Consider the following 48493-nt stretch of genomic DNA (forward strand, 5'->3'; position numbering starts at 1 on the left):
GGCTGATTTTAGCGGTGCTCACGAGTCGGTAACGGCTGTTGAGTCTTCTGGTCAGAACCTCTCGGCAGCATCGCAATCCAGCTCCGAAGCAGCGTCTTCCGTCAATGGTGGTGTGCAGTAAGCAAAGGCGTTTGCCCCGGGTCGCAATTGGGGCGAGCCGGGGCGTTTTCTGGCGCAGTTCAGCGCACTTGTTAAAAGAGAGTGCTCACGAGTAAAAAATTGTATTTCGAGGAGGATTTATGGCGATTGAGATGCCACCTGAACTGCCCCCTGCGCTGATGCCTCAGGCCATCGCGGCACAAGTATTCAAAGCAGGCTCGCCTTCCTTTTTTAATGGAGAGATCGGTGGGCAAAAGGTTGAGGTGACCCGCCTGCCGTATTTAAGCCCTCAGCAGGTCGGCAAATTGGCGGCAGCCGCAAGCTCACCGAGTCAGTTTATTGTCAACCTGAGTAAGGTCTATCGGCTCAATGGCAATTTACTGGTGCAGGTTCTTTATTACCAGAAGCGGGACGTGGTGTTTGTGCACGCTATTCAGACGAGTGTAGGGGGTATTAGTGGACACAAACTTGTTCGGACCTACTTTGAAAAGCTGATTGGAGACAAAGACTTAACGATCTCAGAGTTCGACCAGGCCTGGATTATGGCTGATCTCAGTGCGAAACGTCGTGGCGTGAACTACAGTATTACTTACACTTCAACGCCGGACTTCTCGGCAACGACTATAAACTTTGAGCGGGGTGAGATGGCTCGAGATGCTCATCAGTGGACTTTGGATCTCGGCAACCAGGGGAATCGCTTCGCGGGTCGGGAGTTTGCGGGCTTAGGTTGGCGCTATTGGTCAAAATGGGGCGCCGAATTTAACCTGAATTATATGCAAGCTCTGTCAGATAAGGCTTTTGAAGAGGTTGATACGAGTTATCAAGGGCTGGTGGTCGGACTAAATCGCCCCTTTAGTTCTGGGCTCTATGGCCTTGAAATTATCGGAACGCAGTATGAAAGCAGTCTTGTACAGGAGGTATTTAGTTCTCAGTTGCCGCCGGAACTTTGTGGTCTGCTGACGGATTCACCGTTGTGCCAGGCAGGCACAACGGAAGCTGAAGTTGCCGGGCTGGACGCGGACACAACCATCGGTAGTTTGACGGGTGAGCATGTATTGTCGAGTGGGCCGGGACGCCGTTGGGTGTTGAGCGAAAAGCTTACGATGGTCTCTGACAAGGTTGAAGATGTTGTTAGAAATGTGTTGATCGTGGATGAGCAATACAGCAAGGCGGCAATAGAACTGAAGTACCTTTATGGCGGTCGCGGACGTCATGGGCTTGGCGAGGGACATATTGCGCTTGGGTTTATCGGTGGATTTGGTGATGAGTCAGGAAGTTTTGCCGACGTTGAGCAGCAGGCTGCAGTTAGTCCCGGCAAGAGATCGCCCGATTTTCTTCAGGTTGCTCCTTCTATTCGGTTTAGCGTTGGGCTCGCGTCATGGTTTGTTATAGACCTGAAGGCCGACGGGTTGTTCGCCAATGGTCGCCAGGTGCCACAACAGGATCAGTTTGTGCTTGGAGGGATGGATCGTATGAGCGCCTACTTGCCGGGTGTTCTGATTGGTGACTCAGGTTATCACGCCAGTTTGTCCTTTGGTGGGCGCGCCGATGGAGACGCTGGGTTCGACGTTACCCCAGCGCTTTTCATTGAACATGGTAGTGCTCGCTTTGAAAATGCCGCAGGCGAGGCCGGAGATACCCGTTCGCTCACGGATGCGGGTCTGCGCGTTGCGATATCGTTTGGTCGTGCCGGTAGTCTAGAGCTGGTTGCTACCGGTGGCATAGGTGACAGTAATATTCCGCAGCAAACGGTAAAAGAGGCGGAAGTCGATTTTTATGCTCGGCTCAGGGTCCGTTTCTAGGAAAGAGAACTCTTGATGCGAAGTGCTTTTTTATAAGCGAATTAGAGGGTTTTTCATGCCGGCCAGTATAGGTCGCTTGTAGAGGGGTTAATCGTGTTTAGCGGCTGGGAGGGAGGCCGCGTTGCTCAATAAGAATATTTTAGTTCTGGAGGGGGCATTGTTAGGGATTACTCTGCAAATAGGTAGGTTCTAGTCAATGACGTTGTTGGACGACGGCCTTGGCGCAGTATTTTGAAGGGGGCGGACGTGATTTCGCCGATGAAGAGTGAGGCGCCACCGAAGATCATTGCGCGCCCAGCGGATGTTGCAATTGGCCGCGATATCGGTGGCTGTTCGAACTGCGCACATCTGCAAAGCTGCCTTTCAAAATCGCTTGCAGGCAGCAAAGCTTTATCTACGTTTGAAGGTGCAATAGAGGCTGACCGCGTGATCGATGCAGGCGAGCGTCTGATTGTGGAGGGGGATATATTTACTGCGCTATACGTCGTTAAATCGGGTTCCTTTAAGGCGATCGCTGGTGCAAATTCAGCAAATATCATGGGATTTTATTTCGCGACCAATCTTGTCGGCCTGGAGTCAATTGGCAAGGGAGCGCATTTGACTAGCTACATAGCGTTGGAGCGGTCGGTTGTTTGCCAGCTTAACTACCAGAAACTGCTGGAGCGTTTTCGCCGATTCCCTTCGGTAAGAATTGATTTTACTGAGACAATGAGCGCTCAATTCAACGAAAGTTTGCTATTGTTTTCGCTGATCAGGGCCGGTACGGTTTTGCAGCGGGTCGGTGCATTTTTGTTATATGTTGCTGCCCAGAATGACCGTCGAAAGTTGGTAGATCTGGAAATTGTTTTACCGATGGGCCGCACTGATATCAGCAACTTTCTTGGAATATCGCCAGAGTCATTAAGTCGTTCGCTAACCACTTTAAGTAAAAAAGGTTTACTTAAAGTGCTGAACCGTCGAGTTACTCTATTGGACCGCGCTGCTTTGGCTGAAATTGTCGCTTTGTGATTTCACCTGTCTTGTTTCCTAAAGGGTAATTTTCATTGTTACAAAAAAGTCAGCTTCTGCTTCTTCCAGTTGCTGCTTACTGATATTGCTATCATCCAGCGGTCTTGCGGCTACTGCATTGAGGGTTAGCCATTCGCGGTAGCTCAGCGTAAAGCGAAGACCTGCGTCCGCGAGGCTGCTGTCTATGCTGTAGTCTGTGCCACCGTTAGGGCTGGTGCCTGCGGCATTTTCAAATTGCGCTGAACCGTACTCTACAAAAAACTCGCTATCGAGTGTGAGCCCCCCCCATGTACTCCGATGGCTGAGCGCAGCATCTAAATGGTAGCCGCTATCACCCACCAACACGCCGGGTAGATACGCGCTGAGGCGCTCCATTCCCCCCAGCACCCATTGCTGCTGCTGTGGTAGTTGCTCATTGCTAATCTGGCCTTTTATTGAAAGCAGCGCCCGACTGTTTTTCGTCAGTGAATAACTGACATCTGCGGTAGGCTTTAACGCTACGAACCTGGCGCTTCGCTTGCCTGCTGTGACGCCTTGACTGTCATTGTCACTGCCGAGCGTACCTTGGTCGCTGCCCAGTCCGCCTTCCACAGCCAGGCCAACCTTCCACGTAAATAGCCGGTTATTCTGGAGGCTCGCGCTATAGTAGTTCGCGCCCAGGGTTGCTGTGGCGTAGCGCTCGTCCTGTAGTGTCTCGCTATGCTGGGTATTCACCACGGAGTCCGTGAATTCGATGCGCTGATTTAGCATAAAGCGATGGTCGATATCACTGCTCAAGACCTGGTTGCCGGTTAGCGCGATTTGCTGGATTTTAGCGTCTAGTGAGAGCGGTGATTCACTAGTGTTTGATGTTGGTATGCAAAGTAGGGGCAATACACAAAACGTGGTCTGAATTGTCTTGGCGGTAATGTTCCTTTCATACTCGGCATGGCTAGCCTCAATACCATACAAGCCGAAACTGTATGGGTGGTTAAGCTGGAGTTGTATGCGGTGATAGTCTTTGCCGTCGCGCGCCTCGCCCCAGTCTGTCAGGGCGGTTTCGTAGCCTGCGCCAAATTCAGTGCCGGAGGAGAAGTTATAACTCAGCCCTGCGTCAAAAAAATAGCGGCCAGCAAAGCGGCTGCCCTGATTGCCTAGCTGAGCCTTGAAAGTGGCCGGCTTGAAGTCTTCTATAGGTTTCTCGCTGAATACCAGGTCAAGAGCGTTTATTTGCGAATTCTGCTCGTAGCTGACGGTATAGTTTACCCCGGCTCTATCGGCACGGAGGCCGGCCAGAATAGCGGGCGTTTGAAATTCCTTTCTGATAAGTTCGCGGTCGCCAGTCAGCGATGAGAAATGCCGTTGCAGAAAATCGGGTCCTTGAATGTGGCCGACCCGATGTTGGATGGCGTGCACATTGATAACGCCGTTAACGGGTGACGTATAAAAGAAGCGCACCAGCAGAAGGCCTTTTTTATGGCTGCTGGAGTTAATCAGCAGAATGGCCTGAGACGGCGATTGTGATTTATCGAGTATTGCGTTGAGTTCTTCCTGAGTTAGGCCGTGCTCACCGCTTATTCGAAGCTCGTACTTTCCGATTTTGCGCTGAACGGTCGCATAGTTTTCGCTATAGCGAGCAACCTCTTGCTGAGCCGTTAGTTGAGGTGGCAATGCTGGTGGTAGATCTATGGCCATACGCGGTTTCCAGAATCCATGGGTAGCCCGAGTGAGTGTGCGCCGCCTGAGGTCGCTTCGCTGCTATTCAGGCGGAAGGCAATGATCCGACAGTTTCGTAAGAACAATGCAGGTCGTTTGCAAGTGTATCGCCGCAGCGATCGCGAAAGCCTCTTACTGGGTGCCGTGATTTCACTGTGTAGAATCCTCTTCGTCAACGGAGAGTGTTTCTATTGCGTCGCTATTGGGCTGGCGTTCAGCCGCACCGGTTTCTTCAAGAAAGTCGAGCACTTCTTCGTAGTCTTCCCGTGCCGCCTCTGCCTTGCGGCGTCGTTCTTCGGCTTTGACCTTTTCTGCGCGCTGCCTCTCCAGTCGGCGTTTTTCAGCGGCGGCAGCAGCGAGCGCAGCGTCGTGCTCAGCCTGCTCTCTGGCCGCATTGTCGGCATAGATGCGTTCGAAAACTACTCGGTCGACCACGGTCAATTCAACACGGCGGTTTTGGGCGCGACCGTCAAGGTCGTCTTCGCCGGATGGTAGGGTGTTGGGTGCGACCGGTTTGCTTTCGCCAAACCCACGGGCGACGAGGCGTTCTGGTGCAATGCCATGTTCAATGAAATAGTCGACTATGACACTGGCGCGGTCGAACGACAGCTTGCGATTATAAGATTCACTGCCCTTGCTGTCGGTGTGACCGTCGACGGCAATCAATGTCTGGGGATATTCGGCGATTATCTCACGCGCTCGCTGTAAATACGGGAGAGACTCTTCGATGAGTTCGGTTGAATTGAAAGCGAAATTCACGCCCCGCAGTATTAAGGGGTTGTCGATATCCAGATGGCAACCCGTTGGAAATACGGCGGCGCCTTCTGGCGTATTGAGGCACTGATCCGAGTCATTGCAAACGCCATCGCTATCGTTGTCGCCTTCAGGGCAGCTCGAGTCATCGTCGGTCGATCGCGTCACTTCGACGTCTGGCTCACCGGAGGCTTCGTCGCAGGTTAGGCCTTCGCAAGCTGCTTCGTCTGCCGGTTCGTCGGCAACGTTGGGGTCGTCGGCGGTGTCGTTGGCCGAGGCATCGACCGTTCTTTCTTCTAACCCCGGCAGAGTGATGGCGCCGCTAAGGTCGACCGAGGGCGATGTGAGATCAATGCTGCCTCCCACTTCTATGCCGGGCAGGATTATCGGTGCGTCTGGGCCAGAGCCTTCACGCAATGCTTCAAATAGCGGACTGTCGGGGGTGAGCCCCAGTGTTTCTGTGAGCTGCAAAATGGTTGAAAAATCGAGAGGCCCGTCATTGGTGCTGTTTTCCAGTGGCGAGAGGACATCGACGTCAATACTGGCACCATTGCTGTCAATGACAGCACCGATGCCAGTTTGACCCAGTGTGTCAGAGACCGGGTCACTTGCTGCTATGTGCGTTTGTAAGCATAGCAGCAAGAATATTCCACTCAGCCGAAACCGAATTTTCATCTCGTCAATCCAGAGTCGGTGCCAGCCAGAACACTGTTTGGTCGTGCATTCAGCATCGAGACATCCGTCTAATTACGTATAGATAAGTCATTCCTTTGATCATAGTGCATAACGTCGCCCCAAAACAGTCCGGCCACGTTGACTGCGTGATTCTAGCCCGCAATGGTGCGGTATCTGAGCAATGCGGGTATCGCAGTTTGGGGCGCTCCCGCCTACAATACTGAATCTGAAAGGGGTAACGAGTTGATTTTACGTTGAATGTTTTCTTGATTGCCGCACCGTCTGCGCTGCAGCAGGCCTTGTGTCACTGGTTTGAAATGCGTGGTCGCGCCTTTCAACAGGTGTTGCCTGCAGCTGTTCCGGAGCTGGGGCAGGGCGATCTGGCGGGCAGCATTGTCGTAGAGATAGCGACTTTAGACGCGTTTCAGCGCGGGCAGGAGCTGGCGTTATCAGGCGATGATCGTCATGGTTTGCTTGATCAAGCCCGTCTGGCCGGCGCTCCGGTGCTGTTTCTCAGTGATGGCCGCGTATTTGACGGCGATTACGCACCTATTAATCACCGCGAAGCCGACAAGGTTCAGCCCGGCAGCATTCCGGGCGCGAGGTTGGCGGCGGTTGAACACCTGCTGGAGCGTCAACTCGAGCAATATCTGGTGCTGCGAACGGGGCCATTGTTCAGTGAGGTGGGTGATAATTTCTTTACCGGGCTGTTTGCCGATCTGGTGCGCGGTGGCGAAATTGCACTGAACTCGGGGCTGAAGACCTGCCCTACCCATGTGGCGGATTTGGCGCGAGTGGTGTCTGCGGTGGTTGATCAGATCAGTTGTGGCGCGCAGAACTGGGGGAGTTATCACTACAACAGCTCCGGGCAAACGAGCGCTTACGAGTTCACTGAGGTAATGCTGGCTTTTGCATCTCAGCAGTTGGATCTGGAAAAACGTAAAACCAGTCTGCGCAGTGCAGAAGCCGGGCAGCGCATTGAACCGGCGGTGCCGGTGCTGCGCTGTGAAAAAATTCTCCATGATTTTGGCATCAAGCAGTTGCCCTGGCGCAGCTATCTGCCGCAACCCATTAAAGTACTATGTGAGGCCAAGCAAAAATGAGTGCGATGAGCGATGCAGTCGCCCTGCAAATTGCGGTATTGACGGTGTCTGATACACGCGATCGCAGCAACGATACTTCCGGTGACTATTTGCAGGAAGCTGCCGAAGCTGCTGGTCACCAGATTGGCGACCGACAAATTGTAAAAGACGATATCTATCAGATGCGCGCTGTAGTCTCGCGCTGGATCGCGGATGCTTCGATCGACGCGGTGCTTGTTACTGGCGGAACCGGCTTTTCCGGCCGGGATTCCACACCGGAAGCGCTGTCGGTATTGTTCGACAAACATATAGAAGGGTTTGGCGAGCTGTTCAGGCAGCTTTCCTTTGCCGAGATCGGGTCGTCCACCATCCAGTCCAGAGCGCTGGCGGGATTTGCCAACAATACGGTTATTTTCTGCATGCCCGGATCGACGGGAGCCTGTCGCACGGCCTGGGACGGTATTATCCGGGAGCAACTCACCAGCACCCACAAGCCCTGCAATTATGTCGGCGTACTAAAAACCCGCAAGGCGGATAACCGCTGATGGCCTTGATGCCCGTCGACGAGGCGTTGGCGCAGTTGCTGGCCGACGTGACCGCGCTGCCGGCTGAAACCTGCCCGCTTGAGCAACTGGCTGGGCGGGTGCTCCGGCAGGTGGTAACGGCACAGGTTAATGTGCCGCCGTTAGACAATTCGGCGATGGATGGCTATGCCCTGCGCGTTGCGGATGCTGCGTTGCCGCAAATTCCGGTAAGCCAGCGTATTGCGGCGGGTGAGGTGGGTGGACCGCTGCAGACCGCCACCGCTGCGCGTATTTTTACTGGCGCGCCGATCCCGCCAGGTGCCGATTGTGTGGTGATGCAAGAAGATTGTGAGGTGCTGGACGGCGCCATACGAGTGTTACAGGTGCCTCGCGCCGGTCAGCATATTCGGCCTGCGGGGCAAGACATCTGTGCTGGTGAAGAAAAGTATGTCGGTGGCGAGCGGCTGCGTGCGGCCGACGTCGGACTATTGGCGGCGCTAGGTCTGGCCGAGGCGTTGGTGTCGACGCGTCCGCGCGTGGCGTTATTGTCAACGGGCGATGAGTTGGTTGAGCCGGGAGAGCCGCTAGCGACAGGTCAGATTTATAATTCTAACCGGGCGCTGCTTACGGCCATGCTGCGAGGCCTGGGTTGTGAAGTGCGTGACTGTGGCATCGTGGAAGATACCGCAGAAGCCACTGCTCGGGCTTTGCGGCAGGCGGCAGAGCACAGCGATCTGATCATCTCCACGGGAGGGGTCTCTGCCGGTGAAGAGGATCACGTAAAGGCGCAGGTGGAAAAGCTGGGCCAACTCAAGCTCTGGAAGCTGGCGATCAAACCCGGCAAGCCTCTGGCTTATGGCCGCATCGGCAAGGCGGCGTTTTTCGGATTGCCTGGCAACCCGTCTTCGGGGTTTGTCACTTTTCTGGTGCTGGTCAAACCCTACCTGCTGGCGATGCAGGGTGCGACGAAAGTGCTTCCCGAACACTGGCCCGTGATAGCGGATTTTGATTGGCCGAAAGCGGGTGGCCGGCAGGAGTATCTTCGCGCCCGCGTTGAGGTCTCGGAAGGCAGGCTGAAAGCAGTGCTATACAACAACCAAAGCTCAGGTGTGCTGGCCTCAGCGGCGTGGGCGAACGCCTTGGTAGTAATACCTGCGGGCAGAGTTATTCAGAAAGGCGAGAGTGTTGACGTGCTGCTGCTCAATGAGTTGCTTGCCTAACGCTGTATTTGGCCGCGCTATCCACTCAAAGTAAAAACGCAAAAAAAAGGGCCTACGTTAAAGCGCCAGGCCCCGTTCGATGCTGCCGAATTAGTCAGCGTAACGTTTGAACACCAGGGTGGCGTTGGTGCCGCCAAAGCCGAAGCTGTTAGACATGATGGTGTTCAATGTAATGCCATCTTTGCGTTCGCGCACAATGGGCATGCCTTCGGCTTCCGGGTCGAGCGTTTCGATGTTAGCCGAGGCTGCCACGAAATTGTGCTCCATCATCAGCAGTGAGTAGATCGCTTCGTGCACGCCGGTGGCGCCGAGGGTGTGGCCGGCGAGAGATTTGGTAGAGCCAACTAGTGGCATATTCACGCCGGTGAATGCCTCGCGCATGGCCTTGAGTTCCTGAATGTCACCGGCCGGTGTCGACGTGCCGTGACTGTTCACGTAATCGATCGGCGTGTCCACGGTTTGCAGGGCCTGCTTCATGCAGCGCACCGCGCCTTCGCCTGACGGTGCAACCATGTCGTAGCCGTCTGACGTGGCGCCGTAGCCCACCAGTTCGCCGTAAATTTTTGCGCCGCGTGCCTTGGCGTGCTCCAGTTCCTCGAGCACCACCATGCCTGCGCCACCGGCAATAACAAAACCATCGCGGTTGGCATCGTAGGGGCGTGAGGCCTGCTCCGGTGTGTCATTGTATTTGGTAGAGAGCGCGCCCATCGCGTCAAACAGGCAGCTGAGACTCCAGTGCTCTTCTTCGCCGCCGCCGGCAAAGATCACATCCTGTTTGCCGAGCTGAATCAACTCCATGCCGTTGCCGATGCAGTGGGCGCTGGTGGCGCAGGCCGATGAAATCGAGTAGTTAACACCGCGGATCTTGAAGGGTGTGGCCAGGCAGGCAGAAACGGTGCTGCCCATGGTCTGGGTAACGCGGTAGGGGCCGAGTCGCTTCACGCCTTTTTCGCGCAGAATATCTGCAGACTCGATCAGGTTGGCAGAGGAAGCGCCGCCCGAGCCCGCGATAATGCCGGTGCGATCGTTCGATACATCACTGTCTTCCAGGCCGGCGTCGCGAATGGCTTCCTGCATGGCGATGTAGGTGAATGCTGCTGCATCGCCCATAAAGCGTTTCTGTTTGCGGTCGATAAACTCGCCGGTGTCAATGGAAATGCTGCCGGATACATGGCTGCGAAAACCCATTTCCTTGTAGGTTTCGTTGGTGCTGATACCTGATTTGCCTTGCTGCAGGGAGGTCAGTGCCTCACCCAGATTGTTGCCCAGGGGAGAAACCACGCCCATCCCTGTAATCACTACACGTCTCATGTTGTCCTCTGTATTCGCTAGCCGAAATCTTTGCCGTCGGTCTGGAACAGGCCCACGCGCAGATCCTTGGCGGTGTAGATGACTTCGCCGTCGACCGACACCTGTCCGTCGGCAATGCCCATAACCAGTTTGCGTTCAATAACGCGTTTTAAATCCAGCTGGTAACGCACCAGCTTCGCATCGGGCAAAATTTGCCCGGTGAATTTGATCTCGCCAGAGCCCAGTGCGCGCCCTTTGCCCTTGTTGCCCTTCCAGCCAAGAAAGAATCCGACCAATTGCCACATGGCATCGAGGCCTAGGCAACCCGGCATGACAGGGTCACCCACAAAATGACAGTCGAAAAACCATAGGTCGGGATGGATATCGAGTTCGGCAACGATCTGGCCTTTGCCGTATTCGCCACCTTCATGACTGATGTGGGAAATGCGATCAACCATCAACATATTGTCGGTGGGAAGTTTGGGATTACCGGGGCCGAACAGATCGCCGCGACCGCAGGCAATAAGTTCTTCTTTGCTGAAAGAATTCTGGTGAATTAATGACATTGGTGGGAGTAACGTCCTGAAAGTTTGGCGCATGGTAGCACAGGGTAACGGGGTGGTCAGCGTGTTCGCTGTCAACACTGGGGCGGTCAAATTACTGTCAAATCAGTGTCATATGGTGGTCATTGCCAGGGTGTAAACAGTTCGCAATCAGACTGTCTGGAGACAACGCATGAAGATTGCGGTGATTGGTAGTGGCTATGTGGGATTGGTGACGGGTGCCTGTCTGACAGAGATGGGTAACAAGGTGGTCTGTGTAGACCTGGATGCCGACAAAGTGGCGCAATTGCAGGCAGGTCAGGTGCCCATTTACGAGCCGGGACTGGATGCAGTGATGGCGTCAGCGCGGCAGGCCGGTCTGTTGCATTTCAGCACCTGTCTTGCCGAGAGTATCTATGGGGCGGACTACATCATTCTCGCGGTAGGCACGCCGATGGCCGCAAACGGACAGTGTGACCTCTCCGCGGTGTTCGCTGTGGCGGAATCGCTGGGTCGCAGTCTGAGCGACTACGCGGTAATAATCACCAAATCTACCGTGCCGGTGGGTACCGGCGACCAGATCGAAGCGATTGTGGCCACTCAACTGCAATCGCGAGGTGAGCGGTTCACCGTTGATGTGGTGAGTAACCCGGAGTTCCTCAAGGAAGGCACGGCGGTGCGCGATTTCATGACGCCGGACCGGATCATCATTGGCGCGGAAAGTGTGCGGGCCCAGGAAATGATGGACATGCTCTACGCGCCCTACCTGCGTCGCAGTGATCGGATTATGCACATGGGGCGGCGTGAGGCCGAAATGACGAAGTATGCGGCCAATGCCATGCTGGCAACGCGTATTTCCTTTATGAATGAAATTGCCGGTTTGTGTGAGCGCTGTGAGGTTGACGTTGAGCAGGTGCGCTTGGGCATGGGGGCGGATCAGCGCATTGGCAGCGCCTTTTTGTATCCGGGGGCGGGTTATGGTGGCTCCTGTTTTCCCAAAGATGTGCGGGCATTGATCGCCACCGGCAGCACTCGGCAGTTGGATATGCAGATTCTCAAGGCAGTGGATGAGCGCAATTCTCAGCAGCAGCGCCGTTTGTATGAGCGGCTATGTGAAGCTTTTAATGGGGATTTGGCAGGGCGCCGGATCGCATTGTGGGGATTGGCCTTCAAGCCTGGTACCGATGACATCCGTGAAGCGCCGTCACTGGTGTTGATTGATGCGCTGCTAGAGGCTGGCGCTCAGGTAAGCGCCTTTGACCCGGTAGCTGGTAACAATATTGCTAGGTATTTTCAGGGGCATCCGCAGGCAAGTGCTTTGTGCCTTGTGGCGGATCAATATGAAGCGCCAGTGGGTGCCGATGCCCTGGTATTGGTCACAGAATGGAAGCGATTCCGTCAGCCGGACTTTCGGGCGCTAAAGTTGGCCATGAAGGGCAGCCTGATAGTGGATGGTCGCAACCAGTATGATCCGGCCTATCTGGCGCGGGCAGGCTTTGACTATTGGGGGATAGGTCGGGACAATAGACGGCTGCGCGCACCTTTGTCATCGGATCAACGAGAGCGCCGCATCATCTAATAATCAGGACATGTAAATGCTCATACCCGTATTGTTGTCGGGCGGCGTTGGTAGCCGTCTGTGGCCTCTCTCCCGGGAAAGTTACCCCAAACAGTTTCAGGATCTTACCAGTCAGCTCACCATGCTCCAGGAAACCGCCGCCCGGCTCGACGGTATGGCCGATTCGGGGGCGCCGTTGGTGGTCTGTAATGAAGAACACCGGTTTCTGGTGGCTGAACAGTTTCGCGCGCAGCAGCGTGAGGCTGGGGCGATTTTGCTGGAGCCTGAAGGCAAAAATACTGCACCTGCCGTAGCGCTGGCCGCTCTTCAGGCGGCCCGCACCGATGAAAATGCGGTGTTGTTGGTGCTGCCAGCGGATCATGTGATTCAGAACGTCGATGCTTTTCAAAAGGCGGTGGCTAACGGCCTGTCTTATGCCCGTGATGGTCAGTTGGTGACTTTTGGTATTGTGCCGGTGGCACCGGAAACCGGTTATGGCTATCTCAAGCGCGGCGATGAGTTGGGGCCGGAGGCGTTCGCGCTGGCGCAATTTGTCGAAAAGCCAGATCTGGCCACTGCTGAAGCCTATCTGGAGTGCGGTGAGTTCCTCTGGAACAGTGGTATGTTCATGTTCACGGCGGGCGCCTATCTGGCCGAACTCAAGCGTCATCAACCGGCGATGTACGCCGCTTGTGAAAAGGCCATGGCGGCGACCGCAGCCGATATTGATTTCCTGCGCGTTGATGCCGAGGCCTTTGCGACTTGCCCGGCTGACTCCATAGACTATGCTGTTATGGAGCACACTGATCGCGCCGTGATGATTTCGCTCGACTGTGGGTGGAGCGATGTTGGTTCCTGGTCGGCACTGTGGGAAGTGTCGCCGCGTGATGCGCAGAATAATTACCTGCACGGCGATGTGCTCGTTGAAGACGTTAATAACAGTTACCTGCGCAGCCAGAATAGGCTGGTTGCTGCGGTGGGGGTAGACAACTTGGTGGTGGTGGAAACCCCGGATGCGGTCATGGTGGCCGACAAAAGCCGGGTGCAGGACGTTAAGGCTATCGTGTCCAAATTGAAGAAGGCCGGCCGCGACGAAGCTGTGCACCAGCATCGGGTATACCGCCCTTGGGGCAGTTACGAATCCCTTGTGGTTGGCGATCTGTTTCAGGTAAAACGGATCATCGTAAAGCCTGGCGAGCGCTTATCTTTGCAGATGCATCACCACCGTGCAGAACACTGGATTGTGGTGAAGGGCACCGCCGAAGTTGTTCGCGGCGAAGAGACTATGATTCTTTCAGAAGACCAGTCGACCTATATTCCGCTGGGCACCAAGCACCGGCTCAGCAACCCGGGTGTTATCCCGCTGGAATTGATAGAGGTGCAGACTGGCAGTTATCTGGGTGAAGACGATATTGTGCGCTTTGAAGATATCTACGGGCGCAATAAAGCATAAGGAGAAGTGTGATGAAGAAATGTTTATTTCCAGTGGCGGGTTACGGCACACGATTTTTGCCGGCAACCAAGTCTATGCCGAAGGAAATGCTGCCGGTGGTTAATAAGCCCCTAGTTCAATACGGCGTGGAAGAAGCTATTCAGGCAGGCCTAACTGATATTGCGCTGGTTACCGGTCGCGGCAAGCGCGCCATTGCCGATCATTTCGACATCAGCTATGAGCTGGAACATCAGATTGCCGGTACGTCGAAAGATGTCTATTTGGAGTCAATCCGCAAAGTTATTAACGCGGGCACGTTTTCCATGACGCGGCAGCGTGAAATGAAGGGCCTGGGGCACGCTATTCTCACCGGCGAGGTGCTGGTTGGGCATGAGGATGCCTTTGGTGTCATTCTGTCCGATGACCTTTGCCTGAACAACGGCGGCGACGGCGTCATGGCGCAGATGGTGAAGCTCTACAAACAATTCCGCTGCAGCATTGTGGCCGTGATGGAAGTGCCGGCTGACGAAGTTGATAAATACGGTGTGATAGTCGGTACCGAACTGAACAAGGGGCTGTACCGGGTTGAAAGCATGGTGGAAAAACCGCCGATCGACGAAGCGCCCTCCAATCTGGCGGTAATCGGGCGCTATATTCTGACGCCGGATATCTTCGATATTATCCGTGAAACACCGCCGGGTAAGAACGGTGAAATTCAGATTACCGATGCACTGAACAAGCAGGCCTCTGACGGCTGCGTGATGGCGTACAAGTTTAAAGGTCGTCGTTTTGACTGCGGCAGCGTGCCTGGCTTTGTTGAGGCGACCAATTTTGTATTTGAAAACTACTACGATAAGAACTAATCGCATGCAGAAAATAGAGATTACGTGTTTCAAGGCCTACGACGTTCGTGGCCGTGTACCAGATCAGCTTAACGAAGATATCGCATACCGCATTGGTCGCGCCTATGCCCAGGTAATCAAGCCCGAAACGGTGGTTGTCGGGCATGATATTCGGCTTAGCAGTGAGGCCATGAAAATGGCTCTGGCCAATGGCCTGATGGACGGCGGCGTCGATGTTTTTGATATCGGGCAGTGCGGGACAGAAGAGATATACTTCGCGACCAGCCACGGAAATTTCGGCGGTGGTATTGCGGTAACGGCCAGCCACAACCCCAAAGACTACAATGGCATGAAGTTTGTGCGTGAGTCGTCCAAACCCATTAGTGGCGATTCCGGCCTTTTTGATATTCAGGCCTGCGCGGAAAATGGTGAGTTTGACGAAGTGGCTGAACGCGGTGAGCTTAAGTCCTATGAGTCCCAGTCGGCCTATATCCAGCACCTGTTGAGCTATGTCGATGTCAACGAGCTCAAGCCGCTGAAGATCGTCACTAACGCGGGCAATGGTGGCGCTGGTGCGGTAATCGATGCAATCGAATCACGCCTGCCCTTCAATTTTTTCAAAGTGCACCACGAAGCCAATGGCCACTTCCCCAATGGGGTGCCCAACCCGCTGCTGGAGGAAAACCGCCAGCCCACAATCGATGCTGTGTTGGCTGAAAAAGCCGATATGGGTATTGCCTGGGACGGTGACTTTGATCGCTGTTTCTTCTTCGACGAAAACGGCCGGTTTATCGAAGGCTACTATGTGGTTGGTCTGCTGGCGGAAAGCTTCCTGCTCGATCACCCGGGTGAAAAGGTTGTTCACGACCCGCGTTTGATCTGGAATACCCGTGAGCTTGCGGAATCTAACGATTCAGTTGCAGTGCAAAGCAAGACTGGGCATGCCTTTATTAAGGAAATCATGCGCAGTGAGAATGCGATCTACGGTGGCGAGATGAGCGCCCATCACTATTTCCGCGATTTTGCCTATTGCGATAGCGGCATGATTCCCTGGCTGTTGGTGGCCCAGTTGATGTCGCGTCGCGGAAAAACGCTGTCTCAGTTGGTCGATGAGCGCATGGCGAAGTTTCCCTGCAGCGGTGAAATCAACAGCACGATTGCGGATCCCAAAGCCGTAATCTCGGCGGTCGAGGCTGAGTATGCCGGTGGTGCTGACAGCGTTGAGCATGTGGATGGGCTGAGTGTTTCCTACGCTGATTGGCGCTTCAATCTGCGCATGTCTAACACCGAGCCTGTGGTGCGGCTCAATGTGGAATCTCGAGCTGATGAAACCTTAATGCGCGCAAAAACCGATGAGCTGCTGGCATTCATGAAAAAGGCGGCTGGCTGACTTGGTTGGGTAGGGCGAACACTGCGTGTTCGTTCGCCCGATGCCGCGGTAGAAAAGGGAAAGGCGGCTTACTGCTGGCGCGACAATGCCAGTTTGCATAGATCCAGCAGAGCCTGGTGGTGTGAACTGGCGCGCAGGGGTACCAGTGCGGTCAGTGCATCACCTGAGTACTCACGCGCAACCTGCCGGGTGTAATCCAGCGCGCCCGTGTCGCGAACAATCCGCACCACATCGGTCAGATTGGCCATCGATTTTTCAGTGATGGCGTGTCTGATCAGATCCGCCTCGGCTGGGCTCGCCTGTTCCATGGCGTAGATCAACGGTAGGGTGACTTTGCCCTCGTTAAGGTCGTCGCCGATGTTCTTGCCCGTGGATTCCGGGTCGCCTTCGTAGTCCAGTACGTCATCGATCAACTGGAAGGCCATACCAAGATTCAAACCGTAATCGTAGAGAGCATCTGCATAGTCGGCGCGCTCGCTCAGCATGGCCGCGCCGCAGCAGGCGGCCGCAAACAGCACGGCGGTTTTGTTTTGAATCACCGTAAAATACTGTTCCCGGTTTGCGCTGGCATCGCCGGCGCGCACTAGCTGCAGTACCTCGCCTTCGGCGATGGTGTTGGTGGTGTCTGAGAGCAGCCCCATCAAATTGAGATTGCCGATGCTGACCAGGATCTGAAAAGCCCGGGAATAGAGAAAATCACCGACCAGTACACTGGGTGCGGAGCCCCACTTCTCATTGGCGGTGGGCCGCCCCCGGCGCAGGGTGGAAACATCCACTACATCGTCGTGCAGCAGGGTGGCAGTGTGAATAAACTCGATAACGGCTGCCAGCTGAATATGCTTGTCGCTAATGTTGCCGCAGGCGCCAGCGCTTAACAGTGCCAGCATTGGGCGCAGGCGTTTGCCACCAGCGTCCACGATATAATGGCCGATGTTTTCCACCAGCCCGACGTCGGAGTGGAGCTGCTCTATGATCAGGTCGTTGACCGCGTCGAATTCGCTGGCGACGACCGCCCGGATTTGCTGCATGAGTAGTTGTTCACCTGACTTTGCCGCGGGAATGCTAGGTGCGGCAGGCGGGGGTGTCAAGGCTGGGGCGACGTATCTGGACCCTGTGTGGCAAAGCGCCCGCAGTGCTTGAGATTTGCTGCGCGATTGCGTAGAATTCGCGGCCCTGTAGCAAAACCGCCCTGGCAGTGCGTCAGAGGAGGTTGCCTGGACTTGCCTTCGACAGGATGTCGACCCTTACCATTAACCCGCAAGCAGGCCTTTTGGAGAGAGATTATGTACGCAGTGATTGAAAGCGGTGGCAAGCAGCACCGTGTTGTCGAGGGCGAAACCCTCAAGCTGGAAAAACTGGAAGTTGCCACTGGCGAGACCCTGGAGTTCGACAAGGTTCTGCTGGTTAATGATGGCAGCGCTGCCAAAGTAGGCACCCCGCTGGTTGCCGGCGCCAAGGTCACTGCTGAGGTGGTTGCCCACGGTCGTCGCGATAAAGTTAAAATCGTGAAGTTCCGTCGTCGCAAGCACTCAATGAAACAGGCCGGTCACCGTCAGTGGTACACCGAAGTAAAAATCACTGGTATCAGCGGCTAAGCCGTCAGTACGAGTAGCAAGGAGATTAAGTCATGGCTCACAAGAAAGCTGGTGGTAGTACCCGTAACGGTCGCGATTCGGAAAGTAAACGCCTTGGCGTTAAGCGTTTCGGCGGCCAAACCGTACCGGCGGGCAGCATCATTGTTCGTCAGCGTGGCACCCGGTTCCATGCCGGCGAGAACGTAGGTGTCGGTAAAGACCACACCCTGTTCGCCAAAGCAGACGGTGTTGTGAAGTTTTCCGTTAAAGGCCCGCAAAAGCGCAAGTTTGTTAGCATCGAAGCGGCCTGATACGCGAGCGAGCTCCAGAAAAAGCCCCGTCAGGTTGACGGGGCTTTTTTGTATCTGCTAAAGAATTTCACGCACGTAAAGGCTAAAGGCGCTTGCGCCGGGTAGGAACTATGAAATTTGTCGACGAAGCAGTCATCAAGGTCGCGGCCGGAAACGGTGGCAGTGGCTGCCTGAGTTTTCGGCGCGAAAAGTACATTCCCAAGGGTGGCCCTGACGGCGGCGACGGCGGGGATGGCGGCAGTGTATTCCTGAAGGCCGATCAGTCCGTAAATACGTTGGTGGATTTTCGCTATGTGCGCAACTACCGGGCGGATAATGGCGAGCCCGGGCGCGGCGGCAACTGCCGCGGTAAAAGCGCTGACGATCTGTATCTGGTGGTGCCGGTAGGCACCACGGTGCTGGACGAGGAAACCGGCGAGGTGCTGGGCGATCTTTCCAATCACGGTGAGCTGCTCAAGGTTGCCCAAGGTGGCTTCCACGGACTGGGGAATACCCGCTTCAAGTCCAGTACCAACCGCGCGCCACGCCAGACCACGCCCGGCTCCGAAGGCGAATCCCGACAGATCCGGCTGGAGCTTAAAGTGCTGGCAGATGTGGGGCTGCTGGGCCTGCCCAACGCGGGTAAGTCGACCCTGATCCGAGCGGTGTCTGCCGCCAAGCCCAAGGTGGCGGATTATCCCTTTACTACGCTGGTGCCCAATCTTGGCGTGGTGTCGATGCAAAAGCACCGCAGCTTTGTTATTGCCGACATTCCTGGCTTGGTGGAAGGTGCTGCCGAGGGGGCAGGCCTTGGTATCCGCTTCCTCAAACATCTGACGCGCAACCGTCTGTTGCTGCATTTGGTCGATGTGGCACCGCTGGACGGCTCAGACCCGGTGGACGCGGCGCGAGTGATTATCAACGAGCTGGTAGAATTCAGTGAGACCCTGTTTCAGCGTCCCCGTTGGCTGGTGCTCAACAAGACCGATCTCATTCCGGAGGAAGAGCGCGAGGCTCACTGCCAGGACATTATCGATCGCTTGGGCTGGGATGGCCCGGTGTTCAAGCTTTCAGCGCTGACCAAGGACAACACCGACGCCCTGTGCTGGGCGATACTGGAATATATTGAGCAATGTCGCGCTGCGGAGGCTGAGAACGAAGAGCTTCGCCAGCAGGAGATCGAGACCCAGAAGGCCATGCAGGCTGAGGCTCGGGATCGTATCCAGTCGCTCGCGGACTCTCGCCGCGCTGCCCGCAAGGCAGCCCACAGCTCCGACGAAGACGATGATGACGATGATGACGGCGACGTAGAAGTTGTCTACCAGCCCTGAATAAGAAGGCACCATGACTGAACTGGCCGACACCCAGCGTTGGGTAATCAAGATAGGCAGCGCCCTGCTCACCGCCAATGGTCGCGGGCTATGGTCGGACGGACTCGACAACTGGGTGCGCCAGATGGTCGAGCTTCGCCGCGCAGGACATGAGGTGCTGCTGGTATCGTCTGGTGCCGTGGCTGAGGGCATGACCCGGCTTGGCTGGTCGCGTCGACCGGAGGAAATTCACCGACTACAAGCCGCAGCGGCGGTGGGGCAGATGGGTTTGGTGCAGGCCTATGAGTCGCGTTTTTCTCTGCATGGCTTGCACACCGCCCAGATTTTGTTGGGGCACGATGATATTTCCGCGCGGGATCGCTACCTCAATGCACGTGGCGCCCTGCAGACCCTGCTGGAGCTGGGTGTCATACCGGTGGTCAATGAAAATGACACCGTGGTGACGGACGAAATTCGCTTTGGCGACAACGATACACTCGCGGCCTTGGTAGCCAACCTGGTGGACGCCGACGTGCTGGTGATTCTTACGGACCAGAAAGGCCTGTTTACCAAAGATCCGCGCAACAACCCCGATGCCGAACTGATTGCTGAAGCCGATGCCAGTGATACCACGCTCGACAGTATGGTCTCTGGTGCGGGTGTGCTGGGCCGTGGTGGCATGATCACCAAGCTGCGAGCGGCTCGCCTTGCAGCCCGTGCGGGCGCCGATACGGTGATTGCCAGCGGCGTTGAAGAAAATGTGTTGCCGCGCCTGCTGGCGGGCGATTCTGTGGGTACGCGCCTGCGCGCCAAACAGCAGAAGCTGGCGGCCCGTAAGCAATGGCTGGCGGGACAGCTGCAACTCAAAGGGCAATTGCAACTCGACGATGGTGCGGTAAAGGTGCTGACCGGACGCGGCTCCAGTTTGTTGCCGGTCGGTGTGAAACATGTCAGTGGCAGCTTTCACCGCGGTGACCTAGTGAGCTGTGTTGATCTGAGCGGGCGCGAAATTGCACGCGGCTTGGTGAACTACAATGCCGACGAGGCACGCCGTCTGGCGGGCCAACCCAGCTCGGAGATTACCACCCTGCTCGGCTACCACGGCGACGAAGAGCTGATCCACCGGGATAACCTGGTGCTCAGCTAGCGCGATCAGGGCCAACACAGCCCTGTTGACTCCCACGAGTGCGACGCTGTGTCGCATTCCGAAATCTCCTCCGCCCTATACAATGCGCGCCCAGAGTCTCGGGAGGGCAGCGCAATGAAAAAATCTGTTGGAAGCCTGGCGCTCGCGCTGGCGGTTGCTGTGCCGGTGTGGGCGGGGCACGGTGAATACCTTGAAACTGTCGTGGTTACTGCCACCCGAGACCACAGCAGCCTGTCTGATACTGCCGCCAGTGTCGGTGTGCTCGACGAAGACACGGTACGCGCCCTCAAATCCAGCCATTCTAGTGAGCTACTGAACCGCATCAGCGGCGTGAATATTGTGCAGCTTGGCTCGTCCGGAGAGGGTGTGGCCGCCGCCATTCGCCAGCCGGTTTCCTATTCGCCGGTGTACCTCTATCTGGAAAATGGAGTGCCTACGCGATCTGCCGGGTTTTTCAATCACAACGCGCTGTACGAGGTGAACACCTCGGTGGCCAACGGTGTGGAAATTATCAAGGGTCCGGGTTCGGCCCTTTACGGCAGTGACGCTATAGGCGCTGTCATCAATATTCTCAGCGGCCAACCACCGCGTGAAAATGCGCGCAGCATGATCCTTGAAGCCGGTGCCGACGGCTGGCGCCGGGCTCAGCTCAACGCGGCTCAGCTGCAGCGCAACTACGGATTTACCGCCCGCATTAATGTCAGCAACAGCGATGGCTGGCGCGACCAGACGGCAGCTCAGCGACGCGACGCTACCCTATCCTGGGCATGGGATGCCAGTGACAGCATGAACCTCAATACGGTGCTAACCGCCAGTACTCTCGACATGGAAACCGGTGGCTCTGGCTTGCGCTACAACGACTATCGGCAAGACCCTGAGCAGGCGGGCAACCGGATCGGTTTTCGCGATGTCAGTGCGCTGCGACTCTCAAGCGCCATTGAAAAACGCCTCGACAGCGGCGTTCTCACGGTAACCCCCTATCTGCGCAGCAATGAGCTGCAATACGTGGCCACCTGGACCTTGAACAGCGGTCGTGTGCAGCCACCACCACCCTGGTGTTCCACCTGCCTGGCACAACTGGATTCCCAGGATGCGCATATCAACGACAGCGGCCACGATTCCGCCGGGGTGCTGGTGAAATACCGGCACGATCTGAGTGAAGACAGTTTCGTTATCGTCGGTGTGGACCTTGATGCGACCCGTGGCTATCAGCAGCAAACCTATATTGAGCGCACCGACAGTGACGCAGGTCCCTACTGGCTGAGCTATCGAGAGGCGGGTGAGCTGTACGATTATACGGTGGATTTTTTCGCGGCTTCGCCATATGTCCACCTAGAGCAGCAACTGTCGCCACGCTGGCGGTTGACTGCGGGTGTGCGCTACGACAGTTTCCGCTATGACTACGACAATCGCCTGGCAGACATCGCAGCTGGCAGTCCCGATGATCCAGCCACGGCAATCTACGAAGACTCCCACTACCGCGAACCGGATCAGATAGTGGAAATGGAACACTTCAGCCCGAAGCTGGGGCTGATCTTTGATATTTCCGATTCGCTCAACGCCTACACAGCCTATCGCCATGCCTTCCGAATTCCCGATGCCGGGCAGATGTTCCGCGCCGGTGCCACTGTGGATGCCACCTCGCTGGAGCCGGTCAAGGCCAACAGCCTGGAGCTGGGGCTGCGCGGTAACGTGGGTGCACGGCTGGCATTTGATGCGGCGCTGTATCGTATGGAAAAGCGCGATGACATTCTCAGCGTCACCGAGGCCAGCGGCGCCCGGCGCAATGTGAATGCCGGCCAGACCGATCACTATGGGCTCGAGCTGAACCTGGATATACGGTTGACCGGCAGCCTGGATCTCGGCCTGGCCTACAGCCGCGCAAAGCACCGTTTTGCCGACTGGCAAGACGGCCGCAACGATTACTCGGGTAACGACATGCCGGATGCGCCGGCAGATTTTGCGAACCTGCGGCTGAGCTGGCATCCGCAGGTGCTGGGCGGCGGTCGAGTAGAGCTCGAAGGCTGGTATCAGGGTGAGCACTGGCTCGACGAAAATAACGACAGCGATGGCGTTGCTACAGACCGCGATCGCTATAAGGGCCACACTTTGATCAACCTGCGCGCGGATTACCCGCTTACCGATGCAATCAGCCTTTACACCCGGGTGCTGAACCTGACCGATCGCCACTATGCCGAAACCACCAGCAAGTGGGGCCCCCGCTACACGCCGGGGCGACCGCGCACAGCCTTTGTTGGCGTTAACTGGAGTTTCTAAGGTGAGTAAGCGCCTATTTATCCTATTGCATCGCCAGCTCGCTTGGGTCGCGGGCTTTGCCCTGATCTGCTGGTCTGTGTCGGGAATTCTGCACCCAGTGATGAGCTGGTTCGGCCCCCAGCCGGTGGCCATGTTCCCCCCGTCGATGACACTGGCACCGAATACGCTGACCGATATGGCGACTGCGGTGCGCGGCAGTGGGGTCGACAGTGCTCGAGTGGTCAAACTGGTGCCGAGCGACGCTGGAGCGCTGCTGCAGGTAACCAAGAGCGACGCCGCGCCTCGACAGTATTTCTCTCTGATCGATGCCGCGGCACTGCCCGGGCAGGATGAGCAACAAGCGCGATGGTTGGCCGGCCACTATAGTGGCCGGCCGGTGAGCGATATCGAGAGCGTCAGGTTTGTTTCAGCCTTTAGCGAAGAGTACCCCGAGGTTAACCGCTTGCTGCCGGTTTACCGGGTGCAGTTTGCCGGTGATGATCAGCTCACCGCATTTATCTATACCGAAACTGGTGCATTGGCCTCTCTTAACAATACCTCCAAAGCTCGACTGCAACAGGTATTTCAGCAGCTTCACACCTGGGCCTGGCTGGACGGTCTGGGGTTCGGGCGGGTGCTGTTGATCGCGCTGTTTATGGTTACGCTGCTGTTGATGGCCAGTGGCGGCCTTATTCTGCTGGGGCTCTTGCCGGCGCGCAGCATCGGTGACAAGCACCGCCGCTGGCACCGCCGGCTGGGGTATGTGCTCTGGTTGCCGCTGCTGGCGTGGTCGGCCAGCGGATTTTACCACCTGATTCAGGCGCAGTATGTGGAGCCGGTCAGTGGTGTCCGTTTGGGCGCAGCACTTGATCTTGTTGACTTGCCGGCGCCGACCGCCGCTCTGCCGCAGCAGCAGTTGACGGCCGTTTCGCTGGTGAGTGACGGCGCGGGTAACCTGCTGTACCGGCTTGCGCTGGCGCCTGAGGATGAATCAGTGAGTCGGCAGGCCCGCTTCAATGGTCGAGCCGCGTCGGCCGGTGCGGTGTATCTGGATGCCACGGGTAACCCGGTGGCGCACAGCGATGCGAGGCAGGCGGCAAACTTGCTGGAGGGCTTCTTCGACGATAGCCCGGCCGGGGAGCCTTCAAAGGTTACGCGTTTTGGTCCGGAATACGATTTTCGCAACAAGCGCTTGCCGGTCTGGCAATTTGAGCTTGCTGACCGCGCCGCGACGCGGGTATTTGTTGACCCGGCAACCGGGGTGCTGGTCGATCAGAGTCGCCGCCTTGATCGCGCTGAGCGCTGGTCGTTTTCCTTGCTGCACAAGTGGAATTTTCTCACCGGTCTGGCCGGGCGGGAGGGGCGTGACGCGCTGATGGTGCTAGTTTTGGCAAGCCTGTTATGCAGTGCGATTTTTGGGCTCAAGATGGGCTTTCGCAGAAGGCCAAATTGATAATATTAACGTATTGAAATATAAGGATTAAAATGTGTTATCCACAGGGGGGAGGTTGAACTTTCCGAGGGGTTGGCACTCTAAGCTCCCGAGTGCTAAACTCAGTGTCCGTTTTTGGTTCAACAGCTCTTTGGAGGAATGCGCACATGGGAACCCAATTGCAGCCAATTCATCAATTGGTGCCGGGTAGCGATCTCTCTGCGTATATTCAGACCGTAAGCAGTATTCCGGTGCTGAGCGCCGAGCGCGAGCGCGAGCTGGCGGAAGACCTGTTTTACAATCAGAACCTCGAAGCCGCCCGTGAGTTGGTTATGTCTCACCTGCGCTTTGTGGTTCATATTGCCCGCAGCTACAGCGGCTATGGCCTGTCTCAGTCTGATCTGGTGCAGGAAGGTAATGTTGGTCTGATGAAGGCGGTCAAGCGCTTCGACCCAAGTAAGGGCGTGCGGCTTGTGTCCTTTGCAGTACATTGGATCAAGGCTGAAATCCACGAATTCATTCTGCGCAACTGGCGTATTGTCAAAGTGGCCACCACCAAGGCTCAGCGCAAACTGTTCTTCAATCTGCGCGGTGCCAAGAAAAAGCTGGCCTGGCTTAACAATGAAGAAGCCCAAGCGGTAGCGCAGGATCTCGGCGTTGAAGTGAAAGACGTGCGGCAGATGGAAAGCCGTCTGGCGGCTGTGGATGTCGGTTTCGATATGGATGTGGATGACGATTCGCCCGCGCCAGCACCTGTGCAGTATCTGGAAGATCATTCCAGCAATCCGGCGACCCTGCTGGAATCTGCCGACTGGGAAGGCGCGGCCAACGAGAAACTGGCTCTGGCTATGGATCAGTTGGACGAGCGCAGCCGCACTATCTTGCAGGCGCGCTGGTTGAATGAAGATGCCAAGCAAACTCTGCATGAGCTCGCGGCCCAGTACGGGGTATCTGCCGAGCGCATTCGCCAGCTTGAGCAGAATGCAATGAAAAAGCTGAAAGCTTCCATGCTGGCCTGATTCAGGCCAGCCGTTTTCTTACGGTTCTGCCCCCCTTTCGACGCTTCGCGCTGTCTCCCTATGGTTTGATAAGCTCGCCTGTTTCTGGCAGGTAGCGGTATTTCTGGTCGTCGTCGCTGTCGCCCAGGGCCTGCAGCACCGACACAATTAATACATTCTCATCCCAGCGCAGAGTTGCGGTGCCGGCATTGAACGGCAGTTGAGCGCGCTCTGTGTTGTCGCCAAACAGATTTTTCAATTGTTGCACGTGAACGGCCTGTGCGGTTTGCAGGGCCAGCCATTGCTGGTCTGCGGAGACCTTCAGCTCCAGCACAGCCTCATGCAGGTCGTCCAACTCAAGCACGTCTGCGGTATTGCTGCTCTGCCAGCGCAGGCTGCTAACGCCCGTATTCAGTGCTACCGCGCACAGTGTTCCGGTGCGTTTACTGATCGGGTGGGGCAGGGCGATGCAGCGGCGACTCAGCTCCGTGGGTGGTGCCATTTTGGCGGCGGTCTGTAGCTCCTCGGCTCGATCCATGGCCATGCGGGACGCCAGCTCCCGTTCGGCCTTCTGGCTGGCGGGGGCAGCCGGTGCAGCGGTGTGTATCTCCTGCTCCGGAGCGCCTGCGGCGCCGGCCATATCGCTTAGCGTCGATTCTGCGAGATAGTCGCTGTCATCGCTTGGAGGCGTTTGCAGCTGACCCAATAGCAAGGCAATCGCCGCCATGCTCGCCAGGCCGCCAGCGGCATAACGCCAGTCGATCAGCCAGTTGTTGAGGCCGCGGGATAGTATGGTCAGTAGCGAACCGGACGACGACTCGGGTGTTTCTGCCATTGCCGCTAGATCCAGCCATTGCCGGTAGCGCTCGGGCTGCGTTGCCAGATGAGAAAGGACCTCTTCGCGGCGCTCGTTGGTCAGCGACCCCTCGCGCAATTGCGCCAGTTCCTCGTCGCTGGGGGGGGATCCTGTGGCTTTTCGCCTAGGCTCGGCGAGTTGTATGCCGAGAATGGCTTCGCTGTGACGATCGGCCTTACTCACCGGGTGTCCTCCAATATATCGGCCGCGCTGCGTAAATGCAGTCCGGCGGTCGCCAGTGCGGTGTGAATTTGTTGCAGGCTGCGTTTGATTTGACGGCCAGGCTGGTGATTTGGAACGCCGAGTGCTCGGGCTATGGTGGAAAAGTTCAGCCCATCCTGAAAATGCATTTTCAGCATCAAGAGGGATTCATCATCAAGTGTCAGGGCTGCGCGAGCGCGTTCTATGGCGTCATGGTGTACGTCGACAAAGGCGTCGTCGTCACCCAGCAGAGCACTCAACGTGGCCAGGCTTTCCTCGAGGCAATGTTGTTCCAGACAATCGTCAAAAGCAGTGGCGGGCATCAGTGATTCGTCGTTGCCCAGATACGCTTCGGGCACCGGTAGATTGACGGCGCCACACCAGGGTAGACGCGCCTTGATGGTGCGAATGATGTTGCGAATAACGCCCGGGTCATGCTGCGAATGGCGTGCAACTACGCTTTCTGTGGTGTGACGCTCTAGGCAGAGGGCTCGCCACAGCCGAACCCAGGTCTCTCCTTGTTGTTCCAGCCATTGAGGTGGGCGGGCGCGGCCGTAGCGCTGACGTGAAAACTCTTCCAGCAGACGTGCGCTGAGGCTGAATAAAAAGGTGGTCGGCTTGGCATTGCCGCGATAGGTTTTGCAGCGCGCCCAGTCTTCTTCAGCCAACTTCTCTAGCACGAAGGTGCTGGCCTCTTCGGCGGTTACCGGTTCGATAAACCGGTGCTTGGCCTGCCTTTCAAGGCCCTGCATCCACTGTTGCTCAAAGACGATGTTCGCCCAATTGATTGCACTCATTCTGGCTTCCGATAGCCGCTGTTGTCTGCGCCGTTTATGGTGGCGACAAGTCTATCACCGAGTGTCGTTGAGTGCTGCCAGCAGAGTCTGCAGTTGACGCTTTTGCCTATCATCTAATCGGCTTTCTATATCGCGAAGCTGTTGCAGTGAACGCACCGCAGGCGCTGAGGTGAGCAACTCCACAGTGCCGGCGGTGGTGCGGGTCATGCCCATCTGGCTTGCCAGGTAAAGTAGTGCGGCAGTTTTATCTGTCGCGCGCGTAAATTCTGCTGGTGTGTCGCTGAACAGCTCGGCGGCGGCCTGGGTATTAAAGGGCTTGAGTATGCCGGTTTCCAGCTCGAGAGCGGCGTAAAGCTGTTGCAGCTGCTGCTCAAGCTCCGCAAAGTGTTGTTCACCCATGGTCGCGGACAGTTCTTCGGCAAGCGTCTGCACGCTTTGTACCGAGTCGCGAATCAGCACGAGCCCTTTGGCGGTGAACCGCAGGTGGCGGGAGCGTCGATCATTGTTGGCCATGGCGCGGCTAATATAGCCAAGGCTTTCAAGTTCTCCAGCGATACGCGAGATGGCTTGGGTGGTTACCGCATTTAACCGAGCCAGTTCTGCCACCGCCGTGCCGCCAAGGTCAATGGCGCCCAGTACCTGTCCAAAGGAAAACTGCAGGTTGTGGCCAAGGCTGGCCGTAATCGCCATCAGGCGTTCCTGCAGGATGCGCGATAGCGGGGTTAAGCGGGCACTGACTGGCAGTCCGTTGCCTGCCCTGATGCCTTCGCCGGGAACCTGTAGCGCTTTTGAGGCATCGCGCAGGTGGCCGCTGAGCCCTCGGACCGCTTTGCTGCCTATCAGCGTTTCGTAATATTTGTGCGTTGCCTGCATTTCTTCCAGCGCGTGTTGAATCAATTGCTCGCCGTCGGTGGTGAGTGCCACCAGCTTGGCGCGCTTGTCTTTGGGGTCGTCTCGGCGCTCGATGTAGCCTGCTTTCTCCAACGGCTTCAGACTCTGCAGGCAAAGTTGCTTGCTCATACCCAGCGCGTCGGCCAGCTCGGTCAGGCGTAGGGGGCGACTGCCAAGCAGCGATAGTGGGGCGCTGAAGCTCATGGCAAGTCGGGGGTGGCCGCGTTTGGTCAGCTGCTCCATTGCCCGCCGCTCAGAGTGGCGGGTAATGGCCGTGAGGTGGCGCATAAAATTGTGGCGATACTGTTCCCACACCGGGGCAAATTGCTCAGCTGGCAATGACACAGGAAGCTCCGTCAGGCTTTCGCTTAAGGTAACACGTATTTATCAATTGCTATACAAATATTTACTAAATGGGTGCAGACGTGATAGCGTAGGGTATCGATTCCCAGCAAGTACAGAGGCCTGATTATGTCGTCAGCTCGCACAAATACCACGCAAGTGCATTTTGATCCCTACGATCACGCAGTTCACGATGACCCCTATCCCTACTACGCGCGTCTGCGGCAGCACGCGCCAGTGTACTACAACGAAGAGCACGGCTATTGGCTGCTGAGCAAATGGGACGACTGTTATGCCGCCTTTCGCGATGTTGCAACGTTCAGCAGTATTGCTGGCCCGGCGCTGGAGGCCCAGCAGGATGCCAACGCCGGTTACCCCATGTTCATCAATATGGATCCGCCGGATCACACCCGTATTCGCAAACTTATTCAGCCCCTTATGCTGCCCCAGCGGATCAAAGTGCTAGAGCAGTATATCCGCGACAAGGCGGTGAGCCTGCTAACGCCGCATCTCGGCAATGGGTATATGGACCTGACGCAGGACTTCGCGGCCCTGCTGCCAATGGATGTGATATCCACCATGATTCATGTGCCGGAGCCGGATCAGGATATGGTGCGCGGTTGGGCTGATGATCTGATCTATCGTGAGGACGGACAATTCGGTTTGAATGAGCGCAACATCAACGCCTATTTCGCCATGGGGAATTATTTCGACGAGTTGGCTACCGAAATGTCGGAAAAGCTACAAGGCGAAGACGACATATTCAGTGCTGTACTGCAGGCTGAGCGTCAGGGTCAGCTGACGCACAAAGATGTGATCGGCTTTGGCATTCTGCTGGCTATTGCTGGCAACGAAACCACCACCAAGCTCATCGGTAATATGAGCTACCGTCTGTGGCAACACAAAGACCAGCGGCAACTGTTGATCAATGATCCCTCGTTAATGGGCAAAGCCGTGGAGGAAACCCTGCGCTTTGATGGTTCCACCCAGATGATTGGTCGCCAGGTGATGAAGGATGTTGAAATCCGTGGTTGCAAGTTGAAGGCCGGCGAGCGAGTGGGGCTGTGTATCATTTCAGCTAGTCGCGACGAAGAAAAATTCGACAATGCGAACAGCTTCGACATTACTCGCGGCAGTCGCGACCATATGGCATTCGGTAAGGGTATTCACTCCTGCGTGGGTGCCTCGTTGGCGCGCCTGGAAGTGGCGGTTTGCATGGAAGAAATATTGCGTTTGATACCCGACTATGAAATAGACGAAGCCGGGTTGCAGCGTACCCACAATCCCAATGTACGTGGGTTTACCCATGTGCCGATATCGTTTACGCCACGGAAATAGAAGGCTGTCTTGTTGCAGCATACCTATCTAGTTAGAGGTGGACTCTAGTAACTGTCCTATGGAGGGGACGGTTCGACGTTAGAAGCTGTTGCCGTATTGCGACTCGGTAATCTTAACGTTGAGCAGCAGCAACTCTTGCGGCGATTTCCTGTCGGGAATAATGGGTAGAGGAGATTCCAATACCCTTCTCAATCTTTCAGGGACTCTCATAAGGAGACCGCAATGCAAGTAAAAGATGTGATGACTGATAAACCCGAATACCTCGAAGCTAGCGCGACTATCCGCGAGGCTGCCATGCGTATGCAGGAGCACAATCGCGGCTTTACCGCCATTGGCGAGCGCGAGAAGCTCGTTGGTGTGGTTACCGATCGGGACATTGCCCTGCGTGGTATCGGCAAGGGCAAAACGCCTGATGATCCTATCAGTAGCGTGATGAGCGGTAAGGTACTGTATTGCTATCAGGACGATGAAGTTACCTCGGTGCTGCAGAATATGCAGGATCAGGGTGTACAGCGCCTGGCGGTACTGAACAACGACAAAAACAAAGACTTTGTTGGGGTGGTAGCGCTGAGTGATATCGCTGAAAAGTGCAAGGATACTGATCTGGCGCAGCGTATCGCTAACTGTTGTCGCACTTATCATTAAACGCGTCTTGCGCGCCAGCTGATCGGCTGTCCGCTGGCGCGGTTGTTACTGTCCGCTTCTTTCTTTACGCAAACCTTTCATCTGCCCCGGAAATCCGGTATCTCTAGAGACTACATACTGTCCCGAAGAAGGATATGTCGCCATGCCAAGCACACTGCGTTTGAATATGACCGGTTCGGAAGCGGACCCCGAGTTGCGCTCGGCGCGCTATCAGGCTGCCATTGATATGGCTGAGTACGCAGATCACAATGGTTTTGCCTACATTAATGTCGAGGAGCATCACTGTGCGCAAAATGGTTGGCTGCCTTCACCGCTGACGATGGCGGCTGCGATCGCGGCGCGCACGCACAATGCCAACATTGGCATTATGGCTCTGTTGGTGTCCCTTTATGACCCGGTACGTCTGGCAGAAGATATCGCGGTGATCGATCTGCTAAGTCGTGGCCGCCTCAGTTTTATTGCCGGGCTTGGCTACCGCGAAATTGAATTTCACGCCCTGGATAAGCCGTTCGATACGCGCGGCGAATGGATGGATCATGTGCTCGAAACCTTGCTCAAGGCCTGGGGTGATGAGCCCTTTGAGTATCGGGGTGAAATGATTACCGTGACGCCCAAGCCTTACACCAGGCCGCACCCCATGTTTCTGGTGGGGGGCATGAGCAAGGTGGCGGCGCGGCGAGCCGCGCGTTTTGGCTTGCCCTTTTCGCCGCCGATTCACGATGCCGAGCTTGAGGCCTATTACTATGAACAGCTTGAGGCCAACGGCAATCTTGGCTTTGTGGTCGCGCCGCCCGACGACTTTTCACTGGTGTTTGTCGACGAGAGCCCCGAGCAGGCATGGCCCGAAATAGGGTCTTACTTTCTCAACGAGGTGCGTGAATACAACAGCTGGAAGCGAGCGGGGCTGGCGCGCCCCATGGAGATGCCCAGTGCCAGCGTTGAAGAGATTCGCGCCAGTGGCCGCTATGAAATTCTGACGCCCAATGAGTGTATCGACCGCATGCAGGCAGATCCCGAGCGCAATATGGTGATGCATCCGTTGGTTGGCGGTGTGCCGGTAGATAGAGCCTGGGAATCCCTCAGGCTCTACTGTGACGAGGTGTTGTCGGCGATTTAGCGGCGGGGGCGCATTTTGGGGCGTGGCGTATCGTCGCGCACGACTTCTTTTTCGCCTTCGCCGGGCACAAAGTCGGGGCGATTATCAAACTTGGGTGGGTCGTAGCGATCCACCAGTCCCAGCGTGGCCTTGTTGAGCCACGATTGCTCCTGATCCTGGCCGACCTGGCTGTTGAAATTGCCCTTCTCGTCCAGCGCCGGGTGATTGGGGAAGTTGCTGCGCAATACCGTCAGTGAGCGATCCGCCAGGTCATTCATGCCCAGCAGCAAGTACGCCTGGGTCATCACCGCCAGTGCGTCGGGAACCGCTGAAGTTTGCGGTAGGTTTTCCACAACGTAACGGCCGCGGTTCGCCGCCGCCAGGTATGCCTTGCGTTTGAAGTAGTAGTTGGCCACGTTGATTTCGTAGCGCGCCAGGCGGTTGCGCAGATGTATCATCCGGGCCCGGGCGTCCGGCGCATACTGGCTGTTTGGGAAGCGTTGCAGCAACTGGCGAAAATCCTCAAAGGCCTGAATGGCTGCGCCGGGATCGCGCTGGGTCATGTCAGTGGGAAAGAATCGCTCTAACAGACCCTGGCCCTCGGTATAGTTTGCCAGTCCGCGCATGTAGTAGGCGTAGTCCACGTTTGGGTGCTGGGGGTGCAGGCGAATAAAGCGGTCTGCGGCGGCAATGGCGGCTTCAGGCTCCAGGCTGCGATAGTGGGCGTAAATAATCTCAAGCTGGGCCTGTTCGGCATACGGGCCAAAAGGGAAGCGCGATTCCAGTAGTTGCAGATTTTGCACGGCCAAAGAGAAGTTGCCGTTCTCCAGATGCTCCTGTGCTTTTTCGTAAATCTTCTTCTCCGAGGATTCTGCCTCTTTGTTCGGATCGGATGCGCAGGCGGCCAGTACGCCGACCAGCAGTATCATCAGACCGTGTTTAACAACTCTCATAGTGTGGCATTCCCGGTTTCAGCGGTGGATAATTCAGGCGACGTATTTAACCACAGCCACCCTGCTCCATAAAGCGGCCGCACGCGGTGGCGAAAAAGGATTATTCATGCCCGACACAATTGCCCTCAGCGCCGTCATTCCAGACGAGCTGGCGGGCCAGCGGTTAGACCAGGCGGTTGCCCACCTGTTCCCCGATTACTCCCGTTCACGCCTGCAAAGCTGGATTAAGTCCGGCGAACTGACAGTAAACGGCGCAACCCTTCGCCCCAAGGACAAAATCATGGGCGGCGAAACCGTCAGTATTGGCGCCGAATTGCAGGACGAGGGCCGTTGGGAGCCTCAGCAGATTGATTTCGGGTTGTTTTACGAAGATGAGCAATTGCTGGTGCTGGACAAGCCCGTTGGCCTGGTGGTGCATCCCGCTGCCGGGCATGCCGACGGTACTCTAGTCAATGCCCTGCTGGAACACTGCCCGGCTTTGGCGCAGTTACCGCGGGCGGGCATTGTGCACAGGCTCGACAAGGACACTTCCGGGTTGATGGTGGTTGCGAAAACCCTCGAAGCCCATACCTCGCTGGTCAAGCAATTGCAGGCGCGAGAGGTACACCGCGAATACGAGGCGCTGGTCTACGGTGCCATGACCGGCGGCGGTAAGGTGGATGCGCCGATGGGCCGGCATCCACAGCAACGCAAGAAAATGGCGGTAGTGCGCGCCGGCGGCAAGGATGCTGTGACACATTATCGAATGATTGCGCGCTACGCGCATTTTTCGCATGTGCGCTGCCTACTGGAAACCGGGCGCACCCACCAGATTCGGGTGCACATGGCTCATATCAAGCATCCACTCATTGGCGATCAGCTTTATGCGGGCCGCCTGCGCCAGCCCAAGGGCGCCAGTGAATTGCTCAGCGAAACCCTGCGCACTTTCCGTCGCCAAGCTTTGCACGCGCGGCGCCTTGAACTGCTGCACCCGGCCTCTGGCGAGCTCGTGAGCTGGGAGTCTGAGCTGCCCGCTGATTTTCAGCGGCTGCGTGACGTGCTGGCCGCTGAGGACAAGGCGGGTGGCTGATATGATTTACCCCGACTGGGACGCGCCTGCAAACGTGCGCGCCCTGTGCACGACGCGCTCGGGCGGGGTAAGCCACGGCGCATATGCGTCGTTCAATCTTGGCGACCACGTGGCTGACGATCCGCTGGCTGTATCTGAAAATCGTCGCCGTCTGCATCACTACTGCCCGGAATTGACAGAAATCCAGTGGTTATCCCAGATACATAGCCCGGCGGTGGTGGTCGCCGACGGTAGCCGTGTGCCACAGGCCGATGCTGCGATTACTGATCGCACCGGGTTGGCCTGCGCGGTGCTGACGGCTGACTGTTTGCCGGTTTTGTTTGCCGATAGGGCTGGGAAGCAGGTGGCAGCGGCTCACGCCGGTTGGCGTGGATTGCTCGACGGTGTTCTGGTTAATACCGTGAATGCATTTGACGCCCCTGCCGCACAGCTCCTTGCCTGGTTGGGGCCCTGTATTCGCCAGCCGCGATTTGAAGTGGGCGGGGAAGTGCGCGGGGCCTTCATTGACAGATTCTCAGGTCCGTCGGTCCGTCAGGTGGAGAGCTGTTTTGTCCCCGGCGACGAAGCGGACAAATACCGGTGTGATCTGGCGGGCTTGGCGGCGCTGCAGCTACAGGCATTGGGCCTGACGGCGATCGCCGACAGCGGCCTGTGTAGCTACGACGATCCACGGTTTTACTCCTATCGCCGCGAAAATCCCTGCGGCCGCTTTGCCAGCCTGATTTACCGCCTGCCTTGATTTTTGCCGTTTAACCCTCATTTAAGGTTGTGTACGAGGCTTTATTTGCTCGTGAGCTGGCTGGTTGAAGCCAGACCTTGCTGGCAGTAGCGGTAAGCCCCGTCATGTGTGGGTGCGAGCCGAGCTCGCGAATTTACACGAGGGTAATTTCATGCGTATTGATCGTTTCACCAGTGCTCTGCAGTCTGCCGTTGCCGAGGCCCAATCGCTGGCCATTGGTAAGGATCACCAGTTTATTGAGCCGGTGCATCTGTTGATGGCGCTGTTGCGTCAGCAAAATGGCTCGGTCAAACCCTTGCTGCAACAGGCCGGCGTAAATGTGCCGAGCCTTGAGCAGCGCTTGGGAGAACAGCTGAAAGCCCTGCCTCAGGTACAGGGCACGCCTGGCGACGTGCATGTGTCCAATGAACTCGGCCGCGTTTTCAATGTGACCGACAAACTCGCTCAGCAACGCGGCGACGCCTATATTTCCAGTGAGCTTGTGGTGCTTGCGTTGTTGGACGTAGGCGGCAAATTGGCTGCCGACCTCAAAGCCGCAGGACTGATCAAGGACAAACTCGAAGGCGCGATTGATAGTGTGCGCGCAGGAGCCAACGTGAACGACCCGGAAGCTGAAGGTGCCCGCCAGGCCCTTGAAAAATATACCATTGATCTCACCGAGCGTGCGCGCGAAGGCAAGCTCGACCCGGTAATTGGTCGCGACGAGGAGATTCGTCGCGCAGTGCAGGTGCTGCAACGTCGCACCAAGAACAATCCCGTGCTGATCGGTGAGCCCGGCGTAGGTAAAACGGCGATCGTGGAAGGGTTGGCTCAGCGGATTGTGAATGGTGAAGTGCCGGAAGGTCTGAAAGACAAGCGTTTGCTGTCGCTGGATCTCGGCTCGCTGCTGGCGGGTGCCAAATATCGCGGTGAATTTGAAGAGCGCCTGAAAGCAGTGCTCAACGAATTGGCGAAGGAAGAAGGGCGCGTCATCCTCTTTATCGACGAACTGCACACCATGGTCGGCGCGGGTAAGGCAGAAGGCGCAATGGACGCAGGCAATATGCTCAAGCCGGCGTTGGCGCGGGGCGAGCTGCATTGTGTGGGGGCTACCACGCTCGACGAATATCGTCAGTACCTTGAAAAAGATGCTGCACTAGAGCGCCGCTTTCAGAAAGTACTGGTGGGTGAGCCCAGTGAAGAGGACACCATCGCCATTCTGCGTGGCCTGAAAGAGCGCTACGAAGTGCACCATGGTGTCGATATCACGGATTCGGCCATTATCGCCGCCACCCGCCTGTCGCAACGCTATATTGCGGATCGGCAATTGCCGGACAAGGCGATCGATCTCATTGATGAATCGGCCAGCCGGATACGCATGGAGATAGATTCCAAGCCGGAGGAGATGGATCGACTTGAGCGCCGCCTTATACAGCTGAAAATACAGCGCGAAGCGGTCAAAAAGGACAAGGACGAATCGGCCCGCAAGCAATTGGAAAAGCTCAATGCCGATATCGACGCAGTGGAGAAAGAGTATGCCGACCTTGAGGAAATCTGGTTGGCTGAAAAATCGTCATTGCAGGGCGCAAATCAGATCAAAAGCGAGCTGGAGAAAGCGAAGCTGGAGCTGGATTCAGCGCGCCGTGCCAGCGATCTGACCCGCATGTCCGAACTGCAGTACGGAGTTATTCCTGAGCTGGAGAAACGCCTTGCCAGTGCCGGCAGCGCTGACAGCGAAGAGCGAAAGTTATTGCGCAACAAAGTAACCGATGAAGAGGTGGCGGAGGTGGTTTCGCGCTGGACCGGCATTCCCGTGAGCAAAATGCTTGAAGGCGAGCGCGAGAAACTATTACGCATGGAAGACGAATTGCATCACCGGGTGGTGGGGCAGGAAGAGGCAATTGTTGCCGTATCGCACGCGGTGCGACGCTCTCGTGCCGGACTGAGCGAGCCCAACCGGCCCAACGGTTCCTTTCTGTTTATGGGGCCAACCGGGGTCGGTAAAACCGAGCTATGCAAGGCGCTGGCGACCTTTTTGTATGATAGCGAAGATGCCATGGTGCGCATCGATATGTCGGAGTTTATGGAGAAGCATTCCGTTGCCCGACTTATCGGCGCGCCTCCCGGATATGTCGGTTATGAAGAAGGTGGCTATTTGACGGAAGCCGTTCGTCGTCGGCCCTATTCCCTGTTACTGCTCGATGAAGTGGAAAAGGCGCATCCGGACGTATTCAATATTCTGTTGCAGGTGCTGGACGACGGCCGCCTGACAGACGGTCAGGGCCGCACGGTTGATTTTCGCAATACCGTCATTGTGATGACCTCAAACCTTGGGTCGGACCGCATTCAGGATCTTGCACGCGCCGACCGTGGTTATGATGCGATCAAGGAGGCGGTGCTGGACGTGGTTTCAAATCATTTCCGGCCGGAGTTTATTAATCGCCTCGACGAGATGGTGGTGTTCCGTCCGCTGGAGCAGGCCCAGGTGCGAGCGATTGCCGACATTCAGCTGGTCTATCTCAGCAAGCGCTTGGCAGAGCGGGAGCTCTCGCTGGAGTTGAGCGATGCGGCGATGGACAAGCTTACGGCTGTGGGCTTCGACCCGGTTTACGGGGCGCGCCCGCTGAAACGAGCGATTCAGCAGATGGTGGAAAACCCGTTGGCGCACGACATTCTTGAGGGTAAATTTGGTCCCGGGGATGCCATATACGGCGACGTGGAAGGCGAGCGGCTGGTATTTTCAACCGTCGCCAACGCGGAGATGGTGAGCTAAGGGTTACCAAGCGCTGCAGGCGTCCGGCGCGTGCCGCCGGGCGCTAGCAGTAGATATCTACCGCCTCCTGAGCCTTTTTCATTTGCTCCGATTGCTCCTCGCTGTCGAGCACTCGGTATTCGCCGTTGTCATCTTTCACTCTCACGCGCTGGCCGCGTGAGAAGTTCTGTAGGGCCTTTCTGGCCTGCTCGCAGCGCGCGGGGTCTTTATCCGGGAGAACTTCGAACTCTTTGTTTTTCTCAGGCTTTTCCGGAGCGGGCTCGGTACCGCTATCCGCCCGTTTTGCCGGCACTTTCGGCGGGTAGGGTGGATTAACGCTGTCGTCGCTGTAGCCGCGGCCGGTCGGGATAAATGTTGAAGGGCGATCCAACGGGGGCTTTTGGGTGAAATGGGGCTGGCCATTGTCGTCAACCCAGCGGTAATAGCCGGTTTTGGCGGTCACCGCCGACCCCGCAACGATAATCAACAGCGCCAAGGCGAGTCTTTTCAGCATGTTATAGTCCCATTCCTCACTCCTTCCTTCATTATGGCAGACATTTTGCGTTAGCGATAAGGAGTAGCATCACACTTTGACAGCTATTGACAAGTGCTTGCCATCACTGAAAAATACGCGATTGCTCAGAACACCTGAAATGGCCGTTAATCCACCGCTACCCGCGGTCGTGATTCGGGGTTGTGCTCAAGCGCGCAATCATTGCTTTCGCAAATCCATTCTCTCCGCAAGCACATGACCTGTGTTGCGAGAATGCCATCTTCGCACACCCCGCGAAGACCTTCACAAGGGCAAATCTGCATCCTTTTGCAGCTTTGTCAGGCGTTTCGCCCGACGCATCGTGGTCGATGTGGTCGGAGGTTCATGTGATTCTCGCTGCCGCATAGTCGGCGGGCGCACATGCTGTTATTTAATCGAAAGGGCGCCTCCGGAATTCAGGTTTTTGCGAGGGCCGCAGAGTTGCCATTGAAAATGGGCGCGCTCTGCGCGGGGCTAAAGCAGTCCTTGCGAAAACACCCGTTTCCATCGGTGCCCGAAAACTGAAGAGGATTATTCAGTGGAGTTACTATCTGGCGGTGATATGATCGCCCGCGCCCTCGAAGACGAAGGCGTTGAATTTATCTTCGGCTACCCCGGTGGGGCCGTTCTACATATTTACGACTCCTTGTTTCAGAACTGCAAGGTGCCTCATATTCTGGTGCGTCACGAGCAGGCGGCGACTCATGCCGCTGATGGCTACGCGCGCGCCACCGGCAAGCCCGGCGTGGTGCTGGTCACCTCTGGCCCTGGTGCAACTAACGCGGTCACCGGCATTGCCACGGCCTATATGGACTCTATTCCCATGGTTGTGCTGTCCGGTCAGGTTGCTACCCACCTGATTGGCGAAGACGCCTTCCAGGAAACCGACATGGTTGGTATCTCCCGCCCCATTGTGAAGCACAGCTTTATGGTGAAGAAGGCCGAAGACATCCCCGAGACCATCAAAAAGGCTTTCTATCTGGCGTCTACCGGGCGGCCAGGTCCGGTCGTTATCGATCTGCCGAAAGACATTACCAACCCAGTCGATAAATTTGAGTACCGCTACCCTAAATCGGTGAAGATGCGTTCTTACACGCCAGCGAGCCGAGGTCACTCCGGCCAGATCAAGAAAGCGGTACAGCTGCTGCTGGAAGCCAAACGCCCGGTGATTTATACCGGTGGTGGTGTGGTGCAAGGCAATGCATCCGGTGTGTTGACTGAGCTGGCGCACGAGCTGAACTATCCCGTCACCAATACCCTGATGGGACTTGGTGGCTTCCCCGGTGACGATCGTCAGTTTCTGGGCATGCTGGGCATGCACGGGTTTTATGAAGCCAATAATGCCATGCATCACAGTGATGTGATTCTGGCGGTGGGTGCACGCTTCGACGACCGCGTTACCAATACGCCCGGCAAATTCTGTCCCGGCGCAAAAATCATCCATATCGATATCGATCCGGCGTCAATCTCAAAAACCATCGCTGCTGATGTGCCGATTGTCGGGCCGGTGGATTCCGTGCTCGCCGAAATGTTGAGCCTGGTTCGCGAAGCCCGCAAAGCCGACAAAAGTCTACCTGACGCGAAAGCGCTGGGTGTCTGGTGGAATCAGATTGACGAGTGGCGTGATGCCCACGGCCTGTGGACCAGACCCCGTTACGATACCTCTACCGATCTGATCAAGCCGCAGGAAGTCATCGATACCTTGTGCAAGGTGACCAATGGCGAGGCGTATGTAACCTCTGATGTTGGTCAGCACCAGATGTACGCGGCTCAGTACTACCGCTTCAAGCACCCGCGCCGCTGGATCAATTCCGGGGGGCTGGGCACGATGGGCTTTGGTCTGCCTTCCGCAATGGGTGTGAAACTTGCCTACCCGGATTCAGACGTGGTCTGTGTGACCGGCGAAGGCAGTATCCAGATGAATATTCAGGAGCTCTCCACCTGTACCCAGTACAACATCCCGGTGAAAATCCTGAATCTGTACAACGGCTACCTTGGCATGGTTAAGCAATGGCAGGATATGCAGTATGAAGGTCGCTATGCCGAGAGTACTTACGAGAACTCGCTGCCGGACTTCTGCAAGCTGGCAGAAGCCTACGGCCACGTGGGAATTCGCGTAGACAAAAAGGCGGACCTGGAAGGGGCGTTGAAAGAAGTGTTGGCGATGAAAGATCGCCTGGTGTTTATGGATATTCACGTAGATCCCCACGAGCACGTTTACCCGATGCTGGTGGCGCCGAACGGCTCCATGCGTGATATGTGGTTGAGCAAGACGGAGCGGACCTGATGCGACGGATAATTTCAGTATTGTTGGAAAACGAGCCTGGCGCTCTGTCGCGTGTGGTTGGCCTGTTCTCGCAGCGTGGCTATAACATTGAAACGTTAAACGTAGCGCCAACCGAAGATGAGACGCTGTCTCGTCTGACCCTGACCACTGTCGGCGATGATCACAAGATCGAGCAGATCACCAAGCACCTGAACCGTCTGGTGGATGTGGTCAAACTGGTCGACCTGAGTGAGGGCGCACATATCGAGCGCGAACTGATGCTGGTGAAGGTCCGTGCCACCGGCGCCCAGCGCGCCGAAATCAAGCGCTGCACCGATATTTTCCGCGGTCAGATCGTGGATGTTGGTCCAACCGTGTATACCATTCAGATCACCGGCGCGTCTGACAAGCTGGACTCGTTTCTGGAGGCTGTTGGTGACGCAGCCATACTGGAAGTGGTGCGCAGCGGTGTGTCCGGTATTGCGCGCGGCGAGAAAGTGCTCTCCTTGTAATACCCTGTGGGCAAGGTCCGCTCCCGCATTGGTTTAGTGGATAACCTCTGGGAGCGGCGGGCCTTGCCCGCGAATTGCTTTTGCTTCGCCATCCTTTAAGCTGTCCCAAAACATAACAGGGACATCTCCATGGCATTTCAATCCGACCAACATGCCAAAGCCTACTGGCGTGAGCATCTCCGTTTGATGTTCGCCCTCTCGGCAATCTGGTTTCTCGTGTCTTTTGGTTGCGGCATCCTCTTTGTTGATTGGCTTAACCAGTTTCGCCTCGGCGGCTACAAACTGGGCTTCTGGTTTGCGCAGCAGGGCGCCATTTACACCTTTGTGATTCTGATCTTTGTCTATGCCCGATTGATGGGGCGTCTGGATAAAAAATATCACGTTCACGAGGAGTAACAGATGGATCTCCAGACGCTGACCTACCTCGTCGTTGGTGCCACATTTGCGCTGTATATTGGTATTGCACTCTGGTCGCGCGCCGGCTCGACACACGAATTCTATGTAGCTGGTGGAGGTATTCACCCCGTCGCCAATGGCATGGCGACTGCTGCCGACTGGATGAGCGCCGCTTCGTTTATTTCCATGGCCGGATTGATTGCCTATATGGGCTACGGTGGTTCGGTATTTTTGATGGGCTGGACAGGTGGTTTTGTTTTACTGGCCATGTTTCTGGCACCTTATCTGCGCAAGTTCGGAAAGTTTACCGTGCCTGAGTTCATCGGCGAGCGCTACTACTCACGAACCGCCCGGATTGTCGCGGTTATCTGCCTGATCGTCTGTTCGGTGACTTATGTGATCGGGCAAATGAAAGGTGTGGGTGTGGCATTTTCGCGGTTTCTGGAAGTGGACTACGATATCGGCCTGTATGTGGGCATGGGGATCGTGTTTGTCTACGCGGTATTAGGCGGGATGAAGGGGATAACCTATACCCAGATCGCCCAGTACTGCGTACTGATTTTTGCCTTCACCATTCCCGCGATTTTTATCTCCCTGAATCTGACTGGTAATCCTCTCCCCCAGCTTGGTCTAGGCAGCACACTGATTGGCAGTGATACCTATCTGCTGGATAAGCTTGATCTGGTCTTGCAGGACCTCGGATTCGCCCAGTACTCCACTCAGGAGCGGCTCAGCAAACTGAATATGTTTGCCTACACCCTGTCGCTGATGATCGGTACGGCGGGGTTGCCCCATGTCATTATCCGGTTTTTCACTGTGCCGAAAGTCAGCGATGCACGTAAGTCGGCGGGCTGGGCTTTGCTGTTTATTGCCATTCTCTACACCACCGCACCAGCGGTTTCCGGTATGGCGCGACTGAACCTTGTTGATACGCTCGCTGGTAGAGATGGCGGTGGCTTGGTCTACGATGAACGCCCGCAGTGGTTCAAGAACTGGGAGAAAACCGGACTGCTGGAATTTGAAGACAAGAATGGCGACGGGCGGGTGACCCATGTCGCTGACTCGGCGGTGAATGAGATGGTCACTATCGATCGGGACATTATCGTGTTGGCAAATCCGGAGATTGCTCGCCTGCCCAATTGGGTTATTGCATTGGTAGCCGCGGGTGGTCTAGCGGCGGCCCTATCGACGGCGGCGGGGCTGTTGCTGGCCATATCCTCTGCGATCTCCCATGATTTGCTAAAAGGTGTCTTTACGCCCGGCATTTCGGAAAAACAGGAGCTGCTGGCCAGCCGTATCGCCATGGCAGTCGCGATCGGGTTTGCCGGGTATCTGGGTTTGAATCCACCTGATTTTGCAGCCGGAACCGTAGCGCTGGCCTTTGGCCTGGCGGCATCGTCACTTTTTCCTGCACTTATGCTCGGCATCTTCAGCAAGCGGGTGACCAAGGAAGGAGCTATTGCGGGCATGCTCGCGGGGCTTGGGGCCACGCTGTGTTATGTATTCCAGCACAAAGGCATCATGTTTATTCCGGGTACGGAGTTTATGGGAGGTATGCAGGAAAACTGGTTTCTGGGGATTGAGCCCAATGCCTTTGGTGCCGTCGGTGCGCTGGTGAATGTGATTGTCGCAGTTACGGTTTCCCGGGTTACTGCTGAACCCCCTTCCGAGGTGCAGGAGCTGGTAGAGCATATCAGAGTGCCATCGGGGGTGGTTTCAACACATGGCCACTAGCCGCGGGGCATACGGGTGTGATGGTCGGGGTGCTTTGCCTATGATTTATAAGCGTTTTATGGTTCCCGGGTCACAATTATCCTGCTGCACCCCGTTGTCGGAAAGTTTTAAATACGCATATTTCACAAAGGTGAGCTAGTGTAACTTTGTGTAAGGTGGGAGTTTGGCGTAAAACAACTGATAGGGAGTCGCGTGAAATCGTTGAGGCCGAGGCCTGCAGCGACGAGCGGGCACCTGCAGAGATGGAGTGGGCACAGACTCGTGGGAGAATATAGATGCAGGCGGTAAAGGGCACTACGGAGCAGCAACCGGATGAAATGTCGCCCCTGCAGAAGGAACGACGGCGCGGTGATCGGCGCCGGGTAACAACGCGCAGGGTGCGCGAGCGCAGAACAACGGAGCGGTTGGCTGCGTTCTTTCCGATGCTGTTGATCGCATCACTCAGCCTGACTTTATTGTTGGTTGTATTTAGCTGGCAATCTGCGAAATTGCGCAATGCCGAGACTCGCGTCTTTGGGGCGGCGATCGCTTCTTCGCAGGCTTCGATGTCTGCGAGCGCTTTCGACCGTTTGCTGGAGCGACCGGAGCAGTCGAGTTTACTTGCCGCGGTGAAAGGACACCCGATGTTTGGGTATCTGATCGTTGAGTCTCCACACGGCCAACGTCGGGCCGAAAACATTGCCGGACAAGTAACCATCCCGGATCTGCCTCTGTCTGCGAGTCAGCGAGTTGTCGGTGGGTCGCGCGATTTTTCCACCGCTGATCGCACAGTCGATCTGCTGGAATACTTTTTCCCGGTTGAGCAGGCCGGAAACCAGGTTGTGCGGATCGGGTTCCTGGCGCCAACGTTTTATTGGCCGCCGGGGGCGCTCTACTACTTTTTATTATCCCTGCCTCTTGTGCTGCTGACATTTGCTGCGCTCTCATCAATCATTAAAACCTATGTTCCCATGCAGGTGTTGGGCCAGCATTTCAAATCACTGAACGAATCTAATGAGCTAGCGGTTATCGATAATTCAGAGGCGCGTTCGCCTTTATTTGATGATTTCAACTCGCTGATTGCGAACGCCAAGCAAATTGTTAGCGACATAGAGTCCAAGCAGGACAAATTGGATCTTAATCGCAAACTGCTGCAGTTTGACAAAGCCAGAACTGACGCTGTGCTCAATACCTTATCAATCGGCATTGTGGTGCTGGATGCGGCCGGTGCCGTGTCCTACCACAACAAGCGGTTTGCCAAGTTTTTCCCGTCGGTAGAGCCGCCTGAAGCTGGAGCCGGCTTCTCCGATTGGTGTCCATCAGAAGAAGTCATGAGCTATGTTGAGAGCTGCCGAAAAAATGGTGATGCCGCCGGGCAAATGCAGTTTTGTTATGCTCACCGCAAAAACCACGAAAAAATTGCCTCGGTGACAATACGACCGTTGAAAACCATGGATCAGGGTGAGCCACTGGGCGTAATTTTGGTTTTTCAGGATATTAGCGATGTGGTACATAACAAAAAAATGTCGGAAGAATTTGCGATCAAGGCCGCGCACGAACTCAAGACGCCACTGCACGTGGTTAAGATGTACAGCGAGATGCTCATGGAAGACGATATCGAGCCGGATCTTCGGGTCGAATCGCTGAATACCATTTACGATGAAGTCGATCGCATGGCTGATCTGGTCAATAATCTGCTGAATATTGCCAAGATCGAGATGGGCAGCATCAACGTTGAGAAGACGCGGGTAAAAACGGCGGAGTTCCTCAACGATATTTTCGAAAACATGAGTCGCGCGGCGGCCAACAAAACACTGGATCTGCAAAAACAGATTCCGGAAAGCTTGAGCCCAATTGTGGTCGATAAGGACTTACTCCGGATTGCCATCAATAACCTGCTTTCCAATGCGATTAAATACAACCGCGACGATGGTCAGGTGCGCTTGGTTGCTGAAGAAAATAACGAGGTTGTCAGAATCCATGTGGGCGATAGTGGGCCCGGAATATCGCAGGAAGATCAGCAATTGGTATTCGACAAGTTCTATCGGTCAGAAGATGAAGAAATCAGAAAAAGAAGCGGGCATGGCTTAGGCCTTACGCTGGCAAAGAATATTGTTCAGCTGCACCACGGGCAACTGAGCGTATCCAGCGAACCGGGTGAAGGTAGCACCTTTACTATTGAATTTAACAAGAAGTCGATATTGGGCGAGCGAGGTAGTCAGTAATGCCGGTCATTCTGATAGCTGAAGACGAGCCGCATATTTTTCGCGTGCTGAGAATTGCGCTGGAAAAAGCCGGTTATGTCGTTGAGCATGCGGTGAATGGTAAAGAGGCATTGGTTAAGATTCTCAGCTGCGCACCTGATGCGTTAATTTCAGATATCGCCATGCCGATTATGGATGGGCGAGAGCTGTGTATGCGGCTCGAAGAAGAATTGCCGGAGCGGACTTTTCCTATAATTATTTCTACTTCAAAAGCCGGCATTGAGCATCGTGAGTGGTCAGCAAAGATTAACAACCTGACATTCATGGAAAAACCCGCCAGTCTTAGAGCGCTTGTTGCGCTGATGCATGAACTCGTTCCTGTCGATCCCTGAGGATAACGCGTGGCTACGATAGATCATTTGCGGTACGTCGACTTTAAAGGTTACTCACGCATGCTGTTTGCGCTGGTAGCCGATATAGGGAGGATTGACGTTTTTGAAACAGAGAACGAGTGCGTATTTACCTCGGACGGAGAGTTTGATGGTGTTTTCCGAGGTAGTGACTATACCCTGCGGCAGGAAATTCCTTTACGTGACCTCGACGTGTTGCCGTTCATTGGTGTTGTTGCAAAGACAGGAATGTCGCCTGCGTTAACGGTACAGCTTGAGACCGCACTGACAAACATCGCAAGCAATGTTGCCAGCGAGCTGCAGCTTCGAGCTGAGCTGGATGCCATGGCAGAGGAGCTTGGCGAGCGCTATGACGAACTCAATCTGGTTTATAAAATCAAGCATAACGTCGAGTCGGAAATTGACGACAGTAAACCGGTTGATTTTTCGCTGCAGCAACTGGTGGATGATTGCGCCACGTTTCTGGCTGTTGATTCGGCGCAGATAATAATCCCAGGTAAGCAATGCGTCGTGCAGGCCGGTAAGCCCGGCCGTGCGTTGTCGGAAGAGCAGTTGGCGATTGCAGTCGAGTCGATGAAAGTGATGCAGCAGTCTTTTGTATCGAATTCGGAGGAAGAGGCGCATCGTTTTAAGCTGGACCGGCTGGGGGAGCTGAACGTTGTTTGTGCCCCAATATTTTCTCCCAATGCCAGATTGCAGGGTATGTTTGTGGCAGTTAGGCGAAGAGATCTAGCCGAATTCACAAACAGTGATCGACAGCTAGTAGAAATTCAGGCGGAGATGGCACGAAAAATCATCAAGCAGCGGTATGATCAGGTGACCGGGCTGATGAAGCAGGCAGAGCTTGATATCCGTTTTGGTGATGTACTAAAAAGCAATGAGCAACAATGTTGCTTGGTTTTCTTTCACTTTAATCATCTAAAAATACTGGCCGATAGCTTTGGTCATGAGCACGCGAGCAAGTTGCTTGCGGCCTTTTCCTCAATCCTGCACGACCACCTGGATACGGGCTGTATTGCAGCGAGGGTAAGCGCCGATGAGATTGTTGTAATCTCTACAAATAACGATTTTGTCCAGCGCCTGGATAGCCTGTTTGCGGCGATAGAAAGAGTCAATGCTAATCGTCATATTGTGCCTGCGGGCAGTGAGTTCAGTGTCAATGTGGGCATCGTCCGATATCACGAAGAATTCCGTTCGGCGGCAGACTGGTTGACTGCGGGAGACTTGGCGGCTTCTCTCGCTAAGGACAACAGCTTTCAGCGTCAGCATGAGTATAGTCCCAATGATCGAGCGCAGGGGCGAAGAAGTGACGATATCTACTGGCTGCAGAATGTTAAGAGCGCATTGCTTAATCGCGATTTTGTTCTCTACTGCCAGCCTATGGAGGCGCTCTCCGGAGGCCCGCCACACTATGAGGTGTTGTTGCGCATTCTTGATGACGAGGGGAATCTTTTATCACCGGCCAAATTTATAGAGGCCGCCGAGCGTTACGATCTGGTGCCGAATATCGACCAATGGGTGGTCGAAGAAATCTGTGGTCTACTTAAAACTTATCGAATCAGTGAGATCTCTCCCGAGTCAGTCTGGAGTATAAACCTGTCAGGCAAGTCGATGGGTAGCAAAGATTTCAAGCGGTTTCTGGTAGAGCTGCTTGAAGCGAATGTGAAATTCGCTAACCACCAGCTATGTTTTGAGCTGACCGAGACGGCTGAAATTGGCGAGATGCAGTCGGCGCTCGAGCTAATGAAAGAAGTCAAAGCGCTTGGTGCGGCGTTCTCGCTAGACGACTTTGGCTGCGGCCTTAGCTCATTCAGCTACCTGAAAGAGATACCGGTTGACTACCTGAAGATAGATGGCAGTTTCGTACAAGAAATAGAGTCTAATGATATTAATCTCAGCATGGTTAAAGCCATGAATAGTGTTGGCAAGCTTATGGGGCTGTCTACGATAGCGGAATTTGTGGAATCTGAGAGCGTTAAAGAGCTTTTGCAATCCATTGGGCTGGATTATGCACAGGGTTACGTTGTGTCACCGCCAGTGCCATTGACAGAAGTGTTGGAACAACTAACGGAGCAAGCCGGCGCAGGAGTGGCCAAGTGACGCAAGTTCTGAAAACACAGCTCGGGGTCATCAGCTATCTCGCGCTGACCGAGTCGCTCGACAAACCGGCGACGCTCACAGAACTGCAGCGTGCTGTTGAAGAAGCGGTTGCCCAGCAAGACCTCAATGTTGCCATCGATATGGGGAACATAAAGTTTATAAACAGTCGAGCTCTGGAGGCAATTCTCGATTGCAATGAGTTGCTCACACGCGAAGGCGGCTGGTTAAAGTTGGCAAACTGCTCCGGCATCGTAAAGAAAATTTTGGCCATTAGCGGTGTAGATCGCCAGGTCGGGATTATTGACGACGGAAAAATGGAGTCGCCGCCGCAACGTGGCGAATTTCGCCGTTTGGGGGATGTCCTGCTCGAACGATCATTAGTTGACGAAGATACGATAGTCCACGCCATGGAGGAGCAGGAGCGCACTGGGATGCGAATGGGGCGGATACTTATCGAGTCGCAAGTGGTTGCTGAAGAGGATGTGCTCAGGGCGGTAAGTGAACAGCTTGGAATACCGTTTGTCAGCATAAAGGCCGGCGTTTTTGATATCGAGGTATTTGATTCGCTGTCTCAGGATACGGCGATTCGGCTTAATGCGATGCCCTTGTTCAAAGTTCGTGGAACATTGGCGGTGGCCCTCCCCGATGCGCAGGATATTGCCGTACTGAGCGAGATTGAAGAAGCTACCGGTTGTCAGATCAGGCCCGTATTGGCATGTCGTGCTGACATAAAGCGAGCGTTGAATGAAATTGTCGGTGGCGTTGATATCGGTACCGATCTGATCTCCGACATTGATGATGACCTCGAGCTGGTGGAGACGAATCAGCCCGAAGACTATGCTGCAATCGATGAATTGTCCTCGGGTTCGCCAATCATCAATCTCGTTAATGCCATTATCCAGAGGGCAGTGAACGACGGCGCAAGCGACGTGCATATCGAACCGGGATCAAAAAATTCCCGTGTCAGGTTTCGTGTCGATAGCATTCTTTACGAAATTATGGCGCCGCGTGCGGAGTTGCACCCCGCCATCGTGTCACGACTGAAAATTATGGCCAATCTGGATATTGCCGAGCGCAGAATGCCGCAGGATGGGCGTATCCAGATATATACGCAAAACCAAAAAGTCGATTTGCGCTTCAGCTCGCTGCCGGGTCTGCACGGAGAGAAAGTGGTGCTGAGGGTGCTCGACAAAAGCCGGACAATACTGGACCTTCACAAACTCGGTTTTTCGGCGGGTAATCTTGAAAGATTTCGCGGATTGCTCTCAAAGAGCTATGGGCTGATATTGGTTACGGGGCCAACAGGAAGCGGGAAAACCACATCGCTGTATGCCGCGTTGAGCCATCTGAACTCGCTGGAAAAAAATATCGTAACGGTTGAGGATCCGGTCGAGTATCAGCTGGATATCATTAATCAAAATGAAGTGCGCGATGCAATTGGGCTCACCTTTTCGCGCATGCTCAAGCACATCCTGCGTCAAGACCCGGATATTGTCATGGTCGGCGAGATAAGGGAGCGTGAAACTGCGCAGATCGCCGTGCAGGCGGCGCTGACGGGGCATCTGGTGTTGTCGACCCTGCACACCAATGACAGTGTCAGCGCGGTTACGCGGATGATCGACATGGGGGTAGAACCCTATCTACTGTCGTCGGCGTTGGTTGGTGTTGTCGCACAGCGGCTAGTTCGCAAGATATGCCCAAATTGCAAAACGCGCTTCAAGCCGCCGCCAGAAGTTGTTGAGCGCTACCAGTGGCAGGAGCGGGAGAACATTATGCTTGCCCA

40 protein-coding genes are annotated in these 48493 nt (G+C 55.6%); 30 read left to right on the top strand and 10 right to left on the bottom strand.

From position 1 onward, the window contains the following. The first annotated feature begins 239 nt into the window (after positions 1–239). On the top strand, positions 240–1901 hold the full coding sequence (locus ABYP39_RS01490) for a hypothetical protein (RefSeq protein ID WP_372780850.1): 1662 nt from the start codon (positions 240–242) through the stop codon (positions 1899–1901). Between the two features lie 246 nt (positions 1902–2147). Continuing rightward, on the top strand, positions 2148–2909 hold the full coding sequence (locus tag ABYP39_RS01495) for a Crp/Fnr family transcriptional regulator (RefSeq protein WP_372780851.1): 762 nt from the start codon (positions 2148–2150) through the stop codon (positions 2907–2909). 18 nt (positions 2910–2927) lie between these two features. Here ABYP39_RS01495 and ABYP39_RS01500 read toward each other — a convergent pair whose 3' ends face one another. Both ABYP39_RS01500 and ABYP39_RS01505 read right to left on the bottom strand, forming a co-directional pair. Next, a complete protein-coding gene (locus ABYP39_RS01500; protein WP_372780852.1) occupies positions 2928–4583 on the bottom strand; it encodes a ShlB/FhaC/HecB family hemolysin secretion/activation protein in 1656 nt (551 codons plus the stop codon). 171 nt (positions 4584–4754) lie between these two features. Continuing rightward, positions 4755–6032, bottom strand: a complete 1278-nt coding sequence (locus tag ABYP39_RS01505; RefSeq protein WP_372780853.1) for an OmpA family protein — start codon at positions 6030–6032, stop codon at positions 4755–4757. Positions 6033–6286: 254 nt separating this feature from the next. Between ABYP39_RS01505 and ABYP39_RS01510 the strand changes: the two genes are divergently transcribed. From ABYP39_RS01510 to glp, 3 genes are read left to right on the top strand one after another with little or no spacing between them, the layout of a single operon-like run. After that, a complete protein-coding gene (locus tag ABYP39_RS01510; protein WP_372758644.1) occupies positions 6287–7135 on the top strand; it encodes a sugar nucleotide-binding protein in 849 nt (282 codons plus the stop codon). After that, positions 7132–7659, top strand: a complete 528-nt coding sequence (moaB, locus tag ABYP39_RS01515) for a molybdenum cofactor biosynthesis protein B (RefSeq protein ID WP_372749278.1) — start codon at positions 7132–7134, stop codon at positions 7657–7659. Before ABYP39_RS01510 ends, moaB begins: the two co-directional genes overlap by 4 nt. Continuing rightward, on the top strand, positions 7659–8858 hold the full coding sequence (gene glp, locus ABYP39_RS01520) for a gephyrin-like molybdotransferase Glp (RefSeq protein WP_372749279.1): 1200 nt from the start codon (positions 7659–7661) through the stop codon (positions 8856–8858). The genes moaB and glp overlap by 1 nt, the downstream gene beginning before the upstream one ends. 90 nt (positions 8859–8948) lie before the next feature. Here glp and fabB read toward each other — a convergent pair whose 3' ends face one another. Both fabB and fabA read right to left on the bottom strand, forming a co-directional pair. After that, complete coding sequence (gene fabB, locus ABYP39_RS01525) at positions 8949–10169, bottom strand: beta-ketoacyl-ACP synthase I (RefSeq protein WP_372749280.1); 1221 nt, start codon at positions 10167–10169, stop codon at positions 8949–8951. A gap of 17 nt (positions 10170–10186) precedes the next feature. Then, positions 10187–10714: a bifunctional 3-hydroxydecanoyl-ACP dehydratase/trans-2-decenoyl-ACP isomerase gene (gene fabA / locus ABYP39_RS01530; protein ID WP_372749281.1), complete on the bottom strand. Its 528-nt coding sequence runs from the start codon at positions 10712–10714 to the stop codon at positions 10187–10189. A gap of 169 nt (positions 10715–10883) precedes the next feature. On the opposite strand from fabA, the gene ABYP39_RS01535 reads away from it, so the two are divergent. Genes ABYP39_RS01535 through ABYP39_RS01550 form a run of 4 tightly spaced genes read left to right on the top strand, consistent with a single transcriptional unit; the run spans position 10884 to position 15912 of the window. Then, on the top strand, positions 10884–12269 hold the full coding sequence (locus ABYP39_RS01535) for a UDP-glucose/GDP-mannose dehydrogenase family protein (RefSeq protein WP_372780854.1): 1386 nt from the start codon (positions 10884–10886) through the stop codon (positions 12267–12269). A 16-nt stretch (positions 12270–12285) separates the two neighbouring features. After that, a complete protein-coding gene (locus tag ABYP39_RS01540; protein ID WP_372780855.1) occupies positions 12286–13701 on the top strand; it encodes a mannose-1-phosphate guanylyltransferase/mannose-6-phosphate isomerase in 1416 nt (471 codons plus the stop codon). Between the two features lie 8 nt (positions 13702–13709). Then, a complete protein-coding gene (galU, locus tag ABYP39_RS01545) occupies positions 13710–14543 on the top strand; it encodes a UTP--glucose-1-phosphate uridylyltransferase GalU (RefSeq protein ID WP_372780856.1) in 834 nt (277 codons plus the stop codon). Between the two features lie 4 nt (positions 14544–14547). Then, on the top strand, positions 14548–15912 hold the full coding sequence (locus tag ABYP39_RS01550; RefSeq protein WP_372780857.1) for a phosphomannomutase: 1365 nt from the start codon (positions 14548–14550) through the stop codon (positions 15910–15912). 68 nt (positions 15913–15980) lie between these two features. Here the strand turns inward: ABYP39_RS01550 and ABYP39_RS01555 are convergent, their stop codons facing one another. Further along, on the bottom strand, positions 15981–16940 hold the full coding sequence (locus ABYP39_RS01555) for a polyprenyl synthetase family protein (RefSeq protein ID WP_372780858.1): 960 nt from the start codon (positions 16938–16940) through the stop codon (positions 15981–15983). Positions 16941–17195: 255 nt separating this feature from the next. Between ABYP39_RS01555 and rplU the strand changes: the two genes are divergently transcribed. The 7 genes from rplU to rpoH all read left to right on the top strand — a co-directional run bounded on the left by rplU (position 17196) and on the right by rpoH (position 24940). After that, entirely contained in the window at positions 17196–17507 is a 312-nt protein-coding gene (gene rplU, locus ABYP39_RS01560; protein ID WP_372750386.1) for a 50S ribosomal protein L21, read from the top strand. Positions 17508–17539: 32 nt separating this feature from the next. Further along, positions 17540–17797, top strand: a complete 258-nt coding sequence (gene rpmA, locus ABYP39_RS01565) for a 50S ribosomal protein L27 (RefSeq protein WP_372750385.1) — start codon at positions 17540–17542, stop codon at positions 17795–17797. Between the two features lie 110 nt (positions 17798–17907). Next, positions 17908–19107: an Obg family GTPase CgtA gene (cgtA, locus tag ABYP39_RS01570; protein WP_372780859.1), complete on the top strand. Its 1200-nt coding sequence runs from the start codon at positions 17908–17910 to the stop codon at positions 19105–19107. A gap of 13 nt (positions 19108–19120) precedes the next feature. Next, a complete protein-coding gene (gene proB / locus ABYP39_RS01575; RefSeq protein ID WP_372750011.1) occupies positions 19121–20233 on the top strand; it encodes a glutamate 5-kinase in 1113 nt (370 codons plus the stop codon). Positions 20234–20347: 114 nt separating this feature from the next. Further along, complete coding sequence (locus ABYP39_RS01580) at positions 20348–22510, top strand: TonB-dependent receptor (protein ID WP_372780860.1); 2163 nt, start codon at positions 20348–20350, stop codon at positions 22508–22510. Position 22511: 1 nt separating this feature from the next. Next, positions 22512–23942: a PepSY domain-containing protein gene (locus ABYP39_RS01585; RefSeq protein WP_372780861.1), complete on the top strand. Its 1431-nt coding sequence runs from the start codon at positions 22512–22514 to the stop codon at positions 23940–23942. 146 nt (positions 23943–24088) lie between these two features. Beyond that, positions 24089–24940: an RNA polymerase sigma factor RpoH gene (gene rpoH, locus ABYP39_RS01590; RefSeq protein WP_372750351.1), complete on the top strand. Its 852-nt coding sequence runs from the start codon at positions 24089–24091 to the stop codon at positions 24938–24940. A gap of 58 nt (positions 24941–24998) precedes the next feature. Here the strand turns inward: rpoH and ABYP39_RS01595 are convergent, their stop codons facing one another. From ABYP39_RS01595 to ABYP39_RS01605, 3 genes are read right to left on the bottom strand one after another with little or no spacing between them, the layout of a single operon-like run. After that, the gene (locus tag ABYP39_RS01595) at positions 24999–25958 is read right to left on the bottom strand and encodes a hypothetical protein (RefSeq protein ID WP_372780862.1); all 960 of its coding nucleotides are present in this window, start codon (positions 25956–25958) and stop codon (positions 24999–25001) included. Beyond that, positions 25955–26773 (bottom strand): hypothetical protein, encoded by an 819-nt coding sequence (locus tag ABYP39_RS01600; protein WP_372759032.1) that lies wholly within the window; start codon positions 26771–26773, stop codon positions 25955–25957. The genes ABYP39_RS01595 and ABYP39_RS01600 overlap by 4 nt, the downstream gene beginning before the upstream one ends. Positions 26774–26827: 54 nt before the next feature. Next, on the bottom strand, positions 26828–28009 hold the full coding sequence (locus tag ABYP39_RS01605; protein WP_372780863.1) for a MarR family transcriptional regulator: 1182 nt from the start codon (positions 28007–28009) through the stop codon (positions 26828–26830). 126 nt (positions 28010–28135) lie between these two features. Between ABYP39_RS01605 and ABYP39_RS01610 the strand changes: the two genes are divergently transcribed. The 3 genes from ABYP39_RS01610 to ABYP39_RS01620 all read left to right on the top strand — a co-directional run bounded on the left by ABYP39_RS01610 (position 28136) and on the right by ABYP39_RS01620 (position 31106). After that, complete coding sequence (locus tag ABYP39_RS01610) at positions 28136–29344, top strand: cytochrome P450 (protein ID WP_372759030.1); 1209 nt, start codon at positions 28136–28138, stop codon at positions 29342–29344. A 222-nt stretch (positions 29345–29566) separates the two neighbouring features. Continuing rightward, the gene (locus tag ABYP39_RS01615) at positions 29567–29989 is read left to right on the top strand and encodes a CBS domain-containing protein (protein WP_372750193.1); all 423 of its coding nucleotides are present in this window, start codon (positions 29567–29569) and stop codon (positions 29987–29989) included. 142 nt (positions 29990–30131) lie between these two features. Continuing rightward, the gene (locus ABYP39_RS01620) at positions 30132–31106 is read left to right on the top strand and encodes an LLM class flavin-dependent oxidoreductase (RefSeq protein ID WP_372750194.1); all 975 of its coding nucleotides are present in this window, start codon (positions 30132–30134) and stop codon (positions 31104–31106) included. Here ABYP39_RS01620 and ABYP39_RS01625 read toward each other — a convergent pair. Beyond that, a complete protein-coding gene (locus ABYP39_RS01625; protein ID WP_372765159.1) occupies positions 31103–32038 on the bottom strand; it encodes an outer membrane protein assembly factor BamD in 936 nt (311 codons plus the stop codon). The genes ABYP39_RS01620 and ABYP39_RS01625 overlap by 4 nt on opposite strands. Positions 32039–32144: 106 nt before the next feature. Here ABYP39_RS01625 and rluD point away from each other — a divergent pair, with 106 nt between their 5' ends. The 3 genes from rluD (at position 32145) to clpB (ending at position 36598) form a co-directional block, all read left to right on the top strand. Next, positions 32145–33107 carry a 23S rRNA pseudouridine(1911/1915/1917) synthase RluD gene (gene rluD, locus ABYP39_RS01630; RefSeq protein WP_372780864.1) on the top strand — a complete coding sequence of 321 codons (963 nt, stop codon included), beginning with the start codon at positions 32145–32147 and terminating at the stop codon, positions 33105–33107. 1 nt (position 33108) lies between these two features. Beyond that, a complete protein-coding gene (gene pgeF / locus ABYP39_RS01635; protein ID WP_372780870.1) occupies positions 33109–33846 on the top strand; it encodes a peptidoglycan editing factor PgeF in 738 nt (245 codons plus the stop codon). 151 nt (positions 33847–33997) lie between these two features. Further along, positions 33998–36598, top strand: a complete 2601-nt coding sequence (gene clpB, locus ABYP39_RS01640; RefSeq protein WP_372780865.1) for an ATP-dependent chaperone ClpB — start codon at positions 33998–34000, stop codon at positions 36596–36598. Positions 36599–36641: 43 nt separating this feature from the next. Here clpB and ABYP39_RS01645 read toward each other — a convergent pair whose 3' ends face one another. After that, positions 36642–37091, bottom strand: a complete 450-nt coding sequence (locus ABYP39_RS01645; RefSeq protein ID WP_372747948.1) for a DUF4124 domain-containing protein — start codon at positions 37089–37091, stop codon at positions 36642–36644. A 556-nt stretch (positions 37092–37647) separates the two neighbouring features. Between ABYP39_RS01645 and ABYP39_RS01650 the strand changes: the two genes are divergently transcribed. The 8 genes from ABYP39_RS01650 to ABYP39_RS01685 all read left to right on the top strand — a co-directional run. After that, a complete protein-coding gene (locus ABYP39_RS01650; protein ID WP_372747949.1) occupies positions 37648–39396 on the top strand; it encodes an acetolactate synthase 3 large subunit in 1749 nt (582 codons plus the stop codon). Next, positions 39396–39887, top strand: a complete 492-nt coding sequence (gene ilvN / locus ABYP39_RS01655; RefSeq protein WP_372747950.1) for an acetolactate synthase small subunit — start codon at positions 39396–39398, stop codon at positions 39885–39887. Before ABYP39_RS01650 ends, ilvN begins: the two co-directional genes overlap by 1 nt. Positions 39888–40016: 129 nt before the next feature. Continuing rightward, the gene (locus ABYP39_RS01660) at positions 40017–40283 is read left to right on the top strand and encodes a DUF4212 domain-containing protein (RefSeq protein ID WP_372780866.1); all 267 of its coding nucleotides are present in this window, start codon (positions 40017–40019) and stop codon (positions 40281–40283) included. A gap of 3 nt (positions 40284–40286) precedes the next feature. After that, a complete protein-coding gene (locus tag ABYP39_RS01665; RefSeq protein WP_372780867.1) occupies positions 40287–42017 on the top strand; it encodes a sodium:solute symporter family protein in 1731 nt (576 codons plus the stop codon). A 275-nt stretch (positions 42018–42292) separates the two neighbouring features. Continuing rightward, entirely contained in the window at positions 42293–44221 is a 1929-nt protein-coding gene (locus ABYP39_RS01670; RefSeq protein WP_372780868.1) for an ATP-binding protein, read from the top strand. Beyond that, complete coding sequence (locus ABYP39_RS01675) at positions 44221–44592, top strand: response regulator (RefSeq protein WP_372747954.1); 372 nt, start codon at positions 44221–44223, stop codon at positions 44590–44592. Before ABYP39_RS01670 ends, ABYP39_RS01675 begins: the two co-directional genes overlap by 1 nt. A 9-nt stretch (positions 44593–44601) precedes the next feature. Beyond that, entirely contained in the window at positions 44602–46710 is a 2109-nt protein-coding gene (locus tag ABYP39_RS01680) for an EAL domain-containing protein (RefSeq protein ID WP_372747955.1), read from the top strand. After that, positions 46707–48493, top strand: a 1787-nt coding sequence (locus ABYP39_RS01685) for an ATPase, T2SS/T4P/T4SS family (protein ID WP_372780869.1), incomplete at its 3' end; no start/stop codon positions are given. The genes ABYP39_RS01680 and ABYP39_RS01685, both read left to right, overlap by 4 nt.

The sequence above is a fragment of the Litorivivens sp. genome, assembly GCF_041625495.1.
Lineage (GTDB): Bacteria > Pseudomonadota > Gammaproteobacteria > Pseudomonadales > Spongiibacteraceae > Litorivivens.

Bases quoted from the DNA above. Each gene is read 5' to 3' on its own strand.
- ilvN (WP_372747950.1), top strand. From the start codon at position 39,396: ATGCGACGGATAATTTCAGTATTGTTGGAAAACGAGCCTGGCGCTCTG.
- ABYP39_RS01610 (WP_372759030.1), top strand. From the start codon at position 28,136: ATGTCGTCAGCTCGCACAAATACCACGCAAGTGCATTTTGATCCCTAC.
- ABYP39_RS01555 (WP_372780858.1), bottom strand. From the start codon at position 16,940: ATGCAGCAAATCCGGGCGGTCGTCGCCAGCGAATTCGACGCGGTCAAC.
- ABYP39_RS01490 (WP_372780850.1), top strand. From the start codon at position 240: ATGGCGATTGAGATGCCACCTGAACTGCCCCCTGCGCTGATGCCTCAG.
- ABYP39_RS01535 (WP_372780854.1), top strand. From the start codon at position 10,884: ATGAAGATTGCGGTGATTGGTAGTGGCTATGTGGGATTGGTGACGGGT.
- ABYP39_RS01675 (WP_372747954.1), top strand. From the start codon at position 44,221: ATGCCGGTCATTCTGATAGCTGAAGACGAGCCGCATATTTTTCGCGTG.
- ABYP39_RS01645 (WP_372747948.1), bottom strand. From the start codon at position 37,091: ATGCTGAAAAGACTCGCCTTGGCGCTGTTGATTATCGTTGCGGGGTCG.
- rluD (WP_372780864.1), top strand. From the start codon at position 32,145: ATGCCCGACACAATTGCCCTCAGCGCCGTCATTCCAGACGAGCTGGCG.
- ABYP39_RS01500 (WP_372780852.1), bottom strand. From the start codon at position 4,583: ATGGCCATAGATCTACCACCAGCATTGCCACCTCAACTAACGGCTCAG.
- fabA (WP_372749281.1), bottom strand. From the start codon at position 10,714: ATGTCATTAATTCACCAGAATTCTTTCAGCAAAGAAGAACTTATTGCC.
- ABYP39_RS01665 (WP_372780867.1), top strand. From the start codon at position 40,287: ATGGATCTCCAGACGCTGACCTACCTCGTCGTTGGTGCCACATTTGCG.
- fabB (WP_372749280.1), bottom strand. From the start codon at position 10,169: ATGAGACGTGTAGTGATTACAGGGATGGGCGTGGTTTCTCCCCTGGGC.
- ABYP39_RS01670 (WP_372780868.1), top strand. From the start codon at position 42,293: ATGCAGGCGGTAAAGGGCACTACGGAGCAGCAACCGGATGAAATGTCG.
- ABYP39_RS01615 (WP_372750193.1), top strand. From the start codon at position 29,567: ATGCAAGTAAAAGATGTGATGACTGATAAACCCGAATACCTCGAAGCT.
- ABYP39_RS01540 (WP_372780855.1), top strand. From the start codon at position 12,286: ATGCTCATACCCGTATTGTTGTCGGGCGGCGTTGGTAGCCGTCTGTGG.
- ABYP39_RS01505 (WP_372780853.1), bottom strand. From the start codon at position 6,032: ATGAAAATTCGGTTTCGGCTGAGTGGAATATTCTTGCTGCTATGCTTA.
- cgtA (WP_372780859.1), top strand. From the start codon at position 17,908: ATGAAATTTGTCGACGAAGCAGTCATCAAGGTCGCGGCCGGAAACGGT.
- pgeF (WP_372780870.1), top strand. From the start codon at position 33,109: ATGATTTACCCCGACTGGGACGCGCCTGCAAACGTGCGCGCCCTGTGC.
- rplU (WP_372750386.1), top strand. From the start codon at position 17,196: ATGTACGCAGTGATTGAAAGCGGTGGCAAGCAGCACCGTGTTGTCGAG.
- ABYP39_RS01600 (WP_372759032.1), bottom strand. From the start codon at position 26,773: ATGAGTGCAATCAATTGGGCGAACATCGTCTTTGAGCAACAGTGGATG.
- glp (WP_372749279.1), top strand. From the start codon at position 7,659: ATGGCCTTGATGCCCGTCGACGAGGCGTTGGCGCAGTTGCTGGCCGAC.
- ABYP39_RS01620 (WP_372750194.1), top strand. From the start codon at position 30,132: ATGCCAAGCACACTGCGTTTGAATATGACCGGTTCGGAAGCGGACCCC.
- ABYP39_RS01625 (WP_372765159.1), bottom strand. From the start codon at position 32,038: ATGAGAGTTGTTAAACACGGTCTGATGATACTGCTGGTCGGCGTACTG.
- ABYP39_RS01550 (WP_372780857.1), top strand. From the start codon at position 14,548: ATGCAGAAAATAGAGATTACGTGTTTCAAGGCCTACGACGTTCGTGGC.
- ABYP39_RS01660 (WP_372780866.1), top strand. From the start codon at position 40,017: ATGGCATTTCAATCCGACCAACATGCCAAAGCCTACTGGCGTGAGCAT.
- rpmA (WP_372750385.1), top strand. From the start codon at position 17,540: ATGGCTCACAAGAAAGCTGGTGGTAGTACCCGTAACGGTCGCGATTCG.
- rpoH (WP_372750351.1), top strand. From the start codon at position 24,089: ATGGGAACCCAATTGCAGCCAATTCATCAATTGGTGCCGGGTAGCGAT.
- ABYP39_RS01580 (WP_372780860.1), top strand. From the start codon at position 20,348: ATGAAAAAATCTGTTGGAAGCCTGGCGCTCGCGCTGGCGGTTGCTGTG.
- proB (WP_372750011.1), top strand. From the start codon at position 19,121: ATGACTGAACTGGCCGACACCCAGCGTTGGGTAATCAAGATAGGCAGC.
- clpB (WP_372780865.1), top strand. From the start codon at position 33,998: ATGCGTATTGATCGTTTCACCAGTGCTCTGCAGTCTGCCGTTGCCGAG.
- moaB (WP_372749278.1), top strand. From the start codon at position 7,132: ATGAGTGCGATGAGCGATGCAGTCGCCCTGCAAATTGCGGTATTGACG.